66 protein-coding genes and 1 pseudogene (2 of these 67 only partly in view) are annotated in these 53,670 nt (G+C 58.8%); 44 read left to right on the top strand and 23 right to left on the bottom strand.

From position 1 onward, the window contains the following. Both JFT63_RS06950 and grxD read left to right on the top strand, forming a co-directional pair. Positions 1-3, top strand: the final stretch of a protein-coding gene (locus tag JFT63_RS06950; protein ID WP_198843657.1) for a molybdopterin oxidoreductase family protein. The gene continues 2,106 nt to the left of window position 1, outside the view; 3 of the gene's 2,109 nt are visible here — the last part of the coding sequence; the start codon falls outside the window, past its left edge; its stop codon occupies positions 1-3. Positions 4-80: 77 nt separating this feature from the next. Next, a complete protein-coding gene (gene grxD, locus JFT63_RS06945; RefSeq protein WP_198843656.1) occupies positions 81-419 on the top strand; it encodes a Grx4 family monothiol glutaredoxin in 339 nt (112 codons plus the stop codon). A 68-nt stretch (positions 420-487) separates the two neighbouring features. On the opposite strand, the gene bfr is transcribed toward grxD, so the two are convergent. Beyond that, the gene (gene bfr, locus JFT63_RS06940; RefSeq protein WP_005785266.1) at positions 488-958 is read right to left on the bottom strand and encodes a bacterioferritin; all 471 of its coding nucleotides are present in this window, start codon (positions 956-958) and stop codon (positions 488-490) included. A gap of 200 nt (positions 959-1,158) precedes the next feature. Then, on the bottom strand, positions 1,159-1,377 hold the full coding sequence (locus JFT63_RS06935; RefSeq protein ID WP_017526354.1) for a bacterioferritin-associated ferredoxin: 219 nt from the start codon (positions 1,375-1,377) through the stop codon (positions 1,159-1,161). Between the two features lie 242 nt (positions 1,378-1,619). Between JFT63_RS06935 and JFT63_RS06930 the strand changes: the two genes are divergently transcribed. After that, positions 1,620-2,222 carry a peroxiredoxin gene (locus tag JFT63_RS06930; protein WP_003172097.1) on the top strand — a complete coding sequence of 201 codons (603 nt, stop codon included), beginning with the start codon at positions 1,620-1,622 and terminating at the stop codon, positions 2,220-2,222. A 60-nt stretch (positions 2,223-2,282) separates the two neighbouring features. Here the strand turns inward: JFT63_RS06930 and rnt are convergent, their stop codons facing one another. Both rnt and pyrC read right to left on the bottom strand, forming a co-directional pair. After that, positions 2,283-2,954: a ribonuclease T gene (rnt, locus tag JFT63_RS06925; protein WP_057701401.1), complete on the bottom strand. Its 672-nt coding sequence runs from the start codon at positions 2,952-2,954 to the stop codon at positions 2,283-2,285. Beyond that, on the bottom strand, positions 2,951-3,997 hold the full coding sequence (pyrC, locus tag JFT63_RS06920; protein ID WP_005785273.1) for a dihydroorotase: 1,047 nt from the start codon (positions 3,995-3,997) through the stop codon (positions 2,951-2,953). Before pyrC ends, rnt begins: the two co-directional genes overlap by 4 nt. 156 nt (positions 3,998-4,153) lie before the next feature. Here pyrC and JFT63_RS06915 point away from each other — a divergent pair, with 156 nt between their 5' ends. The 3 genes from JFT63_RS06915 (at position 4,154) to JFT63_RS06905 (ending at position 7,674) form a co-directional block, all read left to right on the top strand. After that, a complete protein-coding gene (locus JFT63_RS06915; protein WP_198843655.1) occupies positions 4,154-5,062 on the top strand; it encodes a flagellar protein MotY in 909 nt (302 codons plus the stop codon). A gap of 128 nt (positions 5,063-5,190) precedes the next feature. After that, complete coding sequence (locus tag JFT63_RS06910; RefSeq protein ID WP_057701398.1) at positions 5,191-6,408, top strand: argininosuccinate synthase; 1,218 nt, start codon at positions 5,191-5,193, stop codon at positions 6,406-6,408. Positions 6,409-7,041: 633 nt separating this feature from the next. Beyond that, complete coding sequence (locus tag JFT63_RS06905; RefSeq protein ID WP_057701397.1) at positions 7,042-7,674, top strand: response regulator transcription factor; 633 nt, start codon at positions 7,042-7,044, stop codon at positions 7,672-7,674. Positions 7,675-7,756: 82 nt separating this feature from the next. On the opposite strand, the gene JFT63_RS06900 is transcribed toward JFT63_RS06905, so the two are convergent. From JFT63_RS06900 to metG, 4 genes are all read right to left on the bottom strand, one after another. Further along, a complete protein-coding gene (locus tag JFT63_RS06900; RefSeq protein ID WP_057701396.1) occupies positions 7,757-7,936 on the bottom strand; it encodes a PA3496 family putative envelope integrity protein in 180 nt (59 codons plus the stop codon). Positions 7,937-8,043: 107 nt separating this feature from the next. Then, positions 8,044-8,682: an endonuclease III gene (gene nth / locus JFT63_RS06895; protein ID WP_198843654.1), complete on the bottom strand. Its 639-nt coding sequence runs from the start codon at positions 8,680-8,682 to the stop codon at positions 8,044-8,046. A 58-nt stretch (positions 8,683-8,740) separates the two neighbouring features. Beyond that, complete coding sequence (gene rsxB, locus JFT63_RS06890) at positions 8,741-9,709, bottom strand: electron transport complex subunit RsxB (protein ID WP_198843653.1); 969 nt, start codon at positions 9,707-9,709, stop codon at positions 8,741-8,743. A gap of 87 nt (positions 9,710-9,796) precedes the next feature. Further along, positions 9,797-11,848 (bottom strand): methionine--tRNA ligase, encoded by a 2,052-nt coding sequence (gene metG / locus JFT63_RS06885; RefSeq protein ID WP_198843652.1) that lies wholly within the window; start codon positions 11,846-11,848, stop codon positions 9,797-9,799. Between the two features lie 172 nt (positions 11,849-12,020). Between metG and apbC the strand changes: the two genes are divergently transcribed. Further along, a complete protein-coding gene (gene apbC / locus JFT63_RS06880) occupies positions 12,021-13,115 on the top strand; it encodes an iron-sulfur cluster carrier protein ApbC (protein WP_057701392.1) in 1,095 nt (364 codons plus the stop codon). A gap of 453 nt (positions 13,116-13,568) precedes the next feature. Here apbC and fdxA read toward each other — a convergent pair whose 3' ends face one another. The 6 genes from fdxA to JFT63_RS06850 all read right to left on the bottom strand — a co-directional run bounded on the left by fdxA (position 13,569) and on the right by JFT63_RS06850 (position 18,501). Continuing rightward, a complete protein-coding gene (gene fdxA / locus JFT63_RS06875; protein WP_198843651.1) occupies positions 13,569-13,892 on the bottom strand; it encodes a ferredoxin FdxA in 324 nt (107 codons plus the stop codon). Positions 13,893-14,034: 142 nt separating this feature from the next. Continuing rightward, the gene (gene mutS, locus JFT63_RS06870; RefSeq protein ID WP_198843650.1) at positions 14,035-16,614 is read right to left on the bottom strand and encodes a DNA mismatch repair protein MutS; all 2,580 of its coding nucleotides are present in this window, start codon (positions 16,612-16,614) and stop codon (positions 14,035-14,037) included. A gap of 51 nt (positions 16,615-16,665) precedes the next feature. Further along, positions 16,666-17,655: a tyrosine-type recombinase/integrase gene (locus JFT63_RS06865; protein ID WP_198843649.1), complete on the bottom strand. Its 990-nt coding sequence runs from the start codon at positions 17,653-17,655 to the stop codon at positions 16,666-16,668. Between the two features lie 10 nt (positions 17,656-17,665). Continuing rightward, positions 17,666-17,860, bottom strand: a complete 195-nt coding sequence (locus JFT63_RS06860; protein WP_005785292.1) for a DUF4224 domain-containing protein — start codon at positions 17,858-17,860, stop codon at positions 17,666-17,668. Between the two features lie 11 nt (positions 17,861-17,871). Beyond that, complete coding sequence (locus JFT63_RS06855) at positions 17,872-18,084, bottom strand: hypothetical protein (RefSeq protein ID WP_198843648.1); 213 nt, start codon at positions 18,082-18,084, stop codon at positions 17,872-17,874. A gap of 36 nt (positions 18,085-18,120) precedes the next feature. Continuing rightward, a complete protein-coding gene (locus JFT63_RS06850; protein ID WP_198843647.1) occupies positions 18,121-18,501 on the bottom strand; it encodes a hypothetical protein in 381 nt (126 codons plus the stop codon). A gap of 130 nt (positions 18,502-18,631) precedes the next feature. Between JFT63_RS06850 and JFT63_RS06845 the strand changes: the two genes are divergently transcribed. The 30 genes and pseudogenes from JFT63_RS06845 (at position 18,632) to recX (ending at position 38,892) form a co-directional block, all read left to right on the top strand. Next, complete coding sequence (locus tag JFT63_RS06845; RefSeq protein ID WP_126589775.1) at positions 18,632-18,874, top strand: hypothetical protein; 243 nt, start codon at positions 18,632-18,634, stop codon at positions 18,872-18,874. Between the two features lie 443 nt (positions 18,875-19,317). Beyond that, positions 19,318-19,803: pseudogene (locus tag JFT63_RS29955) on the top strand (tail tape measure protein); the annotation flags it as partial. Beyond that, complete coding sequence (locus JFT63_RS06835; protein WP_057701379.1) at positions 19,803-20,186, top strand: phage tail protein; 384 nt, start codon at positions 19,803-19,805, stop codon at positions 20,184-20,186. The pseudogene JFT63_RS29955 and the gene JFT63_RS06835, both read left to right, overlap by 1 nt. Beyond that, entirely contained in the window at positions 20,179-20,391 is a 213-nt protein-coding gene (locus tag JFT63_RS06830) for a tail protein X (RefSeq protein ID WP_198843646.1), read from the top strand. Before JFT63_RS06835 ends, JFT63_RS06830 begins: the two co-directional genes overlap by 8 nt. A gap of 9 nt (positions 20,392-20,400) precedes the next feature. Then, the gene (locus JFT63_RS06825; protein ID WP_198843645.1) at positions 20,401-21,411 is read left to right on the top strand and encodes a contractile injection system protein, VgrG/Pvc8 family; all 1,011 of its coding nucleotides are present in this window, start codon (positions 20,401-20,403) and stop codon (positions 21,409-21,411) included. Between the two features lie 54 nt (positions 21,412-21,465). After that, the gene (locus tag JFT63_RS06820) at positions 21,466-21,663 is read left to right on the top strand and encodes a hypothetical protein (RefSeq protein WP_228391189.1); all 198 of its coding nucleotides are present in this window, start codon (positions 21,466-21,468) and stop codon (positions 21,661-21,663) included. A 92-nt stretch (positions 21,664-21,755) separates the two neighbouring features. After that, on the top strand, positions 21,756-22,247 hold the full coding sequence (locus JFT63_RS06815) for a phage tail tube protein (RefSeq protein ID WP_032893279.1): 492 nt from the start codon (positions 21,756-21,758) through the stop codon (positions 22,245-22,247). 8 nt (positions 22,248-22,255) lie between these two features. Next, positions 22,256-22,606 (top strand): phage tail assembly chaperone family protein, TAC, encoded by a 351-nt coding sequence (locus tag JFT63_RS06810; protein ID WP_057701376.1) that lies wholly within the window; start codon positions 22,256-22,258, stop codon positions 22,604-22,606. A gap of 29 nt (positions 22,607-22,635) precedes the next feature. Next, positions 22,636-22,890, top strand: a complete 255-nt coding sequence (locus JFT63_RS06805) for a hypothetical protein (protein WP_057701375.1) — start codon at positions 22,636-22,638, stop codon at positions 22,888-22,890. Between the two features lie 62 nt (positions 22,891-22,952). Beyond that, the gene (locus JFT63_RS06800) at positions 22,953-24,176 is read left to right on the top strand and encodes a phage tail tape measure protein (protein ID WP_198843644.1); all 1,224 of its coding nucleotides are present in this window, start codon (positions 22,953-22,955) and stop codon (positions 24,174-24,176) included. A 28-nt stretch (positions 24,177-24,204) separates the two neighbouring features. Next, on the top strand, positions 24,205-24,543 hold the full coding sequence (locus JFT63_RS06795; protein ID WP_198843643.1) for a phage tail protein: 339 nt from the start codon (positions 24,205-24,207) through the stop codon (positions 24,541-24,543). A 218-nt stretch (positions 24,544-24,761) separates the two neighbouring features. Continuing rightward, on the top strand, positions 24,762-25,445 hold the full coding sequence (locus JFT63_RS06790) for a phage minor tail protein L (protein WP_078802594.1): 684 nt from the start codon (positions 24,762-24,764) through the stop codon (positions 25,443-25,445). 2 nt (positions 25,446-25,447) lie between these two features. After that, entirely contained in the window at positions 25,448-26,221 is a 774-nt protein-coding gene (locus JFT63_RS06785) for a C40 family peptidase (RefSeq protein ID WP_198843642.1), read from the top strand. Between the two features lie 33 nt (positions 26,222-26,254). Beyond that, positions 26,255-26,884 (top strand): tail assembly protein, encoded by a 630-nt coding sequence (locus tag JFT63_RS06780; protein WP_198843641.1) that lies wholly within the window; start codon positions 26,255-26,257, stop codon positions 26,882-26,884. Next, positions 26,881-27,540, top strand: a complete 660-nt coding sequence (locus JFT63_RS06775) for a tail assembly protein (protein ID WP_198843640.1) — start codon at positions 26,881-26,883, stop codon at positions 27,538-27,540. The genes JFT63_RS06780 and JFT63_RS06775 overlap by 4 nt, the downstream gene beginning before the upstream one ends. Before the next feature lie 59 nt (positions 27,541-27,599). Then, on the top strand, positions 27,600-29,630 hold the full coding sequence (locus JFT63_RS29510) for a host specificity protein J (RefSeq protein WP_233102231.1): 2,031 nt from the start codon (positions 27,600-27,602) through the stop codon (positions 29,628-29,630). Then, on the top strand, positions 29,581-31,338 hold the full coding sequence (locus JFT63_RS29950; RefSeq protein ID WP_332875219.1) for a phage tail tip fiber protein: 1,758 nt from the start codon (positions 29,581-29,583) through the stop codon (positions 31,336-31,338). The genes JFT63_RS29510 and JFT63_RS29950 overlap by 50 nt, the downstream gene beginning before the upstream one ends. Positions 31,339-31,366: 28 nt before the next feature. Next, positions 31,367-31,636, top strand: a complete 270-nt coding sequence (locus JFT63_RS06765; RefSeq protein ID WP_157243908.1) for a hypothetical protein — start codon at positions 31,367-31,369, stop codon at positions 31,634-31,636. Beyond that, positions 31,636-32,346 carry a hypothetical protein gene (locus JFT63_RS06760; protein WP_157243907.1) on the top strand — a complete coding sequence of 237 codons (711 nt, stop codon included), beginning with the start codon at positions 31,636-31,638 and terminating at the stop codon, positions 32,344-32,346. Before JFT63_RS06765 ends, JFT63_RS06760 begins: the two co-directional genes overlap by 1 nt. 66 nt (positions 32,347-32,412) lie before the next feature. Further along, positions 32,413-33,408: a pyocin knob domain-containing protein gene (locus JFT63_RS06755; protein ID WP_198843639.1), complete on the top strand. Its 996-nt coding sequence runs from the start codon at positions 32,413-32,415 to the stop codon at positions 33,406-33,408. Beyond that, positions 33,405-33,761, top strand: coding sequence for a hypothetical protein (locus JFT63_RS06750; RefSeq protein ID WP_198843638.1), 357 nt, complete (start codon positions 33,405-33,407; stop codon positions 33,759-33,761). The genes JFT63_RS06755 and JFT63_RS06750 overlap by 4 nt, the downstream gene beginning before the upstream one ends. Beyond that, positions 33,754-33,966 (top strand): hypothetical protein, encoded by a 213-nt coding sequence (locus JFT63_RS06745; RefSeq protein WP_078802601.1) that lies wholly within the window; start codon positions 33,754-33,756, stop codon positions 33,964-33,966. The genes JFT63_RS06750 and JFT63_RS06745 overlap by 8 nt, the downstream gene beginning before the upstream one ends. Positions 33,967-34,033: 67 nt before the next feature. After that, entirely contained in the window at positions 34,034-35,128 is a 1,095-nt protein-coding gene (locus JFT63_RS06740; protein ID WP_198843637.1) for a hypothetical protein, read from the top strand. Next, positions 35,125-35,478, top strand: a complete 354-nt coding sequence (locus tag JFT63_RS06735) for a hypothetical protein (RefSeq protein ID WP_057701366.1) — start codon at positions 35,125-35,127, stop codon at positions 35,476-35,478. The genes JFT63_RS06740 and JFT63_RS06735 overlap by 4 nt, the downstream gene beginning before the upstream one ends. Next, a complete protein-coding gene (locus JFT63_RS06730; protein WP_057701365.1) occupies positions 35,471-35,662 on the top strand; it encodes a hypothetical protein in 192 nt (63 codons plus the stop codon). The genes JFT63_RS06735 and JFT63_RS06730 overlap by 8 nt, the downstream gene beginning before the upstream one ends. Next, positions 35,659-36,210 carry a glycoside hydrolase family 19 protein gene (locus JFT63_RS06725; RefSeq protein WP_057701364.1) on the top strand — a complete coding sequence of 184 codons (552 nt, stop codon included), beginning with the start codon at positions 35,659-35,661 and terminating at the stop codon, positions 36,208-36,210. Before JFT63_RS06730 ends, JFT63_RS06725 begins: the two co-directional genes overlap by 4 nt. Next, entirely contained in the window at positions 36,198-36,692 is a 495-nt protein-coding gene (locus JFT63_RS06720) for a lysis system i-spanin subunit Rz (RefSeq protein ID WP_057701363.1), read from the top strand. Before JFT63_RS06725 ends, JFT63_RS06720 begins: the two co-directional genes overlap by 13 nt. 81 nt (positions 36,693-36,773) lie before the next feature. After that, positions 36,774-37,274: a CinA family protein gene (locus JFT63_RS06715; RefSeq protein ID WP_198843636.1), complete on the top strand. Its 501-nt coding sequence runs from the start codon at positions 36,774-36,776 to the stop codon at positions 37,272-37,274. Between the two features lie 83 nt (positions 37,275-37,357). Beyond that, a complete protein-coding gene (gene recA / locus JFT63_RS06710; protein ID WP_014717176.1) occupies positions 37,358-38,416 on the top strand; it encodes a recombinase RecA in 1,059 nt (352 codons plus the stop codon). 8 nt (positions 38,417-38,424) lie between these two features. After that, a complete protein-coding gene (recX, locus tag JFT63_RS06705) occupies positions 38,425-38,892 on the top strand; it encodes a recombination regulator RecX (RefSeq protein WP_034118389.1) in 468 nt (155 codons plus the stop codon). Between the two features lie 61 nt (positions 38,893-38,953). On the opposite strand, the gene JFT63_RS06700 is transcribed toward recX, so the two are convergent. After that, positions 38,954-40,066, bottom strand: a complete 1,113-nt coding sequence (locus JFT63_RS06700) for a TIGR00730 family Rossman fold protein (protein ID WP_186559778.1) — start codon at positions 40,064-40,066, stop codon at positions 38,954-38,956. 294 nt (positions 40,067-40,360) lie between these two features. Next, complete coding sequence (locus tag JFT63_RS06695) at positions 40,361-40,795, bottom strand: PA3611 family quorum-sensing-regulated virulence factor (protein WP_198706786.1); 435 nt, start codon at positions 40,793-40,795, stop codon at positions 40,361-40,363. Positions 40,796-40,973: 178 nt separating this feature from the next. On the opposite strand from JFT63_RS06695, the gene JFT63_RS06690 reads away from it, so the two are divergent. The 3 genes from JFT63_RS06690 to JFT63_RS06680 all read left to right on the top strand — a co-directional run bounded on the left by JFT63_RS06690 (position 40,974) and on the right by JFT63_RS06680 (position 43,033). After that, positions 40,974-41,693 carry a tRNA-uridine aminocarboxypropyltransferase gene (locus JFT63_RS06690; protein WP_057701360.1) on the top strand — a complete coding sequence of 240 codons (720 nt, stop codon included), beginning with the start codon at positions 40,974-40,976 and terminating at the stop codon, positions 41,691-41,693. Between the two features lie 251 nt (positions 41,694-41,944). Then, a complete protein-coding gene (erdR, locus tag JFT63_RS06685) occupies positions 41,945-42,595 on the top strand; it encodes a response regulator transcription factor ErdR (protein WP_057701359.1) in 651 nt (216 codons plus the stop codon). A 75-nt stretch (positions 42,596-42,670) separates the two neighbouring features. Next, the gene (locus JFT63_RS06680) at positions 42,671-43,033 is read left to right on the top strand and encodes a diacylglycerol kinase (RefSeq protein ID WP_003189051.1); all 363 of its coding nucleotides are present in this window, start codon (positions 42,671-42,673) and stop codon (positions 43,031-43,033) included. A gap of 3 nt (positions 43,034-43,036) precedes the next feature. Here the strand turns inward: JFT63_RS06680 and JFT63_RS06675 are convergent, their stop codons facing one another. Continuing rightward, on the bottom strand, positions 43,037-43,963 hold the full coding sequence (locus tag JFT63_RS06675) for a LysR family transcriptional regulator (RefSeq protein WP_010212678.1): 927 nt from the start codon (positions 43,961-43,963) through the stop codon (positions 43,037-43,039). 125 nt (positions 43,964-44,088) lie between these two features. Here JFT63_RS06675 and fpr point away from each other — a divergent pair, with 125 nt between their 5' ends. After that, positions 44,089-44,868 carry a ferredoxin-NADP reductase gene (gene fpr / locus JFT63_RS06670; RefSeq protein WP_003189055.1) on the top strand — a complete coding sequence of 260 codons (780 nt, stop codon included), beginning with the start codon at positions 44,089-44,091 and terminating at the stop codon, positions 44,866-44,868. A gap of 132 nt (positions 44,869-45,000) precedes the next feature. Here fpr and tsaA read toward each other — a convergent pair whose 3' ends face one another. The 5 genes from tsaA to rimO form a co-directional block, all read right to left on the bottom strand. Then, complete coding sequence (gene tsaA, locus JFT63_RS06665) at positions 45,001-45,696, bottom strand: tRNA (N6-threonylcarbamoyladenosine(37)-N6)-methyltransferase TrmO (RefSeq protein ID WP_057701358.1); 696 nt, start codon at positions 45,694-45,696, stop codon at positions 45,001-45,003. Positions 45,697-45,699: 3 nt separating this feature from the next. Further along, on the bottom strand, positions 45,700-46,161 hold the full coding sequence (locus JFT63_RS06660) for a DUF1456 family protein (protein ID WP_005785469.1): 462 nt from the start codon (positions 46,159-46,161) through the stop codon (positions 45,700-45,702). A 69-nt stretch (positions 46,162-46,230) separates the two neighbouring features. Continuing rightward, complete coding sequence (locus JFT63_RS06655; protein WP_198843635.1) at positions 46,231-46,941, bottom strand: rRNA pseudouridine synthase; 711 nt, start codon at positions 46,939-46,941, stop codon at positions 46,231-46,233. Positions 46,942-47,147: 206 nt separating this feature from the next. Then, positions 47,148-47,618, bottom strand: a complete 471-nt coding sequence (locus JFT63_RS06650) for a GNAT family N-acetyltransferase (protein ID WP_198843634.1) — start codon at positions 47,616-47,618, stop codon at positions 47,148-47,150. Between the two features lie 109 nt (positions 47,619-47,727). Next, positions 47,728-49,068 (bottom strand): 30S ribosomal protein S12 methylthiotransferase RimO, encoded by a 1,341-nt coding sequence (gene rimO / locus JFT63_RS06645; protein WP_003231334.1) that lies wholly within the window; start codon positions 49,066-49,068, stop codon positions 47,728-47,730. Positions 49,069-49,357: 289 nt separating this feature from the next. Between rimO and JFT63_RS06640 the strand changes: the two genes are divergently transcribed. From JFT63_RS06640 to JFT63_RS06630, 3 genes are all read left to right on the top strand, one after another. Next, positions 49,358-51,259, top strand: coding sequence for a potassium transporter Kup (locus JFT63_RS06640; protein ID WP_057701355.1), 1,902 nt, complete (start codon positions 49,358-49,360; stop codon positions 51,257-51,259). A gap of 212 nt (positions 51,260-51,471) precedes the next feature. Next, on the top strand, positions 51,472-52,578 hold the full coding sequence (locus JFT63_RS06635; protein WP_198843633.1) for an NADH:flavin oxidoreductase/NADH oxidase: 1,107 nt from the start codon (positions 51,472-51,474) through the stop codon (positions 52,576-52,578). Positions 52,579-52,881: 303 nt separating this feature from the next. Then, positions 52,882-53,067, top strand: a complete 186-nt coding sequence (locus JFT63_RS06630; RefSeq protein WP_005785481.1) for a hypothetical protein — start codon at positions 52,882-52,884, stop codon at positions 53,065-53,067. Positions 53,068-53,120: 53 nt separating this feature from the next. Here JFT63_RS06630 and JFT63_RS06625 read toward each other — a convergent pair whose 3' ends face one another. Continuing rightward, on the bottom strand, positions 53,121-53,670 hold the end of the coding sequence (locus JFT63_RS06625; protein WP_198843632.1) for a glucan biosynthesis protein D. The gene runs 1,076 nt beyond the window's last position; the window shows 550 of its 1,626 coding nt (coding positions 1,077-1,626); its start codon lies beyond the right edge, outside the window; its stop codon occupies positions 53,121-53,123.

Genomic DNA, 53,670 nt, shown 5'->3' with positions numbered 1-53,670 from the left:
TGAGCATCCCGTTGGATTTTTGCGTTACAATGCGCCACCGTGCCGACCCGTGAGTCGCAAAGTTCCTGCAGAGGTGTTCCATGGATATCATCGAAACGATCAAAGAGCAGATTGCCAACAACACCATTCTGCTTTACATGAAAGGCGCTCCAAACGCGCCTCAGTGCGGTTTCTCCGCGAAAGCGTCCCAGGCCGTCATGGCGTGTGGCGAGAAGTTCGCTTACGTGGATATCCTGCAAAACCCCGAGATCCGCGCCAACCTGCCAAAGTACGCCAACTGGCCGACTTTCCCGCAGTTGTGGGTAGCCGGTGAACTGGTTGGCGGTAGCGACATCATCACTGAAATGGCAGCTGATGGTTCGCTGCAAGAGTTGATCAAAAGCGCAGCGCAAAAAGCAGCAGTCAAGACTGACGCCTAATTGGCGAGCAATAAAAAGCCCCGCTTCTCTGGTGAGAGCGGGGCTTTTTTGTGCCTGAACGCTACGGGTTATTCGCCCATCTGCGATTGCAGGTAATTTTCCAGGCTGACCTTGTCGATCAGGCCCAGCTGGGTTTCCAGCCAGTCGATGTGTTCTTCCTGGTCCTCAAGGATGTCTTCCAACAGCTCACGGCTGCCGAAATCGCCCTTGGTTTCGCAGTGGGCAATCGCTGCCTTGATGTCGCTGTGGCTTTTGCGCTCAAAGCCCAGGTCGCTGCCGATCATTTCCTGAGTGTGCTCGCCGATGTTCAGCTTGCCCAGGTCTTGCACGTTCGGCAGACCTTCAAGGAACAGGATGCGCTTGATCAGCGCGTCGGCGTCCTTCATGGCCTTGATCGATTCTTTGTATTCACGCTTGCCAAGCTTTTCCAGGCCCCAATCGTCGTACATGCGCGCATGCAGAAAGTACTGATTGATCGCGACCAGTTCATTGGCAAGGATTTTATTGAGTTGCTGGATGACTGAGATGTCGCCTTTCATGACTGGGGTCCTGCCCTGTAATAGCTGTGTATAGGGCGGAGTCTGAGCGGTGAAAATCCTAGTGTCAAACCTAAGTTATTGAATAATAAATGAAAATTAATCGGAATAAGAATGTTTGTGTTCCGCGTCTTGACGCTAACTAATTGAATTACAGGCATAAAAAAACCGGACACAAGGTCCGGTTCTTTAAAACATGCCTATCAGGCGTGTGTAAATTCTGTCGAGTAGGGGAGCGCGGCCTGGGCTGTTTGCAGCTGCGTCAGGGTTTCCCGTACCACTTGCTTGGCGAGGCAGGCGCATTTGCCGCACTGGCTGGCAACGCCCGTGGTTTCACGCACTTCTTTGTAGCTGCAGCAACCTTCGTAGATTGCTTCGCGGATTTGTCCGTCGGTGACGCCAGTGCAGAGGCAGACATACATAAGTGAGAACCGTCGCGGGTTTATGGCTTAGGTGCGATGGATCTTAATGTTAACGAGAATGATTGTCAAAATAGTTTCAACAGCAATTCGGGCGGATGGCCCGTGCGCTGACGAACGGTTTTTTCGGTGTATGATGATCGGTCTTCACGAAGCGTGATTGCGTCATGTTTCTGTCTGTTTCCACAGGCAGACTCGACCGGTCCTTTTACTTCAATCGTCATCCCTATATCAGGAGATATCCAATGAGCGTACTCGTCGGTAAACAAGCCCCGGATTTCGACGTACCAGCCGTCCTCGGCAATGGCGAAATCGTCGACAGCTTCAAACTGTCTGAAGCCATCAAAGGCAAATACGGCCTGGTATTCTTCTACCCGCTGGACTTCACTTTCGTCTGCCCTTCGGAGCTGATTGCTCTGGATCACCGCATGGACGATTTCAAGGCGCGTAACGTTGAAGTGGTTGCGGTGTCCATCGACTCCCATTTCACCCACAACGCCTGGCGCAACACGGCCATCAATGATGGCGGTATCGGCAAAGTCAAATACACCATGGCTGCCGACATGAAGCACGACATCGCCAAGGCCTACGACGTTGAGTCCGAAGGCGGCGTCGCTTTCCGTGGCGCGTTCCTGATCGACGACAAGGGCGTCGTGCGTTCGCAGATCATCAACGACCTGCCTCTGGGCCGTAACATGGAAGAGCTGATCCGCCTGGTTGACGCTCTGCAATTCCACGAAGAGCACGGTGAAGTCTGCCCTGCCAACTGGAAAAAAGGCGACAAAGGCATGAACGCTTCGCCAGAAGGCGTTGCCGCTTACCTGACCGAGAACGCCGGCAAGCTGTAAGCCTGCGTTTTGGTATAAAAAAACCGGCCTGAGAAGGCCGGTTTTTTTGTGGGAGGCGTCTTAGTCGTTGAAGTCTTCCCAGCCACCCATCTGTTTCCAGCGGTTGACGATGCCACAGAACAGGTCGGCGGTCTTTTCGGTGTCGTAGCGGGCCGAGTGGGCCTCACGACCGTCAAAGTCGATACCGGCTGCCTGGCAGGCTTTGGCCAGTACCGTTTGGCCATACGCCAGGCCTGCAAGGGTTGCAGTGTCGAAGCTGGAGAACGGGTGAAACGGGTTGCGCTTCATGTCCAGGCGCGCCACGGCGGCATTCAGGAAACCCAGGTCGAAGCTGCTGTTGTGGCCGACCAGAATCGCACGTTTGCAGCCATTGGCCTTCAGCGCCTTGCGTACACCGCGGAAGATATCGGTCAGCGCCGCTTCTTCACTGACGGCCATGCGCAGCGGATGGTCGAGCTTGATCCCGGTGAACTCCAGGGCAGCGGCTTCGATATTGGCGCCTTCGAACGGCTCTACCCGGAAGAAGTGGGTGTGTTCCGGGAACACGAAACCCTGTTCGTCCATGCCGATGGTGGTCGCCGCGATTTCCAGCAGCGCGTCGGTGGCGCAATTGAAACCACCGGTTTCTACGTCGATGACAACCGGCAGATAGCCGCGAAAACGCTCGGCCATCGGGTGGCGCGAACCGCCGCCGCCGTGCTCTTGTTCGTCGTCGTAATGGTCTTCACTCACTTGCTTTCCTCCAGCAGGCGCCAGCGCAGTGTTTCACCGGCGCGCAGCGGGATAACGGTCAGCTCGCCAAATGGCAGGCTGGCGGGGGCGGTCCAGTCTTCACGAACCAGGGTGATGCGATCGGTATTCGCCGGCAGGCCGTAGAAACGCGGACCATTGAGGCTGGCAAAACCTTCGAGTTTGTCCAGGGCATTGCGTTGTTCGAACGCCTCGGCATACAGCTCGATGGCGGCAAACGCCGTGTAGCAGCCGGCACAGCCGCAGGCCGCTTCCTTGGCGTGCTGGGCGTGGGGCGCCGAGTCGGTGCCGAGGAAGAACTTCGGACTGCCGCTGGTGGCGGCATCCAGCAGTGCCACCTGGTGAGTATTGCGCTTGAGAATCGGCAGGCAATAGAAGTGCGGCCGAATCCCGCCCACCAACATGTGGTTGCGGTTGTAGAGCAGGTGATGAGCGGTGATGGTCGCACCAACGTTAGCCGAAGCTTCGGTGACGAACTGCACGGCATCGGCGGTGGTGATGTGCTCGAACACGACCTTCAGGGTCGGGAACAGCTCGACCACACGGCGCATGTGTTCGTCGATGAAAATCTTCTCGCGATCGAACACATCCACATCGCCACGGGTGACTTCCCCGTGGATCAGCAACGGCATACCGACTTCGGCCATGGCTTCGATCGCCGGCAGGATCTTGTCGATGCTGGTGACGCCGGAATCGGAGTTGGTGGTCGCGCCGGCCGGGTAGAGCTTGGCGGCATGTACGAAGCCGCTGGCCTTGGCCTGGCGAATCTCTTCAGGCTGGGTGCGGTCGGTCAGGTAGAGCACCATCAACGGTTCAAAGCGGCTGCCGGCCGGTCGTGCAGCGAGAATACGCTGGCGATAGGCGTCGGCTTCTGCGGCATTGCGCACCGGAGGTACCAGGTTAGGCATGATGATGGCACGGCCAAACGTGCGCGCAACATCGGCCACGGTTTGGGGTAACGCAGCACCATCACGAAGATGAATATGCCAGTCGTCGGGACGCAGCAGGGTCAGGCGGTCGGACATTGGGGATTCCAGGCGGGTCAATCTGGTGGGAATGCTACCGGAAAAGACTCTTGCAGGCACTCGCTATCAAGTTTTGCCGGATGCTACCGATATCCCCGGGTATGCCTTAACGATGTATGACGCTTTGAAGTGTTGTAAAAACCAGTGGAGCCTCCCGTGCGCCAGCATTATCTAGCCCTGCTCAGTGTGTTCGCCAGCCTGCCCGCTATGGCCCTCACGTTCCAGACACGTCTGGAGAATATTGAGTGGAAGGTAGAGGGCGATCAGTTCGAGTGCCGCCTGACGCAGCCGATCACCGATTTTGGTTCCGGGGAGTTCGTGCGCCGGGCCGGCGAGCAGGCGACGTTTCGCCTGAAAGCCTATAACGGTGCGTTTGGCGCAGGTTCGGCAACCTTGCTGGCCGCGGCCGCGCCCTGGCAGCCGGGCCGAGGCGATATCAACCTCGGGGCGGTGCGTGTCGGCAGTGGCGACGTACTGTTCAATAGCTCCCAGGCTCAGGCCGGGCGCCTCTTCACCGGCTTGCTTGAGGGGCGCAGCCCGACGGTAAGGCATTACGCGCGCGAAGGCGGTTACTCGGAGGTGCGTCTGCTGCCGGTGAGGTTCAGCAAGGCCTACAGCGACTATCAGTCGTGCACCGCCAAGCTGTTGCCGATGAATTACGACCAGGTCAAGCAGACGGAAGTCGGCTTCCCCGGTGGTGGCATTGAGCTGGACGCTGGCGCCAAGAAGAAGCTGTCTGTGATTCTTGCGTTCATGAAGGCCGACCCCACCGTCAATCATGTCGAGTTGAATGGCCACTCGGATAACAGTGGCAATCGGCTGACCAACCGCGACGTCTCGCGCCGCCGCGCCCTGGCGGTGATGGATTACTTGAAGGCCAATGGCATTCAGGAGTCGCAGATCACCCTGCGTTTCCATGGCGAAAGCTACCCGCTGGCCCCCAACACCAATGCCGCCAACCGCGCCCGTAATCGTCGGGTGAATATCCAGCTTGAGCGGGTAGCTGCTCCCGAGAAACCGGCACCCCAGGCCACGGTGCCGAGCAACCCGGCGGCCACGTCGTAGGTGCGACCATCGGTCGCCCGCTCGACATAATCTGTCGCTTTATCTTCATTTGCTGTCGCGCCCCTGTAATTTCGCGGTTTTGATCGGTAGAATCGTCGCCTTTCCGTACAACCCCGTGGAGTGATGGCATGGCCGACGTAAACAAGGTCGTTCTCGCGTATTCCGGCGGCCTGGACACTTCGGTGATCCTCAAGTGGCTGCAGGATACTTATAACTGTGAAGTGGTGACCTTCACCGCTGACCTGGGTCAGGGCGAAGAGGTCGAACCTGCACGTGCCAAGGCGCAAGCCATGGGCGTGAAAGAGATCTACATTGACGACCTGCGCGAAGAGTTCGTCCGCGATTTCGTATTCCCGATGTTTCGCGCCAACACTGTCTACGAAGGTGAGTACCTGCTGGGTACCTCCATCGCACGTCCGCTGATCGCCAAGCGCTTGATTGAGATCGCCAACGAAACCGGCGCTGACGCCATTTCCCACGGCGCCACCGGCAAGGGCAACGACCAGGTGCGTTTCGAACTGGGTGCCTACGCACTCAAGCCTGGCGTAAAAGTGATTGCTCCTTGGCGTGAATGGGACCTGCTGTCCCGTGAAAAGCTGATGGATTACGCTGAAAAGCACGCAATCCCGATCGAGCGCCATGGCAAGAAGAAGTCGCCGTACTCGATGGACGCCAACCTGCTGCACATCTCCTATGAAGGTGGCGTGCTGGAAGACACCTGGACCGAGCACGAAGAAGACATGTGGAAATGGACCGTCTCTCCGGAGAACGCTCCTGACAAGCCGCAGTACCTGGAACTGACTTACCGCAACGGCGACATCGTTGCGTTGGACGGCGTTGAAATGTCTCCGGCCACCGTGCTGGCGACCCTCAACCGTATCGGTGGCCAGCATGGTATCGGCCGTCTCGACATCGTCGAGAACCGTTATGTGGGCATGAAGTCCCGCGGTTGCTACGAAACCCCGGGCGGCACCATCATGCTGCGTGCCCACCGCGCCATCGAGTCCATCACCCTGGACCGTGAAGTCGCCCACCTTAAAGACGAGCTGATGCCCAAGTACGCCAGCCTGATCTACACCGGTTACTGGTGGAGCCCTGAGCGTCTGATGCTGCAACAGATGATCGACGCTTCCCAGGCCCACGTGAACGGCGTCGTGCGCCTGAAGCTCTACAAGGGCAACGTGATCGTCACTGGCCGTAAGTCCGAAGAGTCACTGTTCGACTCCAACATCGCAACCTTTGAAGAAGACGGTGGCGCCTACAACCAGGCGGATGCGGCTGGCTTCATCAAGCTGAACGCCCTGCGTATGCGCATTGCTGCCAACAAGGGCCGCTCATTGTTCTGAGTGTTGTCTTGAGTGTGCGAAATGGCTCCTTATCCAAGGGGCCATTTTTTTTGCTTGTTTATTATTGAATGAACATAAATACAGCGGCGATGTTTATCGGCGTTTAGCAGATGCTTGACTGTGTTTTTTTCTGAAACTTTAACGGTTGTTTTACTTTTTTGCGTTTTGTTTTTAGCGCTGAATGATTTTTTACATCTGCGGAGGAACTATGTCTGACAGAAAATTCACTCATGTAAGTGCAATGAGAAGGTGAGTTGTAGAATTTTCTGTAGGAATTATGGAAGTTTATAAATATGTTAAATGGAACTAATGCAGATGGGCCTTCCTTGCCGTTCTGCGTGCGGCATGGCTACAAGCAAGGGGTATTTCCTGAAAGTCTTGTGCGCTGCGTTTACCTTCATGGGCCCATGCCTGGGACATTTCAGTCAAAATGTGTACGCGTCGAGAAAGATCTGAAAGCTTCCATAAAGCCCCATACATCTAAGTTTGCGATTTTTTGTAGGCTAATTCCTATCTTCCTGTGGGTTGGGTCTCTCCCTGCCGTTGCTCGGGGTGGAATGCTATGCCAACTAGTAATCGACTAGGCTATTGTGTTTGCTCTAAATAATTCGAACAGCGAAATTGGACTTTCTCATGAATAAAGTGCTGATCGTGGATGATCATCCCGTCATTCGTCTTGCTGTGCGCATGCTAATGGAGCGTCATGGTTATGAGGTCGTTGCCGAGACCGATAACGGTGTCGATGCGTTGCAACTTGCACGGGAACATATGCCGGATATTGTGATACTGGATATCGGAATCCCCAAGCTCGACGGCCTGGAAGTGATTTGCCGGTTGGCTTCAACCAAGCAAGCCGTATCGTTCAAGGTGCTGGTGCTGACGTCCCAGGCTCCGGGCCATTTTTCCATGCGCTGCATGCAGGCAGGGGCGGCCGGCTATGTCTGCAAGCAGCAGGACCTGACTGAGCTCTTGAGCGCCATCAAGGCGGTGCTCTCCGGCTACAGCTATTTCCCGAACCAGGCGCTCAATTCGGTGCGTTCAACCATGGGCAACGCCAGTGAAGCCGAAATGGTTGAACGCTTGTCGGGGCGAGAGATGATGGTGCTGCAACAACTGGCCCGTGGCAAAACCAACAAGGAGATTGCCGACGGCATGTTCCTGAGCAACAAAACCGTCAGTACCTATAAGACCCGCTTGCTACTCAAGCTCAATGCCCGCTCCCTTGTGGACCTGATCGAGTTGGCACAACGCAACGGCTTGGTGTAGGAGGGCATTGCACCGCTCAAAACCCGTGTATCCGGCAGAAAAAAGCCTCCGTCAGGGAGGCTTCCGGTCGTTCATGCATCGATCACAGATCGAAGTCGTAATCGGCCAGCTGTTTTTGCAAGCGTCGCTCTTCCAGTAGATTGTCGATAGTGCGGCGTTTGCTCAAATTGGTCTTGGCTACCTCTACAGGTGTCTCTACCGCATCGTCATCCGACTCAACGAGGTCGTCTTCCACTTCCAGTTGTTCTTTGCCAGCGCTCATAAGATTAACTCCGGGCTAAGACTGCCATTGGGGCTCCTTATAGCGATAATCTGCGAACGGGTAAAAAAGATTTTTTCAATCGACTGATCAAAAAAAGCAATGGTCGCTCAATCGTCTGACGTCTTGTCCTTGTATTCACACAAATCTTCGATCCGACAGCTGCCGCAGCGGGGCTTGCGAGCCTGGCAAACGTAGCGCCCGTGCAGGATCAGCCAGTGATGGGAGTCGAGCAAATACGGCTTGGGCACAAACTTCATCAGTTGCTTTTCCACTTCGACCACATTTTTGCCCCGCGCAATACCGGTTCGGTTACTGACCCGGAAGATGTGAGTGTCCACTGCCATGGTCAGTTGCCTGAATGCGGTATTGAGCACCACATTGGCCGTTTTACGGCCCACCCCTGGCAAGGCCTCCAGGGCTTCACGCGTTTGCGGGACTTCAGCATCATGCAGCTCCACCAGTAGGCGGCACGTTTCGATCACATTCTTGGCCTTGCTGTTATACAGGCCGATGGTCTTGATGTATTCGGACAGGCCTTCCACACCCAGGGCGTAAATTGCGGCCGGGGTATTGGCCACGGGATACAGCTTCGCCGTCGCCTTGTTAACCCCAACGTCCGTTGATTGGGCTGACAGGATCACCGCAATCAGTAATTCGAACGGTGAGGAGTAAGCCAGTTCGGTTTTCGGTTCCGGATTGTCTTCGTGGAACCTGCGGAAGATTTCCAGGCGTTTTGCGGCATTCATAGGGGCGGACGTTTCCTTGCAGGCGGTCGACGTGATGTTAGCAATACAGCGTGCAGGTTCAGGCGCCAGTGTTGGCCTCGGCATCCTGCAGCGTCTGCTCGGCGGCGTTCAAAGCAGCGCTCAAGGCTGCCAGCTGCTGCTCGCCAGCCTGCTCGGCCTGGGCCTTTTTCAGCTCGGCCCGACGCATGGCCAGTTGGATCTTTGCGCGCTTGAGGTCGGTGCCTTGGGGTGTCTTTGTCGGCGGCGCACTGTTGGCCTCCAGCTTGGCAAGCGCCTGTTCGCAAGCTTCAAACTGCCGTTGCAGCTTAATCAATTGCGACTGTTGCTCAAAGGTCGGAGGATGCCCAAACGCCTTCAAGGACTTGTGCAACTGAGCGCGACTCATGGTGACGCTGATTCTGGCCTGCTTGATGGCGGCTTCCTGCGCGCCCTGATGATTATCTATCGCTGCTGTTTCCATTGCAGCTGCAGGTTTGGCCCGTGTCAGGCGTTCGGCGAGCTTGCGGGCTTCCTCACGTTGCAGGCGGGCGTTACGTTGTTCGAAGCGCCGCCGCGCTCGGTCACGTTTGAGGTCACGTTCACGCCGCTCGTCATTGCTGCCAGCCAGGTCGCCCACGATAGGCAGCACGTCAGCGAGCGCACGCATCTCGATACAGTCGACAGGGCAGGGTGCGAAACACAGGTCGCAACCGGTGCACTCATCGATAATCACCGTGTGCATGAGCTTGGCGGCACCCACAATGGCATCCACCGGGCAAGCCTGGATGCATTTGGTACAACCGATGCATTCGGCCTCACGGATATAGGCTACCTGCGCGGGCGCTTCCCCGCGGCTGGTGTCCAGCTCCAGCAGTGGCAGGTGCAGCAGTTGCGCAAGCCCGGCGATGGTTTCCTGCCCACCGGGCGGGCACTTGTTGATGGCCTCGCCTTTGGCGATGCCTTCTGCATAAGGCTTGCAACCCGGGTGCCCGCATTTGCCGCATTGAGTCTGCGGCAGCAGCGCGTCGATACGTTGAATGAGGTTCATGCTGTGATCATAGCGTTGACGCCCGGCCCAGGGAGGTGGGCAAGCTGAAAAGCCCCGCCGTAGCAACAGCGGGGCATTTTGCAGGGGTTACTTGATGCGTTGACCCGGCTTGGCGCCGCTGTCGGGGCTCAGCAGGTAGATTTCTTCGCCGCCAGGGCCAGCCGCCATCACCATGCCTTCGGAAATACCGAACTTCATCTTCCGTGGCTTGAGGTTGGCGATCATCATGGTCAGGCGACCGTCGAGCTTGGACGGGTCCGGGTAAGCGCTCTTGATCCCGGAGAACACGTTGCGCTGCTCGTCACCGATATCCAGCGTCAGGCGCAGCAGCTTGTCGGCACCTTCCACAGCTTCGGCTTTGATGATCAGTGCCACGCGCAAATCCACGGCGGCAAAGGCGTCGAAATCGATTTCCGGGGAAATCGGGTCCTTGGCCAGCTCGCCATTGCCCGTCGGCGCAGATTGGCCGGTATCGGTCTGGCTGGCGACCAGGTCTTCTTTCGAAGCGTCGGTCATGGCCTGGACTTTCACCGGGTCAATACGGGTCATCAGGGGCTTGAAGGCGTTCAACTGATGATTACCGAGCAAGGTGGCGTGATCGTTCCAGGTCAACGGCGCCACGTTGAGGAACGCCTCGGCATCGGCGGCCAGCAATGGCAGCACCGGCTTGAGGAAAATCACCAACTGGCGGAACAGATTGACGCCTGTGGCACAGATAGCCTGCACCTCGGCTTCCTTGCCTTCCTGCTTGTTCAGCGACCACGGGGCCTTGTCGGCGATCCAGGCGTTGGCACGATCGGCCAGGCCCATGATCTCGCGCATGGCGCGGGCAAAGTCGCGGGCCTCATAGGCGTCGGCGATGCTTGGCGCGGCGGCCAGGAAGGCGTCGGTCAGCTCCGGTGCAGCGTTCTCGGCTACCAGTACGCCTGCGTTACCCTTGTGGATAAAACCGGCGCAACGGCTGGCGATGTTGACGACTTTACCCACCAGATCCGAGTTGACCTTCTGTACGAAGTCCTCCAGGTTCAGGTCCAGGTCGTCGACACCCCGGCCCAGCTTGGACGCGTAGTAATAGCGCAGGTATTCCGGCGACAGGTGATCCAGGTAGGTGCGTGCCTTGATAAAGGTGCCACGGGACTTGGACATTTTCTGCCCATTGACCGTCAGGTAGCCGTGCACGGCAATGCCGGTCGGCTTGCGGTAGCCCGAACCTTCAAGCATTGCCGGCCAGAACAGCGCGTGGAAGTTGACGATGTCCTTGCCGATAAAGTGGTACAGCTCGGCAGTGGAGTCTTTGCCCCAGAACGCGTCGAAGTCCAGCTCCGGGGTGCGATCGCAGAGGTTCTTGAAGCTGGCCATGTAGCCGATCGGCGCGTCCAGCCATACATAGAAGTACTTGCCCGGCTCGCCCGGGATCTCGAAGCCGAAGTACGGCGCGTCGCGGGAGATGTCCCACTGCTGCAGGCCACTGTCGAGCCATTCGGAGAGTTTGTTGGCCACGGCGTCCTGCAAGGTGCCGCTGCGCGTCCAGGTTTGCAGCATTTGCTGGAAATCCGGGAGCTTGAAGAAGAAGTGCTGCGAGTCTTTAAGCACCGGAGTGGCGCCGGAGATCGCCGACTTGGGGTCCTTCAAGTCGGTCGGTGCGTAGGTCGCGCCGCATTTTTCGCAGTTGTCGCCGTACTGGTCTTCGGTGCCGCACTTCGGGCAGGTGCCCTTGATGAAGCGGTCGGCCAGGAACATCTTCTTTTCCGGGTCGAAATACTGGGTCACCGAACGTTGGTCGATGTGCCCGGCTTCTTTCAACCGCAGGTAGATCTGGCTCGACAACTCGCGGTTTTCGTCCGAGTGGGTCGAATGGAAGTTGTCGAAGTCCACCAGGAACTCGGCAAAGTCGGCGCTGTGTTCAGCCTGCACGTTGGCGATCAGTTGTTCCGGGGTGATGCCTTCCTTTTCGGCGCGCAACATGATGGCCGAACCGTGGGCGTCGTCCGCGCAGACATAAATGCATTGATTGCCGCGATGCTTCTGGAAGCGCACCCACATATCGGTCTGGATGTACTCAAGCATATGGCCAAGATGGATGGAACCATTGGCATAGGGCAGGGCGCTGGTGACGAGGATCTTGCGTGGCTCGGACATGGGGCTCGGCTACTTGATGAAACGGAGGTCGGCCACTATAAAGCGCCGGGAAATTTATTTCACCCCGTGACGCTGTTTCAGAATCTTCCGGAACCTCGAAAGCGTGCCGTTCAACCGTCGGAACGGTTAGGATAGCCGCCTGTTTCAGTCAGTCTTTTTTCGGGAGTAGCCCATGAGCGCCGTCAATCGCGCAGCGGTGGAAGCCGTTCTTCGCCAGTACACCGACCCCTATTTGAACCAGGACCCGGTCAGTGCCGGTTGTGTGCGCAACATCGAGGTCCAGGGCGACCAGGTGTCGGTACAGATGCAACTGGGTTATGCCGCAGGTTTGTTCAAGCGTGGTTGGGCGCAGATGCTGCAAATGGCCATTGAAGGCATTGATGGCGTGGGATCGGCCAAGGTCGAGATCCAGTGCGTGATCGCCCCGCACAAGGCCCAGGCGCAGATCCCGGGTTTGGCCAATGTCAAGAACGTGGTGGCGGTAGCCTCCGGCAAGGGCGGCGTGGGCAAATCCACCACTGCGGCCAACCTGGCTTTGGCCCTGGCCCGCGAAGGCGCGCGAGTGGGGATTCTCGACGCCGATATCTACGGCCCAAGCCAGGGCGTGATGTTCGGCATCGCCGAAGGCACACGGCCGAAGGTCAAGGATCAGAAATGGTTTGTGCCCATCGAGTCGCTGGGTGTGGAGGTGATGTCCATGGCCTTCCTGACCGATGACAACACGCCGATGGTCTGGCGCGGGCCGATGGTCTCCGGGGCGTTGCTGCAATTGGTCACACAGACCGCCTGGGGCGACCTCGATTACCTGGTGATCGACATGCCCCCAGGCACCGGCGACATCCAGCTGACCCTGGCACAAAAAGTCCCGGTGGCCGGTGCGGTGATCGTCACCACGCCCCAGGACCTGGCGCTGCTGGACGCCAGAAAAGGCGTCGAGATGTTCCGCAAGGTCAACATCCCGGTGCTGGGTGTTGTGGAAAACATGGCGGTGCACATCTGTTCCAACTGCGGTCATGCCGAGCATCTGTTCGGTGAAGGGGGCGGTGAAAAGCTGGCCACGCAGTATGGCGTCGAACTGCTCGCTTCTTTGCCGCTGTCGATGGACATTCGTGAACAGGCCGATGGTGGCAAACCCACTGTAGCGGCCGAGCCCGAAGGGCAGGTCGCGATGATCTACCAGGAGCTGGCCCGGCATGTCGGTGCGCGCATTGTCTTGCAGGAAGCGGCCGCGCCGGCGATGCCGACGATTACGGTCAGTGACGACTGATGCCCGTAAACGGTGGGCAATGAGGTTTATTGCCCTTTTCCGCAATCGCGCACGTAAGCATTTGCTTACCTTTGCGTAAGTGATTGGTTTTTTTACCTGGCAAGGACGTCCCGATTTTTTTGAGAATTTTTTCATCTCATTGAAATACAAGACTTATTTATCTATGTGGGGGCGTCGCTGCGTGCCAGTGGATGGAAACGGGTCGCGTTGAACTTATCTATGAACCCTCTAACATCAGCCCTGTGTCCACGGATTGACACAGCCATCAAGGAACGATGGTTTGAAGGAACGTCGCAGGATGCGATTCATCAGGATGATGAAAAGGAACACAGGGACTAGGGAAAAAATGTGGGCGGGTCATACCGCCCCTTTTTTCGCCTGCAGAAAAGTGAATGCAGGCGCCAGAATGCAAAAAAGGCCCTCAAGGGCCTTTTTTTGTTGGGCAGTGGCGCTTTAGCGCTCTAGTTGCTCAATCTTGTTGGGTTTGCCATCCCACTCGGCGGCATCCGGCATCGGATCCTTGCGCTCGGTGATGTTCGGCCACACTTCTGACAGTTCGACGTTCAATTGAATGAATTGCTCCATGCCCGCAGGCACTTCGTCCTCGGAGAAAATCGCGACGGCCGGGCATTCTGGTTCACACAGGGCGCAGTCAATGCACTCATCCGGGTGAATAACCAGGAAGTTCGGGCCTTCGTAGAAGCAGTCCACCGGACAGACTTCTACGCAGTCGGTGTACTTGCACTTGATGCAGTTGTCGGTGACGACGAAGGTCATTTCTAATTTTCTCCTCAGGCGGCGGCAGCGAAACCCCTTGTGGTGGGGTTCGCGAGGTTTGAGAGCGATAGTCTGCGGACCAGGCTAAAAGCCCGCAGCATCCCAAACCGCGCGAGATTCTATCAGCTTGCAAGCGTCTGCGTTATATCCGAGTCTTCAGTGCATATAACATTTCGAGCGCTTTACGCGGCGTCAAGTCATCCAGGTCAAGCTTTGCCAACTCATCCAGCACCGGATGGGGCAGGCTGGCGAACATATCGCTCTGATGCGGCGCGGCAGGTTTCTTATTGGCTTTGGCCGGGCTGGCGACCACGGTTTCATGGGGCAGGGCCGTGGTTTCCAGGCGGCTGAGGTGTTCGCGGGCGCGAGTAATCACCTCGTTCGGCACACCGGCCAACTGCGCCACGGCCAGACCATAACTCTGGCTCGCCGGCCCTGGCAGCACATGGTGCAGAAACACGATGCGCTCGTTGTGCTCGGTGGCATTGAGATGCACGTTGGCCACCAGCGGCTCGCTTTCCGGCAACACCGTCAGCTCAAAGTAGTGCGTGGCGAACAGCGTGTACGCACGCAGATGCGCCAAGCGTTCGGCCGCGGCCCACGCCAGGGACAGGCCGTCGAAGGTGCTGGTACCGCGACCCACTTCGTCCATCAGCACCAGGCTGCGCTCGGTGGCGTTGTGCAGGATGTTGGCGGTCTCGCTCATTTCCACCATAAAGGTCGAACGGCCACCGGCCAGGTCATCGCTGGAGCCGATCCGCGTGAAAATGCGGTCCACCAACGACAATTCGCAACTGGCTGCCGGTACGAAGCTGCCGATATGCGCCAACAACACGATCAACGCGGTCTGGCGCATGTAAGTGGATTTACCGCCCATGTTCGGACCGGTGATCACCAACATGCGGGTATCGTCGTCCAGCGACAGGTCATTGGCGACGAACGGCGTGGTCAGCACCTGCTCCACCACTGGGTGACGGCCTTGCACGATGCGCATGCACGGTTCGCTGACAAACCGTGGGCAATTGAGGTCCAGGTTCAGCGCCCGTTCGGCGAGGTTGCTCAACACATCCAGCTCCGCCAGGGCGGCGGCGGTGTCTTGCAACGGCGCCAGGCGGCTGATCAAGTCCTCAAGCAAGGCTTCGTAGAGCATCTTTTCCCGCGCCAGGGCACGGCTTTTGGCCGACAGCGCCTTGTCTTCAAACTCTTTGAGCTCGGGGGTGATAAAACGCTCGGCGCCTTTGAGGGTCTGGCGACGTTGATAGTCGATAGGCGCCGACTCGGCTTGCTTGCTCGGCAACTCGATAAAGTAACCATGCACGCGGTTATAGCCGACCTTCAGGTTAGCCAGGCCCGTACGGGCTTTTTCGCGGGCTTCCAGGTCGATCAGGAACTGCCCGGCGTTTTCGCTGAGCGATTGCAGCTCATCCAACTCGCTGTCGTAGCCGGTTTTCAATACGCCGCCGTCACGAATGATCGCCGGCGGGTTGTCGATGATGGCCTTTTCCAGCAGCGCCGCGAGGTCCGGGTAAGTGCCCGCGGTGACTGCAAGCTGCTGCAGGTGCGGCGTGTCCAGTTCGGTCATCGCCACTTGCAACTGCGGCAGGGCGCTCAAGGCATCACGCAGGCGCGCCAGGTCACGGGGCCGCGCGTTACGCAGGCCGATCCGCGCGAGGATGCGCTCGATATCGCCAATTTCTTTCAGTTGCGGCTGCAATTTTTCAAAGCGGTAACCGTCAAGCAGGCAAGTAATAGAGGTCTGACGTGCTTGAAGTACAGTCAAATCCCGCAGCGGACGGTTTAACCAGCGGGTCAGCAAGCGGCTGCCCATCGCCGTCTGGCAACGGTCGACCACCGATTGCAGAGTGTTATCGCGCCCGCCGGCCAGATTGGTGTCCAGCTCCAGGTTGCGACGGCTGGCGCCATCAAGCACCACGGTATCGTCCAGACGCTCATGGCGCAGGCTGCGCAAGTGCGGCAGGGCGGTGCGCTGGGTTTCTTTGGCGTAGCTGAGCAGGCAGCCGGCAGCGCCGATAGCCAGGGTCAGGGTTTCGCAACCGAAGCCTTTAAGGTCCTGCACCGAAAACTGCTGGCACAGACTTTTCAGCGCCGAATCACGCTCAAAATCCCACGGCGCACGACGCTTGGTCCCACGACGTTTCTCCGCCGGCAAGTCCTTGGGCCAATCATCCGGAATCAACAACTCCACCGGATTGATGCGCTCCAGCTCCGCCAGCAGGTTTTCCCAACCCTTGATCTCCAGCACGCTGAAGTTGCCGCTGGTGATATCCAGCACCGACAGGCCGAACAAACGCTCATCGCCCAACACCGCCGCAATCAGGTTATCGCGACGCTCATCCAGCAGCGCCTCATCACTCACCGTACCCGGCGTAATAATGCGCACCACCTGACGTTCCACCGGCCCTTTACTGGTCGCCGGGTCGCCGACCTGCTCACAGATCACCACCGACTCGCCCAGCTTCACCAGCTTGACCAGGTAGCCTTCCAGCGAGTGGTAAGGGATGCCACACATCGGAATCGACTGCCCCGCCGACTGCCCGCGAGCGGTCAGGGTAATGTCCAGCAGCTTGGCGGCCTTCTTCGCGTCTTCATAGAAGATCTCGTAGAAGTCGCCCATGCGATAGAACATCAACTGATCAGGGTGCTGGTTTTTCAGGCGCCAGTACTGCTGCATCATCGGGGTGTGGCTGGAGAGGTCGGTCATACGGGGTGTTCAGCTCTGCCTGTCTATTTGACGATTCACATCTGTCTAATACTACAGGGATTTTTTCGGCATTGTCGGCGGCAGTCCGACGTTGATTTTGCGCAACCGCAAGTAGCGCTGCGTCATTTTTGCGTCGGTGTGTCCGCCCAGCTTCTGTGCATCGTTGCCCTGGTCATCCGTGTCCGAGAGGGACTTGGCGCGAAGATCGTGGAGGCTCGCATCCGTGACTCCGGCCTTCTTGCAGCTGGTGGCGAAGGCATCCTTGACTGACCCGTAGTGCACGGGTTTTCCACCGCGCGGCGAACAGAAAAGGGTGAGCCCCCGGATTTTTCTGGGCAGCGCCTTGACCCTGGCGATCAACTCTTCGAGGTCGGGTGTCATCTGCACGAGAAGTCTTGCGCTCGTCTTTTCCTGCTTGAAGACGATTCCCTCGGGGCTGATATCGGCTAACCGGATGGCCAGCACGTCACCGATGCGCTGACCGGTTAGGTAGCACATCTCATAGATGACGCGCATGTTGTCGCTCGAGTTGTCGCAGATCGCCTGGAACTCGCCGTGGGTGACGTACCGGTCGCGCCGGTGTTCTTGGTGTCGACGAACGCCGTTGCAGGGGTTGGAGTCGACGATCTGCTGTTCCAGTGCGTAGTTAAATACGGCCCGCAGCACCGAGATCACCCGGTTCGACATGTTCGGCGTGTCCGCCATGTGCAGCTTGAGCGCGACGACGTGCCGCTGAAGGACCTCGCGCGGCTCGAAGTCGGCGAAGTTTTCCTTCAATCGCTCGGCCGCCGCCTCGTATTGCTTGAGCGTGTTCGGCTTCAGCGCCGGCTTCGTCCTTGTGCGCATGTGATCGAGCGCGTCGTCGATCAGTTTGGGCATCCCGCCCATGCTGCGCTTGTCCAGAAGCATGGCGTACTCGGCGAGAGACGCCTGAAACTCCGTCCCGAGGCGCACCCACTTGCCCTTGCGGACCAAGTAGTACGCGCCGTGCTTTTGGTACATACACGCTGGCAGGTGCCGGTCCTTCTTCCGCGGTCGCATCTATCTCACCTCAGCACAGCCGCAACTCCGGCCCCTTCCTTGATTGAATACCACCCAGCCGCCCGATGACAACTTGGCGCAGCACCTTTGGGTGCCCATCCCCACCTACCGCGAACCCGTATCGTTCGGCGGTCAGCCACTTTATCTGTGCCCCTGGCTTCTTATAGCCGGTCAGGTCGGCAACTTCCTCTGCTGTCAAAAACATGCCTTCCTCCTTCAGCCCGCCGTGGGCCGCGCTGTCTTAATGATGTGAATAGCCAGGCCGAAGCTGATCAGCAGCCAGACGCAGGTTCCGGCGAAAGCGCCGAGTAGTGCCTCGGTGGTGCCGGTGCTGAGCAGGTCAGGCCCTAACCAGGCGAGCCACCAGCCAGTGCCGAACAGGTACAGCAAAGCGCCCAAGAGGATCAGGGTGAGTTTCGTTGCGTACATGGGGTGTCCTTGCCGCGCAGGGCGGCAGAAGGTGGGTTAGGGTTTGGCGGGGAACCACTCGGTGTCGTATTCGAACTGACTCACCAGCTCGACCGAAAGGTGCGGGATCTCCCGTTCGAATCGCAGTGTCCCGTAGTGGTGATCGACGTAAGCCTTGGCTTCTTCGATGAAGCGGTCCTTGAAGATGCGCACCAGATGATCGGCCGCCTTCTCGAAGTCTTCCTCGCGGTAGTTCCCCTCTGCGAGGCCGCCACGGCACACGCGCCAGACACAGCGCTTTGGCTGGGCTTCGGCCGCCTTGATCTTCTCGGCCATCTGGTCGCGGGCGTATTTCATCTGGTCCAAGGTGAGTGTTTCGACCCAGGCATCGGTGCCGATGCTTTGCTTATGGCCGAACTCGCATTTGATTTCAGGCATGGGAATACCTCGCCCGCCGCTCACCGGCAGGCATGTAGGGGGATGGAGTAATGGCGTTTTGCCTAGATATCTCTGTCGTTTGGATGGGTGTAAAAAGGGGACTCAACCCATTCAGTTGCCAGGAGGGCGCGTGTCACACCAAATAGATGTTCCGATTGCCCACGCGTATCGGGGTCACACGATGTTTCTCAAGTTCGAATGGCGCCGTCCGAACGACGATGCACCGGTTGCCGCGACGATAATTGAGCCCGCGCCAATTGATGGGCTGGGCGAGGTTGCCGCCGAACTGACCGGGCCCTGGCCGGACTACCCAGCCGCGCTCGATGAGGCCATGGCCGCTGCTGAGCGATGGGTCGACAGTCAGCTGCCTTGACTCAAGCTGCTAGCTGCTCCAGCGGTTGTTGACGCAGCGCAGCCTGTACTGCCTCAACCACCAAGACAGCTTCGACCAAACGATCACCGGCAGGCAGGAAAGGCGGTGTGTTTGCCAGGATTCTAAGCGGCCTCGAACGTGATGCAAAAGCGTTGTTACCGCCGCCGTTCTTAGGCCTGAATGCCGCTGGCCCGGCTCAGCGGTTGCAACCCCGTGAGGTGCTGGCGAACAGTCGAGCAAAGAACCCATCCGCAGGCTCGTTGACCGCGAACAAAGGCCCCGGGCTGATCGAGGCACTAGAGCGCAAGCTCATCCCCATGCCTTTCGAAAGCCGGGTAGCGACTCCTGCCAATACTCCCGATTTCAAGCGTGAACCTCTGCCGGGCACGCTGAAGATGCCTGCCAACCCGCTGGGAACCGTGAGTAGATTGGGATTGGCCGGCGCCCGCCGTCTTGGTCCACTGAAGTACGTCGACACCGCCGTGGATGTGATCCAGGGCGTGCGCACTGGTGACGTCAAGGCTGTCGGTTCTGGCCTGAGCACCGCCGGTGGCGCCTGGGCCGGGGCGTCCGCCGGCGCCGCGCTCGGCACCCTGGTTTTCCCGGGTATCGGCACCGCAGTCGGCGGCGCCATCGGTGGCTTGCTCGGCAGCGAAGCAGGCAGTTGGCTTGGGGATAAGTTGTTCGCTTCAAGCGATCGTCTGCCTGCGCCGAACGCCCTGAGTAAAGAGCTCAACAGCGCGCGAACAGACAACGTCCAGGTCACGCTCTCACCGAGCATCCAGATCACCGGCGTCAACCCGGCGGACGCTCAGCAGGTGGTCAATCAGGTGATCCAGGCCCTGCAGTTTCAATGCGTGCCGATGGTTACCGACTCCCTGGGCATCCGGCGCAACGCGGCCCTGGCCGATCCTTCAGGAGGTGATTGATGCGACAACAAATGGTGCTGGGCGACTTTATTTTTGGCTTGTCCCGAGGTTTTGCCTATTCGTCGCTGATGCGCAACAGCGACGGCGGTTGGAGTGACCTGGCGATCATTGCCAGCAAACCGCAGTCGCGCCAGAACGGCCAGAAGCTGGAAAAGCTCACGTTCAGCGGCACCGCCATGTACGCCGTCGGTATGCAACGCCTGGACGAATTGCGCGCTCTGCAAAATGCGCGGGCGCCGTTGCCGCTGGTTGATGGTATCGGCCGTAACTGGGGCCAGTGGCGGATCAATGCGGTGGTGGAAAACCAGAGCCATGTGATCGATGACGGCACTGCCATGGTCATGACCTGGACCCTTGAACTGGAGGAATTCGTCAATGCGTAGAGTGCGAAGTATTGCCGGTGATTCGGTCAACCTGTTGCTCTACCGCGAATTGGGGCGTTGCGATGACGCGGCGGAAGAAACACTTTGGCGCTTGAACCCTGAACTCGCCGAATACGGCCCGGTACTGCCCGCAGGTGTATGGGTGATTGTGCCTGAGATGCAAGCCAGGCCGGCCGCGGTGCGTCCCATCCTGGCCTGGGATTAAGGAGGCGGTATGGCACAGGGATTCACCCCGATCGTGGAGTTCTATGGCGCCAATGCGACGCTGCTCAATCAACGCCTGATGCACTGGAGCCACACCGACGCCGCAGGCATCGAGACCGATCGCCTGGAGCTGACCCTCAACATCGAAGGGTTGGAAGGCTTGCCCAGCCTCAGTGGCAAGATCGGCCTGCGCGTCGGCTATCAGGAAACCGGCCTGGTGGAAAAAGGCGAATTTGTCGTCACCCAACGAACCCCGGTGCTCTTTCCAATGCGCCTGATGATCGTGGCCACCGCCGCACCCTTCAGCGGGACGGATAAAAGCGGCTACCGCCAGCGCCGTTCCGCCAGTCATGGGCCGACCACCCTGGGCGCATTGTTCCGGCAACTGGTCAGCCGCCACGGCTTTTCGCCGCGTGTGGCACCCACGCTGGACGGTATTGCGATCGAGCATATCGACCAGTCCAACGAAAGCGACATGGCCTTTATCACCCGCTTGGCCAAGCGTTACAACGCGGTCACCAAGCCGTTCAACGAGCTTTATGTGCTGGCCGAAGCGGGGCAGGCCAAGTCACTCACCGGCCAGTTGCTGCCCGAAGTAAAGCTGTCCGTGACACACGATAACCGCCCGGGAAACCAGGCCTTTATCACCGCCAAGCTTGATGAAAAATCGCGCTCCAAATACATGGGCAGCCGCGTCAGATGGTGGGACGCCGCTGCAGGCAAACAGCGTGTGGTCCAGGTCGGAATAGCCCCGTTCAAGACCTTGCGCCAGCCTTGCCAGAACGAAGCCGAAGCCCGCGCCGTGGCCGAAGGTGAACTGCGCCGCGTGGGCCGTGAAGGCTTGAAGTTACAGATCGATTGCCCAGGCAACCCGTTGCTGGCAGCCGAAGGGTTGCTGGTGCTGGATGACACCTGGCCTGTGTACATGCAGGGGCGCTGGTCGATTACCAAAGTGACCCACGTTGGCGACCCGGCGACGGGGTATCGCAGTTCGATCATGGCTGGTGGGTTGGCGTCTTGATCGTCACCGTTGCACGTTGCGCACGCTCACCACTGACTCGCTACAGGAACCAGGATGCCTATGAATGACGAAGAATTGGCCGCGATCAACCGTTTGATCGCCGCCCTGCAAACCCAGACCGATGGCCAAGTGGCGCTCAACGCGGCCATTCGACTGTTGGCCCAGAGCAACCAGGCATTGGTCGACCTGATCAAGAGCCGAGAACCGGACCCGAATGCACCGCCTTACCTGGACGGCAAACCGGCGCCCTGATCCCGTCTCGACCTGCCTTGTACGCAGCAACACAGCCGTTGCACCCCACAACCCGCCTTCGCGGGTTTTTTATTGTTCATGGAGAACACTCGATGTCGATTCTTACCCAAGGTACCCAGATTTTCGCCCTCGTTCCGCCGGTCTCCGGCACCGGGCCCTATACCGTGCTGGAAGTCGAGCACGCCACTTCGTTTGAACCGGGTGGCGCGCCGGCCGAGCAGATTGAAGACACCAGCCTCAACGCCGAAGAACGCAGCTACAAGAAAGGTTTGCGCACCCCTGGCACGGCGAGCCTGGGCCTGAACGCCGACCCGACCAACGCCAGCCATATCCGCCTGCACCAGCTGTCTGAAGCCAAGGGCGATACCGGCGTGAAGTGGGCCGTGGGTTGGTCCGATGGCAAGGACGTGCTGCCGACCGTCAACGCCAAGGGCGATGGCTTTGAATTGCCGGCAACCCGCACCTGGTTCACCTTTGACGGCTACGTATCGGACTTCCCGTTCAACTTCGCACTGAACGCAGTCGTGACCACTACCGTCACCATCCAACGCACTGGCGCCAGCGCCTGGATCAAGAAAGCCTGAGAGACGCCATGAACCTCAAACAACTGAAAGCCAAGGGCGGCATCGTCGATGCCCAGCCGGTGAAGAAAGACATCAGCTGGACGCACCTGGACAGCAAGACCGGCAAGCAAGTGACTGACACGTTCACGTTGCACATTCGCCGCCAGTCCTTCGGCGTGATCGAGCGTCTGTTCAGTCAAGGCGAGTCAGCACAGAGCCGCAACGCCAGCTATCTCGCCGCGTCAGTCTCGCTGGGTGCCGAGGGTGATGAAGCTCTGAGTTACGACGATGCGTTCGGCCTTGAGCCGTCATTGGGGTTTGTGATCCTCAATGCAGTCAATGAGGTCAATGGCACCCAGGGTGGCGGCGTAAAGAGCTGACGGCTGCCGATGAGTTCTGGCACGAACTGGTGCTGAACGGAGTGGGCGGCCGGACGATCGCCGAAGCCAAGGAACGCATGACCTATCAAGAAGCCCTGGCCTGGGGGCGCTATATCGACCGATATGGCTCCCTGCACGCCGGTAGGCGGCTGGAGGCGGGCAGCGCGTTGATAGCGCTGCAGACCCACCGGCTGGGCGGCGGCACGGCCGAGATGATTGACTTCATGCCCCATGAGCTGCGCCGGGGTGTGTCGCTCGAACGTGCGATGAACGAGTGGCGTTAAGGACGACGCCACTTTCCTTGAAACCCGTTTCGACGGGTTTTATCCATGACCCGGAGAAACCTATGGCAACTGCTACCCAGGGTAATCTGACGCTCAACCTCGGCAGCCTGGAGCAGGCCCTGGCGAAGGCGTCACGGATTACCGAAAACAGCATGCGCGAGATGCAGCAGAAGATCGAGGACGCCGGTAAAAAGGTCAGCGCCTCTGCCGCAGCGGCGCTACAGGTCACGTCCGGCCAGTTCAAGGGCTTTCAACGGGCCTATGACCCGGCCACGGATGCGGCGGAAAAATTTATCCAGAAAAATGCGCAACTGGTGCAAGTGCTCAAGCAGAGCCAGGGGGCGCAGAATGATTTTGTTGGCGCGTTGGATGCGCAGTCCAGTTATACCGAGCGGGCCGGGCTGACGTTTCCAGTGGGTGGGCCATACGCAGAGGCTGTACCCACGCCTTCGGGTGACGAAGCGGCAATGGCGTTTTTGGACGATGCAAAGGCCCGGCAGGTAAAGAGCAACTTCGCCGAAATGACGCAGCTGCTTGATGACTGGCGTCAGGGCGCTAACAGTGCGTTCGATGAGTATTCGAACAAGGCAGGTACGGCGGCCGAACAATCGAAGGCAGTGTTTACCAGCGCTTTCGAGAAAATGGACCAGGCGGTGCTGACGTTCGCCACCACGGGCAAATTCAATTTTTCGGATTTCGCCACGTCAGTGCTCAAGGACATGGCCACGATGGCGGCCAAGACCGCGGCATCCAGTGCGCTGAGTTCGTTGTTCGGGCTGGCCAGTTCGGCAGTGAGTGCATGGTTGGGCAGCAGCACGCCGACTCCGACAACCACCAGTGTCGGTGCTAACAGCTACACCTTTAACCCCCAGCTCAACACGGCGGGTATTCATTACAACGCGAAAGGGAGCGCTTGGAACTACGGTGTTCAAGCCTTTGCCAATGGCGGCACCTTCACCAACTCCGTCGCTACTGGCCCAACGTTAGCCCCCATGGCCCTTTTCGGCGAAGCCGGCCCCGAAGCCATCATGCCTCTGAGCCGTGGCTCCGACGGCTCCCTGGGCGTGCGTGTACTGGGCGGCGGCCAATCAGGCAGCACCAGCAGTAACCAAGTGGTGATCCAGCAAACCATCAACGTCGCCGACGGCCAGGGCTCAGGCACCGACACCAACGCCCAGAACGTCGCCCGCGCCTATGCCGGTTCCGCCCGCCAGGGCGCCGCCGAGCAGATCGCCCGTGACCTCAAGCCGGGCGGGCAAATCTGGTCGGCCATCAACGGCCGCTGATCATTAACGGCTTACGCCTGGAGAAAACATGAGTACAGAAACTTTCACATGGGTGCCCAAGGTGGAGCCCGTCGGCAGCGTCGAGTTTCGCCTGAAGACGGCCAAGTTCGGCGACGGCTACCAGCAGACGGCAGCGGACGGGATCAACAACAAAACCCAGTCCTGGCCACTGACGTTCGTGGGTGACGAGGCGCGCATCAAAGCGATCGTTGCTTTCCTTGATCGCCATGCCGGCGCCAGGGCGTTCAACTGGACCGCACCACTGGCAGCGCCTGCGTTGTATCGCTGCAAGGGTTATCAGCCAACGCCCATGGGCGCCGGGCTCTACTCCCTGACGGCGTCGTTCGAGCAAGCCTTCCACCCCTAGCGCCGCCTCCACCCCGCCACAGTGCGTAATGCCGTTCAGTTAAGCGTATATCGCCTCTGTAGGAGCGAGCTTGCTCGCGAAAAACGTTAACGATAACGCGTGTTTCCTGATTGAACGCGGCGCCTGTGAGTTTTTCGCGAGCAAGCTCGCTCCTACAAAAAGCCTTAACTGAACGGCATTACGCCACAGTGCGGGGTTTTCTTTGCCCGGAGAATCATATGTCCATCACCGCAGATATCCAGACCCTGGAGCCCGGGGCCTGGGTGGAGCTTTTCGAGCTCGACGCCACTTCCCTGGGGGCCGAGTTGTACAGGTTCCATGGTTATCCTCAAGAATCGTCGATCTTCTGGCAGGGCCACGAGTATTCCCCCTGGCCGATCCAGGCCGAGGGCTTTGAAATGTCGGGGCAGGGCACCCAACCGACGCCGACACTGGCCGTAGGCAATGTGGGTGGTTTCATCACAGCGCTGGTGCTGTATTTCGAGGATTTGGTAGGCGCGCGCCTGATCCGCCATCGCACTCTGGCCAAGTACCTCGACGGCCAGCCCGAAGCCGACCCGGAAGAGGAACTGCCGCCGGACATCTGGTACGTCGAGCGCAAAGTCGCGGAAAGCAGCGAGACGGTGAAGTTCGAACTGGCCAGTGCGCTGGACTTCAACGGCGTGCAGTTGCCACGTCGCCAGATCGTTGCCAACGTGTGTTGGTGGCTCAGTTGCGGTGGTTACCGTGGCCCTTATTGCGGCTATAACGGCGGCCCGGTGGCGGATGCCAATGACGTGATCGTCACCGACGCGGCCAAGGATAAATGCGGTGGGCGGCTGACCAGCTGCAAGCTGCGTTTCGGCGAGAACAACCCGCTGCCCTACGGCTCATTTCCGGCAGCCGGCCTGTTGCGGAGCTGAGCATGAACAAGACCAACCTGGCGGCGATTGCCCGGCACGCCGTGGCCGCGTATCCCCATGAGTGCTGCGGCCTGCTGATTCGCGAAGGGCGCAAGCGTGTGTATGTGCCGTGTCGAAATACGGCGAGCACGCCCAGCGAACACTTTCGCCTGGCGCCCGAGGACTACGCCGGCGCCGAAGAGCGGGGAGAGATTCTCGCAGTAGTACACAGCCATCCCGATTGCCCGGCGACACCCAGTGAAGCAGACCGCGTGGCGTGCGAAGCCTCCGGGTTGCCCTGGCACATTGTGGAAGTACGCACCGGCGATGATGGGCGGGTGCGCACCGGTGAATGGGCCCGTTGCACGCCGAACGGCTACCAGGCGCCCCTGATCGGTCGCGCCTTCGCCCACGGTGTGCATGACTGCCTGAGCATCATCCTCGACTACTACCGTCGCGAGCTGGGCATCGAGCTTGGCGACTATCAGCGCGAAGACGGTTGGTGGGACAAGGGCGGCAACCTCTACCTGGACAACCTGCCGGCCGCTGGCTTCGTGCAGGTCAGCCAACTGCAACAGGGCGATATCGTACTGATGCAGATCCGCTCGCCAGTGCCCAACCATGCTGCGATCTACCTGGCCGACGGCGTGCTGCAAAGTGAACCCGAACATTACCCGGCCCCAGGTACGATCCTGCACCACCTGTATGGCCGCGACAGCAAGCGCGATACCTACGGCGGCTATTGGGGCGAGGTGACGGTGAGCTATTGGCGACACGGCCTGCGGGCCAAACACTAACCAAACCGGCGGATCATTCGCCTGGAGGATGCCATGCATCATGAAAAAGTCAGGACGGTGCGCCTCTACGGCAGCCTGGGCGCGAGCTTCGGGCGCGTGCATCGGCTGGCGGTGAGCAATGCTTCAGAAGCGATCCATGCGCTGTGCATTCTGGTGCCGGGGTTCGAGCGTTTCTTGATGGAGTCCAAGGACCGGGGCGTGACGTATTCGATTTTCCTGGGTCGTGACAACATTGGCCAGGATCGCCTCAAGGCACCTCCAGGCGCTGCGGATATCCGTATCGCACCGGTACTGATGGGCAGCAAACGCGCAGGGTCCATGCAAACCATTATTGGCGTGGCGCTGATTGTCGCTGCCTCGTACTTCTCTGGCGGTCTGGCATCGGGGAGTTCCTCTACCCTGATCGGTGCTTCATCCACCACTGGCTGGACCTTTGCCGCGAGCATGGGGATTTCCATGGCCATGGGCGGCGTTATGCAGTTGATGTCGCCGATGGCCAAAGGCCTGGGCACCATGGACCGTCCGGAAAACCGTGCGAGTTACAGCTTCAATGGGCCGGTCAATACCAGCATTCAAGGCAGCCCTGTGGGCCTGCTTTATGGTCAGTTGACGGTAGGCAGCGCGGTCATCAGCGCGGGCATTTATGCGCAGGACCAACTATGAGGAAAATTGCGGTGACTCCCAATTCCCAAACGTGCGTGCCAGCCACACAACAAACCGCTGCCGAAAAGGTGCGCACGGTTCGCCTGTATGGCGTGCTGGGTGCGCGCTTTGGCAGAGTGCATCGATTGGCAGTCAGTAGCGTTTCAGAGGCCATACATGCCCTGAGCATCCTCCTGCCTGGCTTTGAACGTTTCCTGATGGAGTCCAAAGACAACGGGCTGACCTATTCGGTGTTCACGGGCAAGGAAAACATCCCCCAGGAGCGCCTCGGTGCCCCGATAGGCAATGACGACATCCGCCTGGCGCCAGTGCTGATCGGCAGCAAGCGCGCGGGCGCCCTGCAGACCATTGTCGGCGCGGTGCTGATTGTCGTTGGCGCGATTATCACAGGCGGTACCTTTGGTGCCGGCGCACCGTTTGGTTCGGGCATGATCATGATGGGCGCCTCCATGGTAATGGGAGGCGTGATGCAGATGTTGTCACCCGTACCCAAGGGGCTGGCGGCACAAGATGGCCCCAATAACCGCGCCAGCTACAGCTTCAACGGACCGGTCAACACCAGTGCCCAGGGCAACCCGGTAGGCCTGCTTTACGGCCAACTGATCGTCGGCAGCTCCGTGATCAGCGCCGGGATCTACACCCAGGATCAACTCTAACGTTCCTGCTCTTCAACCAGCCCGCCGAGTGCGGGCTTTATTTCGCCTGAAGGAAAGCCATGACTGACCTCACTCTCGCTGGCAGTAAAGGCGGCGCGTCCAAGCCCCGTCCCTCCGTGGAGGCGCCAGACAGCCTGCAAAGTACGGCCTATGCCCGTATCCTCGATCTCGTCAGCGAAGGCGAGATTGTCGGTTTGAAAAACGATAAGCGCTCGGTGTTTCTCGACGAGACCCCGCTGGCCAACGCCGATGGCAGCCTCAACTTCAGTGGCGTGACCCTCGACACCCGCAATGGCAGCCAGGACCAGTCACATATCCCTGGCTTCCCGGCAGTGGAAAACGAAAGCCCGGTGTCGATCGAGCTGCGCAGCGATCAGCCCTGGACCAAGTCCTATTCCAACCTGCAACTGTCGGCGGTACGGGTTCGCCTGGCCGTGACGCGGCTGTCGCAGACCAACACCAGCAACGGCGACACCAACGGTTATACCGTGCAGTACGCCATCGACCTGTCCACCGACGGCGGTGCGTTTACAGAGGTGCTGGCCGCTGCGTTCAGCGGTAAAACCACCACCAAGTACGAACGTTCCCACCGCGTTGACTTGCCCCCAGCCAAAGTGGGCTGGGCCCTGCGCGTGCGGCGTATTACACCCAACTCCACCAGTGGTGCGATTGCCGATACCACCACCGTGGAGTCGTCCACCGAGGTGATTGACGCCAAGCTGCGCTACCCGGGCTCGGCGCTGATCGGCCTGCAATTCGATGCCGCACAATTTCAGTCGATCCCCTCGCGCTCTTTCGAACTGCGCGGGCGCATCATCAAGGTGCCAAGTAACTACGATCCGCAAACCCGCACCTACAGCGGGGTATGGGACGGCACGTTCAAATCGGCCTGGACCGACAACCCGGCCTGGATTTACTACGATCTGCTGTTGCACCAACGCTATGGCCTGGGCCACCTGCTCAACGCCGGCCAAGTGGATAAGTGGGAGCTTTACCGCATCGGCCAGTACTGCGACCAGCCGGTGTCCGACGGCAAGGGCGGCACCGAACCGCGCTTCACCTGCAACCTGTACCTGTCGGTGCGTGCCGATGCATTGAAGGTGCTGCAAGACCTGGCGACTACCTTTCGGGGCATGGCCTATTGGGGCGCGGGTTCCGTGATGGCGGTGGCGGATATGCCGGAAGACCCGGTCTACACCTACTCCAACGCCAACGTGATCGGCGGCCAGTTCATCTACGGCGGTTCGGCGAAAAAGACCCGCTACACCGTCGCCCTGGTCAGTTGGAATGACCCGACGGATTTCTATCGCCAGAAGGTGCAGTACGTCGACGACGCCGAAGGCATCGCGCGCTACGGCATCCAGCAAACCGAAATCAGCGCCACCGGTTGCACGTCGCAAGCCCAAGCCCAGCGCATCGGCAAATGGGCGTTGCTGACCAACCGCCTGGAAACCGAAAGCGTGACCTTCGCGGTCGGCCTCGACGGCACCCTGGCGCGCCCCGGCCAGATCATCCGCGTGGCCGACAATGACCGCGCCGGCCGCCGCATTGGCGGGCGCCTGCGTGCCGCCACTCTCGACACCCTGACCCTGGATGCTGAGGTCACCGCCACTGCCGGCGACACCATCACCCTGGTGATGCCCAACGGCAAGGCGGTGTCCCGAGCGGTAAAATCCGTCAGCGCCGCAGGTGCGGATGAGCAGTTGGTAGTGCTGCAAACCAGGCTCGACGAACTCCCGCCGGCCCAATCGATCTGGGCTATCGATTCGGCGACCCTGGCTTTGCAACAGTTCCGCGTGCTGTCGATTTCCGAAGACTTTTCGGATGACGAAATCAAATACAGCCTCAGCGCGGTCAAGCACGTACCGAGCAAATTTGCCGCCATCGACAACGGCGCCAAAATCGACAGCCCGCCGATCACCGTGATCCCGCCGAGCGTGCAAGCAGCACCGACCGGCGTGACGGTCAGCAATGACCATTTCGTCGAGCAAGGCAGCGCGGTCAATGTCATGACCATCGAGTGGCAGCGAGTGGCAGCGAGTGGCCAATGCCATTGCGTACGAGGCTTACTGGCGCAAGAACGACGGTGAATGGGTCTACGCAGGCCGCACGGGCGGCAGTTCTATCGAGGTGTCCGGCATTTATGCCGGGCGTTATGTGGCCAAGGTGCGGGCGATCAACGCGCTGGATATCGGCTCCCTGTATAGCGAGTCCGTGGAAACCGTCCTTAACGGCAAGACCACACTGCCGCCGACCGTGGCCGCGCTGACGACGGAGTCGTTGGTGTTTGCGATCAAGGTGAAATGGCAGATTCCGCAGGGAGTGAGCACGGCGGATTTGCAGCGTACGGAAATCTGGTACGGGAAGACCGCTGATCTGGCGATGGCAACCAAGCTGGGGGATTACGCCTATCCGCAGACTGATTTGACCATGATGGGGCTGGCGGCGGGGACGTCGTTGTTCTTCTGGGCACGGTTGGTGGATCGCACGGGCAATATCGGGCCGTGGTTTCCAAGCGGGTCGGGCGTCAACGGGCAAGCGAGTTCGGATGCTTCGCCGATTCTGGATCTGATCGCAGGGCAAATCAGCGAGACGGAACTGGGCAAGCACTTGCTCGACCGTATCGAGTTGATTGATGGATCGGGCGCGGGTTCGGTCAACGACCGATTGGACAATACCCGTAAAGAACTGCAAGCACTGGTTGATCAAGTGACGGATGCGTTGCTGTATGACGCGGCCAGGGCATATGCCAGTGGCGAGTTTGTACGCCAGGAAAATCATCTTTACCAGGCTATCCAGACAGTACCGGCTAACAGCCCGCCGCCTAACGCGGCTTATTGGCTCGACATTGGCTCCCTGGTGCAAACCAGCAATGCACTGGCGTTGCAGATCCAGCAGAACAAAACAGCGATTGAGACGGTGGACGGCAAGGTTACCAGCACCGCCCAGAAAACCGACGGGGTTTATGCTCAGGTCAATCCGAAGATGGCAGGTGATGAGCAAACCTCATTTGCGGGTGATGACGTTTCCATGGCTGGTACTTGGTCGGTGATGTCTGCGATTGCCGAAGGTGATATTGCCCAGGCGATTAAGACGGATGCGTTGGAGGTCAGGGTTAATCAGAACCGAGCCAGTATCACCAGCGTAGATAGCGCTTCTGCTTCCCGGGATGAAGCCCTTGCCCAGCGGGTTACGCGGCTGGATGCAAAGGTCAATAACAACTCGGCATCGATTGATACGCGACTAACGACGTTGGCCACTGCGGATAAAACGCTGGCCCAAAGCATTGAAACGGTACAGACCAAAGTTAACCAACAGTCAGTGAGTATCCAGACCAATGCCTCGGCGATTGCGGATACCAATGGGAAGTTGGCGGCGAATTGGTCAGTGCGGATGCAAGTTGCTGCGGGTGGTGGTTATAAGTTCGCCGGTATTGGGTTGGGCATCGAGAATGGTCCAGGTGGGTTGCAAAGTCAGTTTCTGATTTCGGCGGATCAGTTTGCGATTTATAACGAAAATACGCCGGGTAAGCCTTCGACACCGTTCGCAGTCAGGGGAACTGAGACATTTATCGATAGTGCATTTATTCAGAACGGCACGATCACTAACGCCAAAATTGGTCAGGTTATTCAGTCCAATGACTATCAACCGGGTGTCCGTGGTTGGAAGCTTGACAAGGCGGGTGGGTTGGAACTTAACGGGGTAGGTGGCGGTGGCCGGATGACCATCAGCAATCAATTGGTTCAAGTGTTTGATGCTAACCAGGTATTGCGTGTTCGATTCGGGATCTGGGGTTAATCACCAACCCATCAACAGGAGAGAGGCTATGGCAGCAGGATTTCAAGCGTTCAATGCACAGGGCGAAGTGCTGGTCGATGTAAACACTCGGCTTGCTCGAGTGATTGGTAGAATAAGCAGCGGCACTGGATCAGGTTCGTTGATGGTCGATGCATTCGCTCAAGGTCGTCCTTGGTATATGGTCACACTCGAGGCAGGCATCAATGTTACTGATGGGCCCCAATGCCGTATTTCACAGAACACCTTGATGTGGAGTGCCTCTGTCAATCCAGGGCTTATCACTTACGGTATTTCATGATGGCTATTGGTTTTCAAGTTTTAAACGATGACCGCAGCGTACTCCTTGATCAAAACTTTAAAACTTACGGTTTTGTGAGTAAGACAACTCAGGTGAGTACTGCCACCAGCAGCAACCCGGCATGGGGGCAGTACTTGGATGTCTGGATACCGGATGCCGAGGAAATTGTGGCTGTACGCGCCCAGAACGAAGCTCACTCAGTGTGCCTGGCGAATGTATCGCGCAGTGGAGGTGGTTACATCCAGCGTTACGTCACCGATGGTTCAACGATCGTCAACCTGGACGTTTATCGTTTCCGGCCGGGCGTGTCTGCGGGAGGAGCCTTTGGCATGCAGATATTCAATGACCATGGCGAGTTGGTGTATGACGCGACGACGCCTCAGTTAATTGTAAGAGACGTATTGGTAGGGACGGATAATTTTGAGGCGGTGGTCGGCGATCATAATTATGAGACAGGCAAGAAATATGCAGTTGTGTTTGGAGGTCGATGTGGGCGAAGTTGGCGCACCACGCAATTTACGGGTGGCGGTGGGAACTTCAGGATTAATGAATATGCGAGCACTAACTTCTTCACTCATGGTCCAGGTAAAATAAATTTTAAGGTCAAATATTATTATTACTATGGGTATACCAAGCAGCATCAGGTGAAAGAGTTCAATTATAGAGCTGAAGCCTACAGCTACCTCGTAGTCGATGTGAGCGGGATATGACTGCAAGTGATAATAAGATAAGGAACTTGCTGAGGTTGAAATGGATTTTCAATTTGGAGGTTAAGGATGTCTCGACAAGAAATTGATCTCGGTACGCGCCCCAGTGGGGTAGGTGGTGATACGCCCCGCAGTGCCATGATCAAGATAAACGCAATGACCAACGAGTTGTACAAAGGCGATGCACTGGCAAAAGCCAGTGGTTGGGGAGGGAATGTCCCCTTTGCTATGCAACCCACCGACAGCGCTGATGGTCTGCCCGTGATAAATGGGCTGTTCATGTTCGGCAATGGTGGTGTCTCTCTGCCATACCCTTACGTATTCATCATTCAGGTGCTCTCGGGATCGGGTGGATATGTGCGGCAAGTTGCCTATAGCCTTTTAGAGAACGTGACCTGGGAACGTCAGTTTTTGCAAGGAGCCGCTGCGGGCAAAGCCTGGACGCAAGTTATCAAGGCAGGCGATTTTGGCGTAGGCGGTGTGGTCAAGATACTCACCACCAGTGCGGACGCAGTGGCGGCCACCGGCGAGTACTACGGCAACAATATTCCCGGCCCCAATGGCCCCAACAGCTATGGCTTTTTGTCGCACAAATATTTGTCGGCTGTGTACTCCACTCAGGAGTGGGTCAACCCCGACACCACGAACACCGCGTTCAGGCGAGTCAACGCCAACGGCACATGGACACCATGGGCGCGCCTGTACACAGGTGCCAATGCCGAGGGCGATCCGGTATCGGGTGTCGGGTTGATGAGTAAAGCAGTGGTAGGCGGCTGGAACATCAGTAAGTACATCAACGGCCAGATTTGCATTCAGGGCTATAGTCCGGTCAGTGCGGTATTGCCACCTAATCAGCCTACGGTGGTGACGGTTGCTTTGCCGGTGGCAATCGTATTGGGCAGTGGCAGCGTTTATGTAAATCCGCAGCCTCAGATGACTTATGAACATTTCGGCGCGTTGAACTGCTACGTCAACGGGACCAGTGCGGTGGACATCATCATCAGAAATGGCTCGACCGCTCAAAGTTTCCAAAACGCCGTGACCGTATGGGGAGCCTGGAAATGATCAGGATCAAACTGTTTCCCTTCTTGACGGATGAGCCGCTGAAGGTCTCTGTGCGCGATGAAGTGATCACGGTCAATGGCCGGGATTTTGATCTTTCGGTCATCCCGAATGGTTATCGCCTTCTCGCCAGCGCAATGGGCAGTGACTGCTTCGTAGATGAGATTGTACGAATCCATGGCGACCTGACCCTCACGCTTAAATTGCCGGTCAAGTGGGATGATCCGCCGTCACTGCGCAACCCGGTTGAGCCTACGATCATTGAGGTGAGCTCCAATGGGCCAGTTGAAATACCCACCTCTGCAATAACTGAAGAACGTTCAGCACCCTCCCAGGAAGAGGTGATCCATGATTGATGTCAGCCAATTGCAAAAAATAAAGAGCGCCCAGGAGCTGGAGGAGGATCTCGCCCTTGATCAGGCCCATGGCTACCTCAGGGACAGTGACTGGTATGCGTTTGCGCAGATGGAGGAAGGCACCCCGATGCCTGCGGATATCAAAGCCGCTCGCAATGCGGCACGCGCCACGATCTACAGGCTTGCTGAAAAACGCCTGCCCTGAAAAATGCGCAGACATCCCGTACCCGCTTTTTAGCGGGTCTTTTATTGCCCGACTATGGAGAGTCCCCATGGCACGACAGGAAATCAATATTGGTGCGGCACCCACTGGCGTCGGCGGCGACACACCGCGTAGCGCCAGTATCAAGATCAACGCAATGACCCAGGAGCTGTTTGCCCGCCAGGCTCAGTTGGGCACGGCAGCCACTCAAAACGTAGTGACGGGCAGCGACGACTTCACCCCGGGGCGGGTGTCAATGATGGGTCATGCGGGTTGGGGTAGTACTCCGATTTCGAGATCGCCCACCGACGATGCTAACGAGTTGCCTCGAGTCAGTGGTCTGTTTCAATTCGGCAATGGCGGTATCAACCTGCCTAACCCGTTCGTACAGATTCTGCAGATAGCCAACTCCGGCGGCTACGTCTGGCAAACCGCGAAGGCTATGCTTGATGAGTCGGTTTATATGCGAGGTCGACGTGGGGATGGTGCTTGGTCCCCGTGGCGGGCTGACATCAATTCATCGTTGTTTGCGATCGGGATCGGGCAAGGTGCTTCGACCGGAGAACTGATGGGGCTGTCGGCTGCACAAACCGCATCCCCAAATAAAGCCAATACGGGCCTGTACAGTTATTACGGTCACCCGGATGGCGTACCGGGGTTTGGTGCAATCAGTGTGCTCTCTCAAGCCTGGGGCCATGACCCGCAGTGGCGTGCGCAGTTGTCGATGGCGGTATCGGGGGATGGTATTCACTTCCGCCAGTTCAGCGTCAACCCAGGCGCGGCGGCACCCAACTGGCGCAGCATTCTTCATAACGGTAACGCGATTTCCGGGGTGCTCAACGCTGGCCCTTCGGGTGCTTTGCCAATTAATTCCGGGCTGATCGAACGTGGCGGTGCGCTCGATAATTGGTACTTCCGCTTTGCCGGCGGTTTGCAAATCTGTCAGCAGCGCTTCACCGGCTACACCGCTGGTGTCACGCGCAACGTTGCATGGCTGGCGGCTTTCGCGGACACGCCTGTGGCGGTGTTCCCCAACATTTACCCGTCGATTGACTGGGACATGTCGGCCAGGTGCTACGGCAATAGTGGCTCCTACTTTTTTATGTCCGACCGGACGCTGAACAATATCGTGACAGTGACGGCAATCGGGAGATGGCACGCATGATTATTCACCATGTTCCTTTTCGGCCTCTTGGCATCGCGACTCCCACGACAGCCTTTGTCGAAGGTGAAACATTGATCCTGAATGACCAAAGGATTGACCTTTCGCAGATCCCTGACGGAATGACCCTGCCGATGTCCGCCATCGGGCATGAATTGTTCGCAGGGCCCGTCACCCGTCGTAATGGCGAGATCGAATTGACCTTGAAGCTGGCCGTCAACGCGGGGGCGCCAGCTTATATGTGGCAGAACGGCAGGCTCCAGGTATCCGCCGGGCCGGTTCCCTTTCCGGTCGAGCCGATTGATCCGCCCAATCACTCAGCCAAACCCGTGGAGGACTTGAGCGATGTTTGATTTGTCGAAGCTTGAAAAAAACCAGACCCCCCAAGACCTCCAGGCACAGGCGGACTCCCGTGAGGCCCTTGCTTATCTGGCGTCTACCGACTGGTACAGCTTGCGGTACCTCGAAGAGAACACGCCCGTGCCCGAAGCGATTCTGGCTGCCAGAGCGGTGGCCCGTGGCAAGGTCATCCCATGACACTCGCGCAACTTCAGCAAGTCTTCCCACGCGCCCGCTCTCTAGCGGGCGTTTTCATATCCTCACTCAACTTGGCAATGCTGAATCGGCAAATCAACACTCCCCAACGCGCCGCAGCCTTCCTTGCTCAAATCGGTCACGAGTCGGGTGAACTGCACTACGTGCGCGAACTGGGCAGTGATCAATACCTGACCAAGTACGACACCGGCAGCTTGGCCGCGCGCCTGGGCAACACCCCCGAAGCGGACGGAGATGGACAAAAGTATCGTGGCAGAGGGCTCATCCAGATAACTGGCCGCCGTAATTACCTTGCGTGCAGCCAGGCATTGTTCGCCGATGATCGCCTGTTGCTCCAGCCACAATTGCTGGAGCAACCGCAATGGGCCTGCGAATCCGCCGCCTGGTTCTGGCAAAGCAACGGCCTCAACGAGCTCGCCGACAAAGGCCAGTTCACCACCATCACCCGCCGCATCAACGGTGGCCTTAACGGTCTGGACGACCGTTTGCAATTATGGGCCCGGGCGAAGGCGGTGTTATGCGCTTCCTAGGCGCGTTTCGCTTGATCGGTGTGTGCTTGCTCATGGCGTTGGTCTGGCAGGTACAAGCGTGGCGATACGGTGCGCGTATTGAGTTGCAATCGGTCGCCCATGCCCAGGCTCTGAGTCGACAAAGCCAGGCAGCCCTGGAGCGTCAACAGGCCGAACAAACCAAACGCCTGGCTCTTGAGCAACAGCTCAACGCCAGCGACCAGCAACACACCCAGGAATTAAGCGATGCCCAACGCAACCAAGCGGCTCTGCGCGATCGCCTGGCCACTGCTGATGTGCGGCTGTCAGTCCTTCTCGACACCACCGCCACTGGCTGTACAGTGCCAGCCACCTCCACCCCCGGCGGCGTGGTTCATGCAGCCCCGCGAGCCCGACTTGACCCGGCGCATGCTCAACGAATTATCCGCATCACCGACGACGGCGACAGCGCCCTGATCGCCTTGCGTGCTTGCCAGGCCTATGTGCAGGCCGTCGCGCGTTAGTCTCTTGATGCACTCTGTATCTTGCATGGCCGATAGGCTCCTGTAGGGTAGGCGAACCCCCGCCCACTCCTGGAGACGACTGTGAAGGAAATCACTCAACTGGCTGCCGAACTGGGTCGCCGTTTGCAGGTGCTCAGTGCTCACGTGACCACTGCCGAGTCCTGTACCGGCGGCGGCATTGCCGAAGCCATCACGCGAATTCCGGGCAGCTCGGCCTGGTTCGAGGCGGGCTATGTCACCTATTCCAACCGGCAGAAGACCCGACAGTTGAATGTGCCGGAAAAACTGTTCGTCAAGGTCGGGGCTGTCAGCCAGGAAGTGGTGGAGGCGATGGCCCGCGGTGCGCAGGAAAAAAGCCTGGCGCGATTTGCCGTGGCGGTCAGCGGTGTGGCCGGCCCCGATGGCGGCTCGCCGGACAAGCCGGTGGGCACCGTTTGGCTGGCCTTTGCGGTGGGCGATGAGGTGACCGCCGAGCTTGCGCACTTCTCCGGCAACCGCGACGAGGTCCGCCGACAAACGGTGAAAGCCGCGCTGGAGGGCTTGTTGCGACGAGCTGCAGCAGAAATAGACAATCAGGGGTAGGCGATCACCGATCTTTGTGGAACAATACTGTCTACTTATACAGGTGTTGGCCGTCAGGCCTTATTGATTACGTGAGGACTTTAATGGACGACAACAAGAAGAAAGCCTTGGCTGCGGCCCTGGGTCAGATCGAACGTCAATTCGGCAAGGGTGCCGTAATGCGTATGGGCGATCACGACCGTCAGGCGATCCCGGCTATTTCCACTGGCTCTCTGGGTCTGGACATCGCACTCGGCATTGGCGGCCTGCCAAAAGGCCGTATCGTTGAAATCTACGGTCCTGAATCTTCCGGTAAAACCACCCTGACCCTGTCGGTGATTGCCCAGGCGCAAAAGATGGGCGCCACCTGCGCGTTCGTCGACGCCGAGCACGCCCTGGATCCTGAGTACGCCGGCAAGCTGGGCGTCAACGTCGACGACCTGCTGGTTTCCCAGCCGGACACCGGCGAGCAAGCTCTGGAAATCACCGACATGCTGGTGCGCTCCAACGCCATCGACGTGATCGTGGTCGACTCCGTGGCTGCCCTGGTACCCAAGGCTGAAATCGAAGGCGAAATGGGCGACATGCACGTGGGCCTGCAAGCCCGCCTGATGTCCCAGGCGCTGCGTAAAATTACCGGTAACATCAAGAACGCCAACTGCCTGGTGATCTTCATCAACCAGATCCGTATGAAGATCGGCGTGATGTTCGGCAGCCCGGAAACCACCACCGGTGGTAACGCGCTGAAGTTCTACGCTTCGGTCCGTCTGGATATCCGTCGTACTGGCGCGGTGAAGGAAGGTGACGAGGTTGTCGGTAGCGAAACCCGCGTCAAGGTCGTGAAGAACAAAGTGGCCCCGCCATTCCGTCAGGCTGAGTTCCAGATTCTCTACGGCAAGGGTATCTACCTGAACGGCGAGATGATCGACCTGGGCGTACTGCACGGTTTTGTCGAGAAGTCCGGTGCCTGGTATGCCTACAACGGCAGCAAGATCGGTCAGGGCAAGGCCAACTCGGCCAAGTTCCTGGCGGACAATCCGGATATCGCTGCCACGCTTGAGAAGCAGATCCGCGACAAGCTGCTGACCGCAGCGCCGGACGTGAAAGCGGCTGCCAACCGCGAGCCGGTAGATGAAATGGAAGAAGCCGATACTGACGTCTGAAGTAAACGATGACTGTTGTACTGGATACACTCGTCGCCGTTCGGCGCACTGCGATGGACCTGCTCGCTCGCCGCGAGCATGGCCGAGTCGAGCTGACGCGTAAGTTGCGTCAGCGCGGCGCAGAGCCTGAGATGATCGAAACAGCCCTCGACCGTTTGACGGAAGAGGGGCTGTTGTCGGAAGCCCGTTACCTTGAAAGTTTTGTGTCCTACCGAGCGCGCTCCGGTTATGGCCCTGCGCGAATTCGTGAAGAACTGAGCCAGCGTGGCCTGCAACGTGCCGATATTGATCTTGCCCTGCGTGAGTGCGGTATCAGCTGGCAGTCTCAATTGGAAGACACCTGGCGCCGCAAGTTTGCGGGGCATCTTCCGATTGATGCCAGGGAGCGTGCGAAACAAGGTCGCTTCCTGAGCTATCGCGGGTTTTCGATGGACATGATCAGTCGCTTGTTAAGCGGTCGGGATATGGACGACTGAACGCCCCAAAACGAAAGGCCCACTATGAAAATAGTGGGCCTTTTTTTTCGCCTGCAAAAAACTACGCCGGCAGTGACGTCACGCGTTGCTGCGTCTCGCCTTGGGCCTGTGCCCAGTTTTCCGGCAGGTTGATGTAATCCACCAACTCCCGCAGCCGCCCCTGGTCGCGGCCATTGAAGTTGAACACCAGGCGGGTCAAGTGGCTGAACCTGGGTTCGTCATGGTCTTCGCCCGTATAGGCGAGTTGTTGAAATTCGCCACTGAGCCGCAGGCTGGCGAACTCTTGCTGCAAATGGGCCAGGGCGCGTTCACTGAGAGGATGGTTCATGCGCACCACAAACTCACGTTTCAGCCAACGGGTGGAGTGGAAGTTGGCATAGAACTGGTTGATTTCATCCACGGCTTCTTCGGCGCTGTAGACCAAACGTATCAGCTTGAGGTCGGTGGGCAGGATATAGCGGTTGGCCTCCAACTGGCTGCGGATAAAGTCCAGGGCGCCTTGCCAGAACCCACCGCCCGGTGCATCCAGTAATACTACTGGCACCAGCGGGCTCTTGCCTGTCTGGATCAGGGTCAGTACTTCCAGCGCTTCGTCCAGAGTGCCGAAACCGCCAGGGCACAACACCAGCGCGTCGGCTTCCTTGACGAAGAACAGCTTGCGGGTAAAGAAAAAGTGGAATGACAGCAGGTTTTCGGTGCCATCGATGGTGGGGTTGGCGTGTTGTTCAAAGGGCAGGGTGATATTGAACCCCAAGCTATGTGCCAGCCCTGCGCCTTCGTGGGCTGCCGCCATGATGCCGCCGCCGCCGCCAGTGATCACCATCAGGTCGGAGCGCGCCAACGCGGCACCCACCTCTCGGGCCAGCGCATACAGTGGGCTTTCCACAGGGGTACGTGCCGAGCCGAACACCGTCACCTTGCGTCGGCCCTTGAATTGTTCGAGTACGCGAAAGGCATGGTCCAACTCGCGAATGGCGCGCAGGGTGATCTTGGCGTTCCAGCGATCACGGTCGTCCTGAGCCATGCGCAGAACGGTGAGGATCATGTCGCGATACAGGGGGATATTCGGGCTGTTGGGAGCGATCAGCTGGATTTGTGCGTCGACCTGCTGCGTGAGGTCGGTCCCGTTTTCTTCAAAGTGACGAAGCAACTGGTCATTGGATTCATAAGGCATTCAACTTCTCCTTCTTTACAGGGCCTGGATAGTCGACGAGAGCGTCGTCGGGGGCCACGACACTGCATGTGTCGTTGCATGCCACAGGAGGGCAGGCCTCTTTTGCCCTGAAAGTGTTACAGAACAGCATTGAAATAGCTGTGGGCGGGCGTATGGAATGGCTTGATCATGGGCCGAAAAACCCTTGGCTGGCAACCGCTTATTGGTTACACATCAGAGCGTTCAGTCGTTGGCAGAAAACGGATCCAGGGATTGCGCGCCGCTGGACAGCCGCGCGCGAGGGGGCAGCAGCAATTACTTTTTCTTTTTTGCCGGAGCCGGGCAATCGGCTTCAACGAACTTGACCGACGCCACAGGGCGATTGGTCTTGTTCTCGGTGATTTCGTAGCGCATCACCGCACCCTTTGCCATCAATTCGCGGTAGCCAGGGTTGGTGCAAACACTGCGTCCGAGCTGGAAATACACAGCCTTGGGGTTGGCGCGCATTTGTTCGGCACGATCAGACTGAACGCTGAGGTGATCGATCAGTTGCATACCTTCAACCGTGTAGGCCACTTCCAGAGTCTTTTCGTCGATTTCCCGGGGCAGGTCCTTGTTGCTTTCGGCCGCGACGCTTTGCAGCTTCTTGTTCATTTGAGCCTCCAGCAGCGAGGCCGCGTGGGCGCCCATAGGCAAAACCAGCGCAAGGGCGACGGATGGGGCAACAAGGCGCAGCATGGAACGCAGCATGGAAATCTCCTGATTCGGTTACTGGTGCATAGACCAGCCACTGCGCTGTGCGTTCAGTGGCGCGCAATTATAGGTGAGCCCTTGCCACTACAGCCAGGCGTATCGCTGGTAAACTGCGGGACTTCTGTTTTTCACGAGTTTCTCCCGTGTCGATTTCCTTTTCTTCGCCGCGTGCTCGATGAGCCACGCCGTTTCTCGTTTGCGTGCCCAGCGTCTGGCGCGTGCCGTCAGGCCGTTTCTCAATCGGGGTTCCCGCGCTGAGCGCTGTGCCGGTTGTCGGGTCATTCCTGAGTACTGTTTGTGCGCCTGGCGGCCCCAGGTACAAGCCAAGTCAGCCATGTGCCTGTTGATGCATGACGTTGAGCCGATGAAACCCAGCAACACCGGCTGGCTGATCGCCGATGTCATACACGACACCACCGCATTCGCCTGGTCGCGTACCGAAGTCGACCCTGATTTGCTCAGGTTGTTGGCCGATCCACAGTGGCAGCCCTATATTGTATTTCCCGGTGAATTCGTGGCGCCACAACGGGTGGTCAGTGAAGTCCGCGCAGGGGAGGGCAAGCGCCCACTGTTTATCTTGCTGGACGGCACCTGGAGCGAAGCGCGCAAGATGTTTCGCAAAAGCCCTTATCTGGAGCATCTGCCGGTCCTGAGCCTGGCGCCCGAGCAGTTGTCTCGCTACAAACTGCGCCGTTCCAAACGTGATGACCATTTCTGTACCGCCGAGGTGGCGGCGTTGTGCCTGGAATTGGCTGATGACTTGGCGGCCAGCGAAGTGCTGGATGCCTACCTCGATGTATTCAGCACCCACTACCTGGCTGCCAAGTTTCAAATGCCGCTGGATCCGACGGACGCTGTGCATACTCGCCTCGCACCCTACATCCCGGCGGTATAACCAGACGACGTTTGCATGATGGCACCGTAAACCTGCAACCCGCTAAAATGCCCGCAGGCGTAGTGCTTGACCCTCCAGGCTACGCTGGTCATGCTGGGCGCCGATTGGGGCGCAACCGTGAATGCCTGACGTCGTTTCAAGTGCTTTTGACGTCGAGCAGGCCCTGTGGCGATAGCTGCCAGGCCGTCGCCTTGTGTATTGGTGAGCCCTGAACCATCAGGGCTCCCATAAAAAACAGGATCATTTAACCAATGGCCACATACGAAATCCTGATAGCCGATGACCATCCGCTGTTTCGCAGCGCTCTGCATCAGGCAGTCACCCTGGGGCTTGGCCCTGATGTTCGCCTGGTCGAAGTGGCCAGCATCGCTGAACTGGAAGCGCGCCTCACCGAAAAATCCGACTGGGACCTGGTATTGCTCGACCTGAACATGCCCGGCGCCTATGGATTTTCGGGGCTGGTACTGCTGCGCGGGCAATACCCGCAGATCCCGGTGGTCATGGTCTCGGCCCAGGAAGAAGCCGACGTAGTGGTCCGCTCCAAGGAGTTTGGCGCCAGCGGTTTCATTCCCAAGTCCAGCGCGATGGAAGACATTCAGAAAGCCGTGCGTGCGGTATTGGACGGCGATGTGTCGTGGCCACCCCAGGCGTTTGAACAAATCAATGTGTCCGACGAGGCCAAGGCCGCCCGTGATGGTCTGGCCAGCCTGACCCCCCAGCAGTTTCGGGTGCTGACCATGGTGTGTGAAGGTTTGCTGAACAAGCAGATTGCCTACGAATTGAACGTGTCGGAGGCGACCATCAAGGCCCACGTGACGGCGATTTTCCGTAAGCTCGGAGTGCGTACCCGGACCCAGGCGGCGTTGCTCTTGCAGCAACTTGAGTCAATTTCGCAACATTAAGTTACAGCCGCTTCACGCTTTTTTGACTTTGCGTGATCTAGCTTCCCCACTTCTTTGGTTCAGTTGCCTACATCTATGTCGCCTTTCAAGGGTCAAACCGGTATCAAACGTATCTTCAATGCTGGGGGCTATTCCCTGGATGGCCTGCGCGCAGCTTTCACCGGCGAGGCGGCGTTCCGTCAGTTGGTGTTGCTGAACGTCATCCTGATCCCGTTGAGCTTTTTCCTGCAGGTCAGCCGGGTTGAGCGCGCGTTGCTGATCGCGGTGTGCTTGCTGGCGTTGATCGTCGAATTGCTCAATTCTGCGGTAGAAGCGGCCATTGACCGCATTTCCCTGGACCGCCACCCCTTATCGAAAAACGCCAAGGACATGGGCAGCGCCGCGCAATTTGTGGCACTGACCATGATCACTCTGGTGTGGGCTGTGATCCTGATCTGACGATCAGGCGATACTCGGCAGTACGATTTCGTCGCTGCGCTGCACCCCGGCGGTGAAAGCGCGGCACAGTTCGAGAAATTCGCGCATCGCCGAGGTCTGGTACTTCTGCTTGTGCCAGATGAAGTAGAACTGCCGGGCCAGGTCCAGGTCCGGAGTTTCCACCGGCACCAGGCTGCCGCGGCGGAATGCGTCGCGTAGCGCCAGCCGCGAAATGCAGCCAATCCCCAACCCCGACTCCACAGCCCGCTTGATTGCCTCGGTATGTTCCAGCTCCAGGCGGATATTCAGCGCGCTGCGATGATGGCGCATGGCCTGGTCAAAGGTCAGGCGCGTGCCCGAACCTTGTTCGCGCAGGATCCACGCTTCGTGGGTCAGCTCATCCATGCTTGCCACGCCACGCTTGGCCAGATGATGCTGGGGCGCGCAAAACACCACCAACTCGTCTTCTACCCAGGTTTGCACTTCGATATCCGGGTGGCTGCAGTCACCTTCGATTAGACCCAGGTCAATTTCGTAGTGCGCCACCTGATGCACGATATGCGCAGTGTTCTGCACATGCAGTTTCACCTGGCTCTCGGGATGCTGCTGCATAAAGCTGCCAATCAGCAGCGTCGCCAGGTAATTGCCGATGGTCAGGGTGGCGCCGACTGCCAGGGAGCCGAAGCCGGATTTGCCGTTGAGCAGGTCTTCTATCTCCTTGGCCTGGTCCAGCAGCGCCACCGCTTGGGGTAGTAACTGATGGCCGAGGGCGTTGAGGCTCAGGCGTTTACCGGCGCGGTCGAATAATTGGCAGCTGGATTGACGCTCCAGCTCGGTAATCGACGTGCTGGCGGCGGATTGAGATAAGGCCAGAAGGCCAGCAGCGCGAGAGACGCTTTCCTGCTGGGCGACGGCGACGAAAACTTGCAGTTGACGGAGAGTAAATCGCATATCGATATAACCGATAACCCTTATCTTAATAATCCAGTTAACAGATATTGTCGCCGCCATTAGAATGCTGTGCAATTGCGCATCCTTACCTTTGGCGCAGACCCATTTCCAGGAGTCCCCCGTACATGAGCAACATGAACCACGAGCGTGTCCTCAGTGTTCATCACTGGAACGACACTCTGTTCAGCTTCAAGTGCACCCGCGATCCGGGCCTGCGCTTCGAGAACGGTCAGTTCGTGATGATCGGCCTGCAACAGCCCAACGGCCGCCCGCTCATGCGCGCTTACTCGATTGCCAGCCCGAACTGGGAAGAGCATCTGGAATTCTTCAGCATCAAGGTGCCGGATGGTCCGCTGACTTCCCAATTGCAGCATTTGAAGGAAGGCGACGAGATCATCATCAGCAAAAAACCGACGGGCACCCTGGTGCTTGACGATTTGAAGCCGGGCAAACACCTGTACCTGCTCAGCACCGGCACTGGGCTCGCGCCGTTCATGAGCGTGATCCAGGATCCGGAGACCTACGAGCGTTTCGAAAAAGTGATCCTGTGCCACGGCGTGCGTTACGTCAACGAAGTTGCCTACCGCGAATTCATCACCGAGCACCTGCCGCAGAACGAGTTCTTCGGTGAGGCCCTGCGTGACAAGTTGATCTACTACCCGACCGTGACCCGCGAGCCGTTCGAAAACGAAGGCCGCCTGACCGACCTGATGCGCAGCGGCAAGCTGTTCAGCGACATCGGCCTGCCACCGATCAACCCTGAAGACGACCGCGCCATGCTGTGCGGCAGCCCAAGCATGTTGGATGAGACCAGCGAAGTGTTGAACAGCTTCGGCCTGAAGGTTTCGCCACGGATGCGTGAGCCGGGTGATTATTTGATCGAGCGTGCGTTCGTCGAGAAGTAATACAGAGTCAGTAACACCAGCGATCCAAAAAGTGTGGGAGCTGGCTTGCCTGCGATGCAGACACCTCAGTGGTTCAGTTGAACCGAGGTGATGCTATCGCAGGCAAGCCAGCTCCCACATTTGGTTTTCGCCCTATTTAGCCGAAACCACTTCCAGCACACAAATCATCCCCGGCTCCGGGTAGTGCCAGCGCACATCCACATCCCAGAACCGCACACCGTATTCACGCTCAGGACCGGGCGTTTGGTAGGCCGGTCGCGGATCTTGCGCCAGGCACTGATCAATCAACTCCACCAACGGCTCACCAAGGCGCTGGGCGTGGCCTTGCGCCTGTTGCAGCGCAGCCTTGAGCCATTGCACGCCGATCTGCGCGGGCGCATCGCTGGCGATGTCGTTGGTGGCCGCATCCACGATATCGGCATAGGGCACATACGGCTTGATATCCAGCACCGGCGTGCCATCGAGCAAATCGATCCCGGAAATCCACAGGCGCCCCGGTTCCACCTTGTCCAGCTTCACCACCGACTGGCCAATGCCATTGGGCCGATGGGTTGCGCGGGTGGCAAACACGCCCATGGACGTATTGCCGCCCAGGCGTGGCGGGCGCACTTTCAGGCGTGGTTTGTCTTCCAGGGCCTGATGAAACAGAAACAGCAGCCACACATGGCTGACCTGTTCCAGCCCCTGCACCGCCTCGCCCTGGTCGAACGGCGCCACCAGCTCCAGCACGCCACGGGCAGCCGGTGCCAGTTGCGGTTGGCGCGGGATGGCGAACTTCTCCTTGAAACAGGAGCGTACGAAGCCGACGGGCGAGACCTGGTAACTCATGGCTTAGGCACGGACCCGCAAGGTCAGGCCCTTGAGGAAGTTGCGCAGCAACTGGTCGCCACAGGTGCGGTAGTTGGTATGACCAAACTTGCGAAACAGCGCGCTCAGCTCTGGCTTGGACACCGGGAACTCCGCTGCCTTGAGGATGGCATGCATGTCGTCTTCCTTCAGTTCGAAGGCCACGCGCAGCTTTTTCAGGATGATGTTGTTGGTCACCGGGGTTTCGATCGGCTGCGGTGGACGGCTTTCGTCCTTGCCGCGCTTGAAAATCACCAGGCCATCAAGGAAGTGAGCCATGACTTCATCCGGGCAGAACACGAAGCCTTCTTCCTCATCTTTCTTGAGGTAGGTCAGCAGGTCTTCCTTGGTCACGTCCATGCCGCCGAGCTTGATGATCTCGACCATCTTGTTGTCGCTGATGTCGAGCATGTAGCGCACGCTGCGCAGTACGTCGTTGTGAATCATGGTGGGCAATCCTGGTATTCAACTGATGACACCGCCGGAATCAGGCGGTGTCGGGAAAAGGGGAACGGTTTAGAACTTCTCTTTGCCGGACAGGTAACGCCATTGACCCACTGGCACCTTGCCAATGGACACACCGCCGATGCGGATGCGGCGGATGGCGATGACTTTCAGGCCAACGGCTTCGCAGAACAGCGCGATCACGCCGGGTTGCGGGTTTTTCATCGCAAAGCGCAGTCGGTTTTCGTTCTGCCAGCTGGCTTTCACGGCGGGCAGCTCTTTACCCTTGTAGGTCAGGCCGTGGTTCAGGCGGTTAAGGCCGTGGGCAACCATGTCGCCTTCGACTTCTACCACGTATTCCTGCTCGATCTTGGCGGCATCGGCGGTCAACTTGCGCAGAATCTTCCAGTCCTGAGTGAACACCAACAGACCGCTGGCTTTGGCTTGCAGGTCGGCGCTGGCGGTCAGGCGCAGGAAATGCCCCTTGAGCGGGCGCTTACTGAAGCGGTGTTCTTCGGACAGGGTCTCGGCGCTGATCGTGGCCATGGCGGTTTCTGCGTCCATGCCAGCCGGCGCGTGCAACAGAATGGTCACCGGCTCTGGCGCGGTGGCTTTGGCCTCTGGGTCCAGCTCGACTTTTTCGGTAGTGACCTTGAACTGCGGCTCGTCGATCACTTCGCCGTCCACCGAGACCCAGCCGCCTTCGATAAACAGCTCAGCCTCCCGACGGGAGCAACCGACCAGTTCGATAAGGCGTTTGGAGAGGCGTATGGGGTCAGTCATGACAAGGGCCGTAACAAAAGGGGGCCACTATTGTACCTGCCTGGCGCCGGTTAATCCCGGCCCCATTTCAGCGCATGTGCCTTAACATTATTTAACTGAGGCACCACGGATCAAATGTGGGAGCTGGCTTGCCTGCGATGGCGGTATACCAGCACCGGATGGGTAGACTGATCCGACGCCTTCGCAGGCAAGCGAGCTCCCACAGTTCAGGCCTTACGGGCCTGTTGCTGCTGGTGTAGGCGCAGGTGCAGCAATGGATAGGGCTGCCCAAGACCATCATGCTCTGTGCGCCCGATGACCTCAAAGCCTTGCTTGAGGTAAAAACCCAGGGCCTGGGGGTTCTGTTCGTTGACGTCCAGTTCATCGGCATTCATGTGTTCGATCGCGTAACCCAGCAATTGCCGGCCCAGTCCCTGGCCACGGTGGTGCGGGTCGATAAACAGCATCTCCACCTTACCCGCCGACACTCCGGCGAACCCGGTGATGTGTTGGCGTGAGTCTTTGGTGCAAATCAGCATCACTGCATCCAGGTAGCGGGTCAGCACCAGGTTTTTCAGCAGATCGATATAGCTGTCCGGCAGGAAGTCGTGGGTGGCGCGTACCGACGCTTCCCAGATCTGCGCCAGGCGCTCGTAGTCGCTGGCTTTAGGTGTGTAGATGACCGAATGCTGACGCATGACCGCTGCCCCTTGGCGTAATTGGCGCTGATGGGCAAAACGATAGACCTAAAAAAGCCCCGCATCTTGTCAGAGGCGGGGCTTTTTTAAAATTTTACGCAAACACCCTTCAGTCGCGCTTTTCAGCCCACAAGTCGTACTCGTCGGCGTCGGTCACGGTGCACCAGACCTTGTCGCCCGGTTTCAAGCCGCTGGCATCGTCAATAAACACGTTACCGTCGATTTCCGGGGCATCGAAGAAGCAGCGGCCAACGGCGCCTTGCTCGTCGACTTCATCGATCAACACTTCGATTTCCTTGCCGATGCGCAGTTGCAGGCGTGCCGAGCTGATCGCCTGCTGGTGCGCCATGAAGCGCTCCCAACGGTCTTGTTTGACGTCGTCCGGCACCACGGCCAGATCCAGCAGGTTGGCCGGAGCGCCCTCCACCGGCGAGTACTGGAAGCAACCGACGCGGTCCAGCTGCGCTTCGGTCAGCCAGTCCAGCAGGTACTGGAAGTCTTCTTCGGTCTCGCCGGGGAAGCCGACGATGAAGGTGGAACGGATGATCAGTTCCGGGCAGATCTCGCGCCAGTTCTTGATGCGTGCCAGGGTCTTGTCTTCAAACGCCGGGCGTTTCATCGCCTTGAGCACTTTCGGGCTGGCGTGCTGGAACGGGATGTCCAGGTACGGCAGGATCTTGCCGGCGGCCATCAACGGGATCAGTTCGTCCACGTGCGGGTAGGGGTAAACGTAGTGCAGGCGCACCCATACGCCCAGGCTGCTCAACGCTTCGCAGAGTTCGGTCATGCGGGTTTTCACCGGCGCGCCGTTCCAGAAGCCGGTGCGGTATTTCACATCGACGCCGTAAGCGCTGGTGTCCTGGGAGATCACCAGCAGCTCCTTGACGCCAGACTTGACCAGGCGCTGGGCCTCATCAAGCACATCACCGACCGGGCGGCTCACCAGCTTGCCGCGCATCGACGGGATGATGCAGAAGCTGCAGCTGTGGTTGCAGCCTTCAGAAATCTTCAGGTACGCGTAGTGACGCGGGGTCAGCTTGATGCCCTGGGGCGGCACCAGGTCTATCAGCGGGTTGTGGTCCTGACGTGGCGGCACCACTTCGTGCACGGCGTTGACCACCTGCTCGTACTGCTGCGGGCCGGTCACGGCCAGCACGCTCGGGTGCACGTTGCGGATATTGCCTTCTTCCACGCCCATGCAACCGGTCACGATGACCTTGCCGTTTTCCTTGATGGCTTCGCCGATCACTTCCAGCGACTCGGCTTTGGCCGAGTCGATAAAGCCGCAGGTGTTGACCACCACCACATCGGCGTCCTGGTACGTGGACACGACGTCATAGCCTTCCATCCGCAATTGCGTGAGGATGCGCTCGGAGTCGACCAGAGCCTTCGGGCAACCCAGGGAAACAAAGCCAACCTTGGGGTTGGCTTTTGCGATGGTGGTGGACATGTCTAACCTCGGTATTGAATGACGCTGCCGGTCGTGCACGACAAGGCAACGGATGGGCGCTTGGTGCGCCTCTGATCAAAAAGTGCGCAATTCTATCGGCGGGCAGCGCACTTGACCAGCTTTATGCAGGGAAATACGACGAGTGCTGCGCTATGCTTCGCGCCGTTGCGCACGGGTAATGCCCTTGGGTCAATAAAACGTCTGTTACGAGAAGTAAAACAGTACATGCTAGGGTCAGCTTAGTCGTGCTGTTTATAAAAGACCTCGGGTCAAAGGGCAGGAGTGGTTGATGGGTCAGGCAAGTAGTCAGGCAGCAGGTGCCGAGCATTCCAACGCCAAGCCGATTGGCATGCTGGTGGCGGCGGTCGGGGTGGTTTATGGCGATATCGGGACCAGCCCGCTCTACACCCTTAAAGAGGTGTTCAACGGCGGTTATGGCGTGCAGGTCAACCATGACGGTGTTCTGGGGATTTTGGCGCTGATCTTCTGGTCGCTGATCTGGGTGGTGTCGATCAAGTACATGTTGTTCGTGCTACGTGCCGACAACCAGGGCGAGGGCGGGATTATGGCGCTCACCGCGTTGGCGCGGCGGGCCGCCGGGGAGCGTGCAAAATTGCGCAGTTTCCTGGTGGTGTGCGGCCTGTGTGGCGCGGCGCTCTTTTATGGCGACAGCATGATCACCCCGGCGATTTCGGTATTGTCGGCCATCGAAGGCCTGGAGCTGGCGTTCGACGGCCTGGAAAAATGGGTCGTGCCCATTGCGTTGATCGTGCTGGTGGCGCTGTTTCTGATCCAGAAGCACGGCACCGATCGTATCGGCAAGTTGTTCGGCCCGGTGATGGTCACCTGGTTCCTGGTGCTGGGCGGTCTGGGGGTGTATGGCATCTTGCAGCAGCCCGAAGTATTGAACGCACTCAACCCTGCATGGGGCGTGCGCTTCTTTATGGTTCACCCCGGCATCGGCGTGGCGATTCTGGGCGCGGTGGTGCTGGCCTTGACCGGCGCCGAAGCGCTGTACGCCGACATGGGCCACTTCGGGCGCAAACCCATTGCCCGTGCCTGGTTCATCCTGGTGCTGCCGGCGCTGGTGCTCAACTATTTCGGCCAGGGCGCGATGCTGCTGGGCGATCCGGAGGCCGCGCGCAACCCGTTTTACCTGCTGGCGCCGAGCTGGGCGCTGATCCCGCTGGTGGGCTTGTCCACCCTGGCGACCGTGATCGCGTCCCAGGCGGTGATCTCCGGTGCGTTCTCGTTGACCCGCCAGGCGATCCAGCTGGGTTACATCCCACGTATGCATATCCAGCACACTTCGAGTGCCGAGCAGGGCCAGATCTACATCGGCGCCGTGAACTGGTCGCTGATGGTGGGCGTGATCCTGCTGGTGCTGGGTTTCGAGTCCTCCGGCGCTCTGGCCTCGGCCTACGGTGTAGCGGTGACCGGCACCATGCTGATGACCACTATTTTGGTGTCGGCGGTCATGCTGTTGTTGTGGAAGTGGCCGCCGGTGCTGGCAGTGCCGGTGTTGCTCTGCTGCTTGCTGGTGGATGGTCTGTTCTTCGCCGCCAACGTGCCCAAGGTGATCCAGGGCGGCGCGTTCCCTGTGCTGGCGGGGATCGTGTTGTTCGTGTTGATGACCACCTGGAAGCGCGGCAAGCAATTGCTGGTCGAGCGCCTCGACGAGGGTGGGCTGCCGTTGCCGATCTTTATCGGCAGCATTCGCGTGCAGCCGCCCCATCGCGTACAGGGTACGGCGGTGTTCCTCACCGCGCGCCCGGATGCGGTGCCCCACGCCCTGTTGCATAACCTGCTGCACAACCAGGTGCTGCATGAGCAAGTGGTGCTATTGACGGTGGTCTACGAAGACATTCCACGGGTGCCTGCCGCACGGCGTTTCGAGGTGGATTCCTACGGCGAAGGCTTCTTTCGCGTGATCCTGCACTTCGGCTTCACCGATGAGCCGGACGTGCCCGAAGCACTGAAGCTGTGCCATCTGGATGACCTGGATTTCAGCCCGATGCGCACCACCTATTTCCTCAGCCGCGAGACCGTTATTGCCTCGCGCATCAAGGGTATGGCGCGCTGGCGCGAAACCTTGTTTGCCTTCATGTTGAAGAATGCCAACGGTAACCTGCGGTTCTTCAAGTTGCCGGTAAACCGTGTGATCGAGCTGGGCACTCAGGTCGAAATGTAAGGCGCTGCATATCGGGAGCCGGCAATCGGCTCCCGCTTTCCTTTCTGAACCCTGTGCAATCGATGGTTGTCGACTAGGCTGGTAGGAGCGAGCTTGCTCGCGAAAAACGTCAACGATAACGCGTTAATCCTGGTTAAACGCTGCGCCTGTGCGGCCTTCGCGAGCAAGCTCGCTCCTACACAAATGCTTATGAAACCCACAAGAGGTGCGCCATGAGTCAGCTGCTCGAACCTTATACCCTGCGCCAATTGACCCTGCCCAATCGCATCGCGGTCTCGCCGATGTGCCAATATTCCAGCGATGACGGCCTGGCCAATGACTGGCACCTGGTGCATCTCGGCAGCCGAGCTGTGGGCGGTGCCGGGCTGATTTTCACCGAGGCCACCGCCGTGACGGCTGATGGGCGTATCACCGCCCAGGACCTGGGCCTGTGGAACGACGCCCAGATCGAACCGCTGCAGCGCATCACGCGCTTTATCGCGGCCCAGGGCGCGGTGGCGGGTATTCAACTGGCCCACGCCGGACGCAAGGCCAGCACCCACCGGCCCTGGATCGGCAAGCATGGCAGCGTCAAGCCGGAGGAGGGCGGCTGGGTGCCGGTGGGCCCTTCGCCAATTGCGTTTGACCCCAATCACACCCAGCCCAAGCAATTGGACGAAGGGCAGATCGAACAAGTGATCGCCGACTTTGTCGCCGCCGCCAAGCGCGCCTTGACCGCAGGTTTTGAAGTGGTGGAAATCCACGCCGCCCATGGCTACCTGCTGCATCAGTTTCTTTCGCCCATCAGCAACCAGCGTCAGGACCACTACGGTGGCTCGTTCGAAAACCGCATTCGCCTGGTGCTGGAAGTAACCAAGGCCGTGCGGGCCGCCTGGCCACAGGAATTGCCGCTGTTTGTGCGGGTATCGGCCACCGACTGGGTAGAAGATGGCTGGAACCCGGATGAAACCGTGGAACTGGCGCGCCGCCTGAAAGATTTGGGCGTTGACCTGATCGATGTATCTTCCGGCGGCACCGCTGCCAACGCCGAGATTCCCACCGGCCCCGGCTACCAGACCCGCTTCGCCGAGCGCGTGCGCAAGGAGTCGGGCATTGCCACCGGCACGGTCGGCATGATTACCGAACCGGCCCAGGCCGAGCACATCCTGCGTACCTGCCAGGCCGACATCATCTTCCTGGCCCGTGAACTGCTGCGCGACCCGTACTGGCCGTTGCATGCCGACGATGACCTGGGCGGGCGCAAAGCTATCTGGCCGGCGCAGTACCAGCGGGCAACCCACCGGGACCAGCCGATCCATGAGTCGGATCTGCGCGATTGACCCTACTCACCTCTGTGCCAAACCCACCCTGATACGGTGGGTTTTTTCATGCTCGCGTTGTAGGCGTTCCGCAGCCGACACCGGCTATCACGTGAGTAATGGCTGTAGGTTTTTATTACCGAAGCTATTTTTTTAAGTGAATACTCTAAAAAAATCCCACGTGTGACGAGATAGTTTCTAAGCTTAGGGTGAGCCTGGTTCCTGGCCCAGGGAGGCAGGCTGTTTGTCCACGAAAGCGTTGTACTTCGGGGAGTTTGGAAATGGGCACCAGGAGTATTTGACTGATAGCAGGAGTAGTGGTCCATGGCCAAATCCTATGGCGTAGCGGGTGCGATGGCGTCTTTTCTGAGCCGCCGGATGTCCTTGCGGGGTCGAAGGTTGAGTTCGGATGAAATGGAGTTGCTGGCCCAATACCGGGCGCTGACCGAGAGCGATCAGGTGGCGATGCGGTATCTGATTGGCGCGATGAAAAGCGTGTCGCGGTTCTAAGCCACCTGTGATCATTCCCACGCTGCGGCGTGGGAATGATCAGGCGGTTAATTTCAGGTGTACTTGCGCTGCTCCGGTGCAGGCGGGAAGTACTGATAGAGCCAGGTTTCGCTCAGAGTGCGGTCCTGGGTCCGAATAAACAGACGCAGTTCAACCGGCTCCACGCTGTCGCTGGTGGGGTACCAGTCGAACAGGATGCGATAGCCCTTGATGTTATCCAGCACCAGCACGCTGAAATCCTTCACCTCACCCTGGGAACAGGTCACCACCGGCTCGATGCCGGTGCCCGCCGGCAAGCGATCCAGGCCGCCGCCCTTGAAATCTACGGCGAAACGCCGCGCCCACACCTTCGGGTAATGCTCGCCGGGTGCCCAGCCTTCGGTAAAACCACCCATGCCTGAGCGGGTCGCGTCGACCTGCGCCAACGGCGTGCTCACCGGTGGCAGTGCGCTCCAGTACAACTTGTAGCCATAGTTGAGCGAGTCACCGGCGGCGACGGGCTTTTTCGGGGTCCAGAAGGCGACGATATTGTCCAGGGTTTCGCCGGTGGTAGGGATTTCCAACAGATCGATCGAGCCTTCGCCCCACGCAGTGGTAGGTTCA

The organism is Pseudomonas sp. MF7453 (genome assembly GCF_016405455.1).
GTDB lineage: Bacteria > Pseudomonadota > Gammaproteobacteria > Pseudomonadales > Pseudomonadaceae > Aquipseudomonas > Aquipseudomonas paralactis.
Note: the sequence above shows the minus strand (reverse complement) of the source record. Positions and strands in the feature narration are given on the sequence as shown.

Coding starts and splice junctions, on each gene's coding strand:
- JFT63_RS06935 (WP_017526354.1), bottom strand. CDS start 1,377: ATGTATGTCTGCCTCTGCACTGGCGTCACCGACGGACAAATCCGCGAA.
- JFT63_RS06675 (WP_010212678.1), bottom strand. CDS start 43,963: ATGCGATTTACTCTCCGTCAACTGCAAGTTTTCGTCGCCGTCGCCCAG.
- JFT63_RS06760 (WP_157243907.1), top strand. CDS start 31,636: ATGGCTATTGGTTTTCAAGTTTTAAACGATGACCGCAGCGTACTCCTT.
- JFT63_RS06820 (WP_228391189.1), top strand. CDS start 21,466: ATGCCTATGAATGACGAAGAATTGGCCGCGATCAACCGTTTGATCGCC.
- JFT63_RS06655 (WP_198843635.1), bottom strand. CDS start 46,941: ATGACTGACCCCATACGCCTCTCCAAACGCCTTATCGAACTGGTCGGT.
- JFT63_RS06865 (WP_198843649.1), bottom strand. CDS start 17,655: ATGCGACCGCGGAAGAAGGACCGGCACCTGCCAGCGTGTATGTACCAA.
- JFT63_RS06800 (WP_198843644.1), top strand. CDS start 22,953: ATGGCAACTGCTACCCAGGGTAATCTGACGCTCAACCTCGGCAGCCTG.
- JFT63_RS06930 (WP_003172097.1), top strand. CDS start 1,620: ATGAGCGTACTCGTCGGTAAACAAGCCCCGGATTTCGACGTACCAGCC.
- JFT63_RS06825 (WP_198843645.1), top strand. CDS start 20,401: ATGGCACAGGGATTCACCCCGATCGTGGAGTTCTATGGCGCCAATGCG.
- mutS (WP_198843650.1), bottom strand. CDS start 16,614: ATGACCGACCTCTCCAGCCACACCCCGATGATGCAGCAGTACTGGCGC.
- JFT63_RS06860 (WP_005785292.1), bottom strand. CDS start 17,860: ATGTTTTTGACAGCAGAGGAAGTTGCCGACCTGACCGGCTATAAGAAG.
- JFT63_RS06740 (WP_198843637.1), top strand. CDS start 34,034: ATGGCACGACAGGAAATCAATATTGGTGCGGCACCCACTGGCGTCGGC.
- metG (WP_198843652.1), bottom strand. CDS start 11,848: ATGTCCGAGCCACGCAAGATCCTCGTCACCAGCGCCCTGCCCTATGCC.
- JFT63_RS06695 (WP_198706786.1), bottom strand. CDS start 40,795: ATGCTGCGTTCCATGCTGCGCCTTGTTGCCCCATCCGTCGCCCTTGCG.
- JFT63_RS06810 (WP_057701376.1), top strand. CDS start 22,256: ATGAACCTCAAACAACTGAAAGCCAAGGGCGGCATCGTCGATGCCCAG.
- fpr (WP_003189055.1), top strand. CDS start 44,089: ATGAGCAACATGAACCACGAGCGTGTCCTCAGTGTTCATCACTGGAAC.
- JFT63_RS06630 (WP_005785481.1), top strand. CDS start 52,882: ATGGCCAAATCCTATGGCGTAGCGGGTGCGATGGCGTCTTTTCTGAGC.
- JFT63_RS06780 (WP_198843641.1), top strand. CDS start 26,255: ATGCATCATGAAAAAGTCAGGACGGTGCGCCTCTACGGCAGCCTGGGC.
- JFT63_RS06775 (WP_198843640.1), top strand. CDS start 26,881: ATGAGGAAAATTGCGGTGACTCCCAATTCCCAAACGTGCGTGCCAGCC.
- JFT63_RS06795 (WP_198843643.1), top strand. CDS start 24,205: ATGAGTACAGAAACTTTCACATGGGTGCCCAAGGTGGAGCCCGTCGGC.
- JFT63_RS06650 (WP_198843634.1), bottom strand. CDS start 47,618: ATGCGTCAGCATTCGGTCATCTACACACCTAAAGCCAGCGACTACGAG.
- JFT63_RS06835 (WP_057701379.1), top strand. CDS start 19,803: ATGCGACAACAAATGGTGCTGGGCGACTTTATTTTTGGCTTGTCCCGA.
- JFT63_RS06905 (WP_057701397.1), top strand. CDS start 7,042: ATGAATAAAGTGCTGATCGTGGATGATCATCCCGTCATTCGTCTTGCT.
- JFT63_RS06640 (WP_057701355.1), top strand. CDS start 49,358: ATGGGTCAGGCAAGTAGTCAGGCAGCAGGTGCCGAGCATTCCAACGCC.
- pyrC (WP_005785273.1), bottom strand. CDS start 3,997: ATGTCCGACCGCCTGACCCTGCTGCGTCCCGACGACTGGCATATTCAT.
- erdR (WP_057701359.1), top strand. CDS start 41,945: ATGGCCACATACGAAATCCTGATAGCCGATGACCATCCGCTGTTTCGC.
- JFT63_RS29510 (WP_233102231.1), top strand. CDS start 27,600: ATGACTGACCTCACTCTCGCTGGCAGTAAAGGCGGCGCGTCCAAGCCC.
- recX (WP_034118389.1), top strand. CDS start 38,425: ATGACTGTTGTACTGGATACACTCGTCGCCGTTCGGCGCACTGCGATG.
- nth (WP_198843654.1), bottom strand. CDS start 8,682: ATGAATGCCGCAAAACGCCTGGAAATCTTCCGCAGGTTCCACGAAGAC.
- JFT63_RS06735 (WP_057701366.1), top strand. CDS start 35,125: ATGATTATTCACCATGTTCCTTTTCGGCCTCTTGGCATCGCGACTCCC.
- JFT63_RS06855 (WP_198843648.1), bottom strand. CDS start 18,084: ATGTACGCAACGAAACTCACCCTGATCCTCTTGGGCGCTTTGCTGTAC.
- bfr (WP_005785266.1), bottom strand. CDS start 958: ATGAAAGGCGACATCTCAGTCATCCAGCAACTCAATAAAATCCTTGCC.
- JFT63_RS06745 (WP_078802601.1), top strand. CDS start 33,754: ATGATTGATGTCAGCCAATTGCAAAAAATAAAGAGCGCCCAGGAGCTG.
- JFT63_RS06635 (WP_198843633.1), top strand. CDS start 51,472: ATGAGTCAGCTGCTCGAACCTTATACCCTGCGCCAATTGACCCTGCCC.
- JFT63_RS06765 (WP_157243908.1), top strand. CDS start 31,367: ATGGCAGCAGGATTTCAAGCGTTCAATGCACAGGGCGAAGTGCTGGTC.
- JFT63_RS06815 (WP_032893279.1), top strand. CDS start 21,756: ATGTCGATTCTTACCCAAGGTACCCAGATTTTCGCCCTCGTTCCGCCG.
- JFT63_RS06660 (WP_005785469.1), bottom strand. CDS start 46,161: ATGATTCACAACGACGTACTGCGCAGCGTGCGCTACATGCTCGACATC.
- JFT63_RS06730 (WP_057701365.1), top strand. CDS start 35,471: ATGTTTGATTTGTCGAAGCTTGAAAAAAACCAGACCCCCCAAGACCTC.
- JFT63_RS06830 (WP_198843646.1), top strand. CDS start 20,179: ATGCGTAGAGTGCGAAGTATTGCCGGTGATTCGGTCAACCTGTTGCTC.
- JFT63_RS06725 (WP_057701364.1), top strand. CDS start 35,659: ATGACACTCGCGCAACTTCAGCAAGTCTTCCCACGCGCCCGCTCTCTA.
- JFT63_RS06785 (WP_198843642.1), top strand. CDS start 25,448: ATGAACAAGACCAACCTGGCGGCGATTGCCCGGCACGCCGTGGCCGCG.
- JFT63_RS06900 (WP_057701396.1), bottom strand. CDS start 7,936: ATGAGCGCTGGCAAAGAACAACTGGAAGTGGAAGACGACCTCGTTGAG.
- rimO (WP_003231334.1), bottom strand. CDS start 49,068: ATGTCCACCACCATCGCAAAAGCCAACCCCAAGGTTGGCTTTGTTTCC.
- JFT63_RS06750 (WP_198843638.1), top strand. CDS start 33,405: ATGATCAGGATCAAACTGTTTCCCTTCTTGACGGATGAGCCGCTGAAG.
- JFT63_RS06700 (WP_186559778.1), bottom strand. CDS start 40,066: ATGCCTTATGAATCCAATGACCAGTTGCTTCGTCACTTTGAAGAAAAC.
- JFT63_RS06910 (WP_057701398.1), top strand. CDS start 5,191: ATGGCCGACGTAAACAAGGTCGTTCTCGCGTATTCCGGCGGCCTGGAC.
- recA (WP_014717176.1), top strand. CDS start 37,358: ATGGACGACAACAAGAAGAAAGCCTTGGCTGCGGCCCTGGGTCAGATC.
- rsxB (WP_198843653.1), bottom strand. CDS start 9,709: ATGAACCTCATTCAACGTATCGACGCGCTGCTGCCGCAGACTCAATGC.
- tsaA (WP_057701358.1), bottom strand. CDS start 45,696: ATGAGTTACCAGGTCTCGCCCGTCGGCTTCGTACGCTCCTGTTTCAAG.
- JFT63_RS06755 (WP_198843639.1), top strand. CDS start 32,413: ATGTCTCGACAAGAAATTGATCTCGGTACGCGCCCCAGTGGGGTAGGT.
- fdxA (WP_198843651.1), bottom strand. CDS start 13,892: ATGACCTTCGTCGTCACCGACAACTGCATCAAGTGCAAGTACACCGAC.
- JFT63_RS06850 (WP_198843647.1), bottom strand. CDS start 18,501: ATGCCTGAAATCAAATGCGAGTTCGGCCATAAGCAAAGCATCGGCACC.
- grxD (WP_198843656.1), top strand. CDS start 81: ATGGATATCATCGAAACGATCAAAGAGCAGATTGCCAACAACACCATT.
- JFT63_RS06720 (WP_057701363.1), top strand. CDS start 36,198: ATGCGCTTCCTAGGCGCGTTTCGCTTGATCGGTGTGTGCTTGCTCATG.
- apbC (WP_057701392.1), top strand. CDS start 12,021: ATGAGCGCCGTCAATCGCGCAGCGGTGGAAGCCGTTCTTCGCCAGTAC.
- JFT63_RS06690 (WP_057701360.1), top strand. CDS start 40,974: ATGAGCCACGCCGTTTCTCGTTTGCGTGCCCAGCGTCTGGCGCGTGCC.
- JFT63_RS06680 (WP_003189051.1), top strand. CDS start 42,671: ATGTCGCCTTTCAAGGGTCAAACCGGTATCAAACGTATCTTCAATGCT.
- JFT63_RS06790 (WP_078802594.1), top strand. CDS start 24,762: ATGTCCATCACCGCAGATATCCAGACCCTGGAGCCCGGGGCCTGGGTG.